The following is a 55,104-nucleotide window of genomic DNA, read 5'->3' as shown; positions in this document are numbered from 1 at the left end:
CGCGCTCGCACCCGACCGGGGGTGGCGGGTCACCGGTCTGGCCAGAGCGGCCGACGAACAGTTCGTGCGTGGACTCGGCGCCGACTTCGTCACCGCGGTCGAACCCGGGTGGGACGCGGTCGTCGACGCCACCCCGCAGCAGACGTGGAGCCTGAAACCGGTCCGCGACGGTGGAATATTCGTCGGTGTCCGGCCCAATATCGTGCCAGCGGTGGAACGGGGGATCACCGTGAACGTGCTGATGGTGCGATCGGACGGACCACGTTTGGGGCAGCTGCTCGCCCTCGCCGCGGCAGGTCGATTGCCGACGCGGGTGCACGAGGTTCTGCCGCTGGACCGGGCCGCCGACGCCCACCGGGCCATGGCCGAAGGTGGGGCGCGCGGTCGTTACGTGCTCGAACCCTGAACCCGGCCGGGCGCGGACAGGCCGAGGGTGGTTTCGAGATGGTGTGCCCACCACTGTGCGTGCGCGTCGAAGGTCGCGGCGGCGTCGGTGAGCCCGGCGCTGCGCCGGAACGCGTTGCCGTAGCGGACATCCATCGCCACGGCCTGATGCAGAGCCGCTACCGCGTGGCGGGTGTCGTCGAGGGAACTGCCCGGTGGGCGGGCGCGGTGCAGGGCCTCGACGACGGGGTCGAGCATGCCGCTGCCCCGGTCACGCCAACCCGCGGCGTGCAGGGCGACGGCCAGATCGGCGTAGCCGCTGCGGTAGAAGTCGTGGAGTGCGGTGATGAGTGCGGGCAGGTCGGCGTTGTCGTCCAGCCAGGTCGCGACGATGTTGGCGAGGCCCGCCCGGAGCCGGCGGCCGCCGTGCCGCAGGAGTTCGGTGAGCAGGGTCTGCCGGTTGCGGAAGTGGTGGGTGACGCCGGCGTCGGTCATGCCGACGCGGGCGGCGACCGCACGCACCTGCACGGCCGCGGGTCCGCCCTCGGCCAGGAGTGTCGCTGCGGCGTCGAGGATCGCCTGACGCGCCTCCTCAGGGCGCCTTCGCACTCTCGGCATGCTCACCTCGTCACACTACCTTGACCAGCCAAGGTGGCAAGGCATACCGTTACCTGGACACGTCAAGGTTTGGGGCCTGCGATGATCCACACCGATATCGTCCTCGGCGACGCCACACTGCGCGCCACGATCAGCGGCCACGGACCCACGGTCCTGCTGCTCCATGCCGGGGGAGAGCGTCGCGGCGTGTGGTCGCCGATCGCGGCCCGGCTCGGGGCACGTGGCTACCGCACCGTTGCGGTCGACCTGCGCGGCCACGGCGACAGTTCCGGGCAGGTCACCACGCTTCGGCCGCTCGCCGACGACGTGGCCGCGCTGATCGGCCGTGAGCCCGGACCCGTGGTGGTCGCCGGAGCCTCCCTCGGCGGCTTCGCAGCCATGGCGGCGCTGGCCGAACCTGCCGTCCGGTCCAAGGTCGCCGGACTGGTCCTCGTGGACGTCGTTCCCGATCCCGACCCGGAGCCGACACGAACCTGGTTGCGCGACCAGGGCTTCGGTGCAAGCCTCGAGGACCTCACCGACGATATCCTCGGATCCGGGCCCGCATTGCTCACCACCATCAGCACAGTTGACCTGCCGATCCTGCTCGTGCGCGGCGGCCGCTCCTTCCTCGCAGACGACGACGTGCACCGTCTGCGCCGGGCGAACCGGCGCGTCACCACCGCCGTGATCGCCGAAGCGGGCCACCTGATTGCCCGTGACACACCGGAAGAACTCGCGGATCTCATCGCGGTGCACGCCGATACCTGTCTGGACGAGGACTCCGTGCGCGAGGCATTCGAGTTCCAGCGAGCACTCGGCGCCGAACGCATCGAGCACCCGGGCGGGAACCTGCTCGATCATCTGCGGCGCGTGCATGCCATCACCGCCGAGTGGAACGCCCCACGACGCACCCGGCTCGCCGCGATCTGTCACGCCACCTACGGCACGGACGGGTTCGCCACCGCACTCTTGCCGACCACACAGCGACACCGATCGGCCGAGGTGATCGGTTGTCCTGCCGAGGAATTGGTCTACCTCTACAGCGCCTGCGCGCGCACGCCGACCTACCGTGAACTCGGGAAACCGTCACTGCGGGTCACCGACCGCTTCACCGGCGGATCGCTCACGATCACCGGCACCGACCTGCATGCCTTCGCCGTCCTCACCATCGCCAACGAGCTCGACGTGGCACGGCACGCCCGCCTCGCACCGGGCATGCGGCAAGGAATCCGCGATCTCGTCATCGCCCTCGCCCACCACGCACCGCGAGAGGCGGCGAAAGCGCTCGCAGACGAGGCGCTGGCCGTGGCTGTGCGAGACTCCTGAGGGCTATTTCCGGCTCGTCGCTACTCGGCGCTGGTGTAGAAGCCGGCCACGCGGTCGGTGACCGTGCGGGCAGTCGCCGGATCGGTCCCGGCAGTGGCGTGCGCGTCGCCCCAGGTGCTGGCGGCGCGCCGGATGTACTCGGCGCCTTCCGGTGTGGACAGCAGCTTTTCCAGCTCCGCCGGGGTTGCCCTGCCGTCGCCGGACAGGAACAAACCCACTGCCAGGAACGAGGTTTCCCAGCCGACGCCGGTAGCGCCGGGGCCGTAGGTGCGCCAGTGTTCGTTGTCCGGCACGGTGTGGGTGAGCTCGAGGGTCGCCCCACCCTCGGTGCCGGTGATCGTCACCTCGACCACGCTCGTGTCGTCGCCGTACTCCCAAGTGATGCGCAGCAGTGTCGGCGCGACGCACTCTTCGATGATGCCGGTCGTTCCGCTGCCGTCGAGCCGGTAGCGGCCACCCTCTCGCAGCTCACCACCGACCGGCTCGAACCACCGTGACAGCCGCTGCGGGTCGGTGCACGCGTTCCACAGGTCCTCGGTGGTCGTGTCGTAGGTTCGTGCGAGTCTCACCTGTTTCGACGGCCCGAGGTCTGTCATGGTGCGGTTGATCTGATCGATGATGTCGAGCATTGCCGTCTCCTTCAGTGGCGTCGCTCGCGTTTGCCGCGGGCGATCTCGGTGTCGAGGGCGTCGAGCCGGGTCTGCCACAGGTGGCGGAACCGGTCGAGCCATTCGTCGGCCTGACGCATACCGGCGCTGTCGACCGCGTAGAGGCGCCGCGTACCTTCCGCGCGGACTGTCGCGAACCCGTTCTCCCGCAGTACCCGCAGGTGATGTGACACGGCGGGGTGGGAGATCGGGTATTCCTGTCGCACAGCGTCACTGATCGCGCCCGCACCGCATTCACCGGCGGCGAGCAGTTCCAGAATCCGGCGGCGAACCGGATCCCCGAGGATGTCCAAAGCGTGCACCCTATTATTTAAACACGGATTTAATTAAGTCAGCATCTAAACATGGGGGTGATGTCTACGCGGGGCGCGTCGAGACGGCCAACAGTGGTAGGAAAGGGGCGTGGTGGCATCTGGCGAAAGTTCTGGAGTCGATCGACGGTCTCGCGCGGAAGACGAGGTGGTGGGGCTGGTCAGTACGCTGATCCGGTTCGACACCTCCAATACCGGTGAGCTCGCGACCACCAAGGGCGAACGAGAGTGTGCCGAGTGGGTCGCGGCGCAACTGCAGGAGGTGGGGTACGAGACCGAGTACGTCGAATCGGGAGCGCCGGGGCGCGGCAATGTGTTCGCCCGCCTGCGCGGGGCGGACTCGAGCCGGGGTGCGCTGATGATCCACGGGCACCTCGACGTGGTTCCCGCCGAAGCGGCCGACTGGAGTGTGCACCCGTTCTCGGGGGCCGTGCAGGACGGATACGTGTGGGGGCGCGGCGCGATCGACATGAAGGACATGGTCGGGATGACCCTGGCGCTGGCGCGTCAGTTCAAGGCCGAGGGCACCGTGCCGCCGCGAGACCTGGTGTTCGCGTTCCTCGCCGACGAGGAGAACGGCGGCAAATGGGGCTCGCAGTGGCTGGTCGACAACCGGCCCGACCTGTTCGAAGGCGTCACCGAAGCCGTGGGTGAGGTCGGCGGGTTCTCGCTGACCGTCCCGCGCCCGGACGGTACCGAACGCAGGCTGTACCTGGTTGAGACCGCCGAGAAGGGCCTGGGCTGGATGCGGTTGCGGGCCAAGGCCCGTGCCGGCCACGGGTCGTTCCTGCACGAGGACAACGCGGTCACCATCCTGGCCGACGCGGTGGCCCGGCTCGGGAAACACACCTTCCCCGTGGTGCTCTCGGACTCGGTGGCCGAATTCCTGGCCGCCGTCACCGAGGAAACCGGCCTGCAGTTCGACCCGAACAGTCCCGACATCGAAGGTCAACTCGCCAAGCTCGGCACCATCTCCCGCATCATCGGTGCCACGCTGCGCGACACCGCCAACCCGACCATGCTCTCGGCCGGCTACAAGGCCAACGTGATCCCGCAGACCGCCGAGGCCGTGGTCGACTGCCGGGTGGTGCCGGGACGTCAGGCCGCGTTCGAACGCGAGGTCGACGAACTGATCGGCCCCGACGTGGAACGCGAGTGGATCACCAAACTCGACTCCTACGAAACCACCTTCGACGGGCACCTCGTCGATGCCATGAACGACGCGGTCCTGGCCAACGACCCCAACGGGCGAACCGTGCCCTACATGCTCTCCGGCGGCACCGACGCGAAAGCATTCGCCCGCTTGGGAATTCGCTGCTTCGGTTTCGCACCGCTGCAGCTGCCGCCGGACCTCGACTTCACCGCCCTGTTCCACGGCGTCGACGAACGGGTGCCGGTGCAGTCCCTGGAATTCGGCACCCGGGTGCTGGAACACTTCCTGCTGAACAGCTGAACCCGCGGGCCCAGCCGCCAACAACACAGAGAGGCCGCTATGACTTACAACCCGTACGACGCGCTGCCGAAGGTGCCGTCGTTCACCCTCACCTCCACCGACATCACCGACGGACAGCCGCTGGCCAACGATCAGGTCTCCGGGGTGTTCGGCGCGGGCGGCAAGGACATCTCCCCGCAGCTGAGCTGGTCCGGATTCCCCGAGGACACCCAGAGTTTCGCGGTCACCGTCTACGACCCCGACGCCCCGACCGCGTCGGGATTCTGGCACTGGGCGGTCGCCAACATCCCCGCCTCGGTGACCTCGCTCGACACCGGCGCGGGCAGTGAAGGCGGCACCCTGCCCGCCGGTGCGGTGTCGTTGCGCAACGACGGCGGATTCCCCGGGTTCGTCGGCGCGGGCCCGCCGAAAGGCCATGGGCCGCACCGGTATTTCGTGGTCGTGCACGCGGTCGACGTGCCCGAACTCGAAGTCGGCCCCGACGCCACCCCGGCCTACCTCGGGTTCAACCTGTTCTTCCACACCCTGGGTCGTGCCACCCTCGTCGGCACCTACGAACAGCGCTGAAAACACCGGTGGCCCCGCACGGATGCGGGGCCACCGGTTCTTTCGGACCTACTTCACGTTCACGACGCCCGCGGGCGGTTCGGCCGCGTAGAGCTCGGCGATGCGGTCGGCGTATTTGTTCGCGATGGGGGTGCGCTTGAGCGACATCTTCGGGGTCAGCTCGTCGCCACCGGGCTCCCACAGCGTCTCCACGATGTGGAACCGCTTCACCTGCTCCACCCGCGACAGCTTGCGGTTGCCCGCGAGCACCGCCTCCTTGACCTCCTCGATGATCTCGGGGCGCCGTGACAGTTCGGCCAGAGTGGCGTCGGTGGCACCGAATTCCTTGGCGCGCAGGGCGGCGACGTCGGGATCGAGCATGACGAGGGCGGTGATGTAGGGGCGGGCGTCGCCGATCGCGACGGCCTGACCGATCATCGACGAGGCCGCCTTCATGGCGTTCTCGATATTGGAGGGGGCGATGTTCTTGCCCGCCTCGCTGATGATGAGTTCCTTCTTGCGGTCGACGATGCGCAGGTAGCCGTCGGCGTCGAGCGTGCCGACGTCACCGGTGTGCAGCCAGCCCGCGTCGTCGATGGCTTCGGCGGTCTTGTCGGGCATATTGCGGTAACCGCGGGTGATGATCGGACCGCGGATGAGGACCTCGCCGTCGGCGTCCAACCGCAACTCGACCCCGTCCATGACACGACCGACCGAACCGGGACGCGGCTTGTCGATCTCGGTGAACGTCCCGACACCCGAGGTCTCCGACATACCCCACACCTCGCTCACCGAGAAGCCGAGGCCGAGGAAGTACTCGAGAGTTTCCGGCGGCACCGGGGCGGCACCGGACGCGGCGACCTTGAGTTCGGCGAAACCGAGCGCGTCCCGCAACTTCGACAGCACCAGCGCGTCGGCGATCTTGTGCTGCACACCGAGCAGCAGGGACGAGCCCTCGCCCGCCAGCTTGGCGCGCGCGTCGGCGACGCCGACACCGATCGCCCAGTTGGCCAGCGCCTTCTTCACCGGGCTCGGTTCCACGGCGAGCTTGTTCTCGATACCGGTCTTGATCTTCTGCCACACCCGTGGCACACCGAAGAACACCGTCGGGCGGGCGTCGGGCAGGGCGGCGGCGATCTCGCGCGGATCCGGGACGGTGGTGATCTGCACACCGGTGAGCAGGCTGATCGCGTGCGCGGAAATACGGTCGGCGACATGAGCGGCGGGCAGGTACGACACCGCGCGGTCGTCGAAACCGACCGGCAGCGGGCCGGAGACCAGGCCGACGACCTGGGCGATCACATTGCTGTGGGTGAGCTCCACACCCTTGGACGGGCCGGTGGTGCCCGAGGTGTAGATGAGGGTGGCCAGATCGCCGGGCTCCACGGCCTGCCAGGCGGCGTCGAAATCGAAGTCCGGCAGTGGGTCCGACTCGAGCTGGGCCAGCGACACGGTGTTCTCGGCGGTGCCGTCGACGAGGACCGTGTGCGCGATCTCGGCACCGGATTCCCGGATCACATCGAGGAATGCCTGCTCGGTGATGACCACCTGGTTGCCCGCGTTGGCGAACACGTGCGCGATCTGCTCCGGCGAGCTGGTGTTGTACACCGAGAACGGGGTGGCGCCCAGGTGCAGGGCGGCGGTGTCGATCAGGTTGAACTCGGGTCGGTTGGTGAGCATGATCCCGACCGAATCACCGTGCCCGACACCGAGTTTCGCCAGACCGGCGGCCAGTGCGCGCACCCGGGTGGCGTATTCGGACCAGGTGATCTCCTGGGTGCCGCCGACGGTGCGCAGCGCGATCTGGCCGGGCCGCAAGGCGGCGGTCTGCTGGAAGGCGGCGGGTACGGTGTGCACCGTGACCCCGGAAGCGTGCGCGAAACCGATCTCTGTCATATCCCTGTTCCCATAGGCCGAGCTGAAGTGCCGAACCAATGAGACGACTTTCCTCACATCATCTCGAGGCGAAGACGTCAAATGTGGCACGGCTCACATATCTTAGCCGGATATCGGGAATCCCGGGGCGTTTACCTGCGGCGACCGGGCCACCACCACGTCCGGCGGCGGGTGCCGGGGACCTGGTCGTCGACGGGGATGGTGTGGTGGCGGTGCACGCGTTTGGCCTGCAGATACTGTCTGCCGCGGGTCGTGCCCAGGGTGATCGTCAGGGGCACCTGGTTCACGTCGATGCCCGCATCGCTCAGTGCCCGGCACTTGTCGGGGTTGTTGGTCAGTAGGCGTACCCGGCGCAAGCCCAGCTCGGAGAGTGCGTTCGCGGCGGGTGCGAAACGGCGGGTATCGGCGGGAAGGCCGAGGCGCTCATAAGCCTGAAACGTATCGGCGCCCGACAGTTCGCTCTCCCGGTACCCCCTGGCCTTCCAGATCAGGCCGGCGCCGCGGCCCTCCTGCTCCAGGTAGACCAGCACACCACAGCCCTCGGCTTGGATGCGGTCCATCGCGGTGCGCAGTTCGGCGCCGCAGTCGCAGTCGTCGGAGCCCAGGCTTTCGCCGTAGAGGCAGCGTGAATGCAGCCGTACCAGGCAACCGTCGCCGGGGTTACCGAAAACCAGCAGATGCCCGCCGTCGTCGGGGTCGGCGATCTCGATGACCCGAACCGGCAGCTGCCCGCCCGCACGGCCCAAACGGTGGGCGGTGTCGGACCCGGCACGGGTGCTCGCGGTACTGCCGAACGACAGTATGGTCAACGATCCTCCGAGGTGGGACGGGGTGCGGTGCGACGCCGCGACTTTACCCCCGGATCAGGCGCGCGGCGCGTACAGGCGCACGATGCGATCGATGTCGTCGACACCGGGCATGGTCACCGCGATCGCACCCAGCTTCTGGGTGGGAATCATCGCGGCGGTGGCCCACGCGAAATCGGCGGCGGTGAGCGCGGTTCGGCTGTTCACCAACCGATGCGCCAACGCCCCGGTGAACGCCGCGGCCGCACCGACGGAGGCCTTGAGCACCTGCGGGAAGTGGTCGACCACGGTGTTCACCGTGTCGGAGGCGACCACGCAGCGGAAGTTCTCCACCGTGCACACGGTGCCGACACCGAGCCCGCGCAGTAACCGGGCGATATCGTCGCCGGCCTCGGCGGGCACGTCGGGCAGCAGCGCCGCGAGTTCGGCGGCCGTGCCGACGAGGTAGTCGACGGCGCCGAAATGCTGATACAGCCCCTGGGGAACCTGCATCGACGGAGTGGGACACACGATCACGGGCGGTTTGGGTTGCAGCTGCGACACCGTGGCCAGTACCTGTTCGATCACCGCCGGTGGCTGCTCGAAACTCAGGATCACCACATCCGAGGACTCGAGCGCGGCACGCAGCTCGGGGCGGTGCAGGTCCTCGTCCTGCAACTGCACGCGGGTGTCGCGGCAGCCGATCATCCGCGATTCGCCGTTGGGAGCCAGCACGACGGCGGTCACCAGCGACGGCGCGAACAGGACAACCTTCACCAGATCCAGGTGCACGCGCTCGGTTTCGAGGAATTCGCGGATGCGGCGGCCGTACTCGTCGTCGCCGACCGCGCACACCAGGTGCACGTCGATGCCGAGCCGGGCCGCCGCCACTGCCCGGTTGAGGCCTTTGCCGCCGGGATGACCGGTGAAGCTGCCGCTGGCCGAGCTGGTGGCGGTGGGGAAGTCGTCGACCCGGTACAGGTGGTCGATCACCGCGTCACCGAATACCGTCACCACCCCGCGCTGGGCGGGCGGCGGCGCGGTCGGCGCGGGCGCGGCGGGCTGCGCCATCGGATAGCCCGAGTCGGCGGCGAGCAGCCCGGCCAGCGCGGTGAACGCGGCATGCTCGGCGACGGTGCGCAGGCGTTTGACGGTGGGGGCCTCGGGGATCGGGTCGACATCGAGCAGGGTGTGCAACGCGACCCACTGTTCGGTCAAGGCCTCTCGACGTTCACCGAGGTTGTCCGCATACAGGCGTTCGACATCGACACCGACGCCCGGCCGGTCCCGCCACAACCCCAGACACAGGGCGGCATCGACGATCAGCCGATCGGTAGGGGCGAGCCACTGGGCGACCTCACGCACCACCGGCAGGATCGCGGCTTCGACACTCTCTCCGGTGCGCCTGGCGTGCCTGCGCACCGACAGCAGCTCGAGCAGTGGCGCGGCGTCGATTTCGGTGTGGCGCAAGCGTTCCGCGCTCAGACCGGAGTACTTGCCGAGGCGCGTGAGGATGCTGCGGATCGCGGCGACACGGGCGTCCTGGGGAACCATCGACATGTCTGCCTCCCGTCACCTGACGACCCGCGACCGCGCGGTCGCTGGACTGCGATCGCCACAATGCCGGGTTTGCCACGCCCGGTTTGCGGCAATTACCTCTCTACAATGGCAATTGACCCGGACAAAAGGCAAATGCCACACTGGGTTACGGGGGAGCGCCCGCCCCACCGGACACCCGGACAGGTGAAGCGCCCGCCGGGGAAGGCAGGTCCGCGATGATTTTCCGCACCGACGACACCATGCGCAGCGACCGCACACCGGAATACGCCGAACGCGTCGGCCCCGATTCCTGGACCCTGAGCTGGTTGCCCGGCTATCTGCTCACCACGGAACAGGCTCGCGCGGGCATGGAATTGGACGAACTCGTCAGCGATCTCGGCATGGCCTACGACCGCATCGCCCACGCCGAGATCAGCGCCCGCGCCGACATCCTCGGCATGATGTGGCAGCAGGCGCTGATCAAACTGGCCAAACGGCTCGACGCCCGCGCCGGACGCGAACCCGCGGGCGAATCGTTCCACGATCCGCCCGCCCGCCGAGTCGGCTGGGGTCCGCCGAAGCTGCCGCACGGCGAGCGTGCGCGGGACGTGTACTACGGGTGAGGCTCAGGCCTTGGCGGTGCGGTGTTCGGCGCCGACGGCTTGGGTCAGGGAGGTGAAACCGCCCGCGCGCAGGTTGGCGGCGATGCCGCGATGGATGCGGGTGGTCCAGAAGGGACCGCCGTAGATGAAACCGGTGTAGCCCTGCAACAGGGTGGCGCCGGCGAGGATGCGCTCCCAGGCTTGTTCGGGGGTTTCGATACCGCCCACCGAGATCAGTACCAGCTTGTCGCCCACGCGGGCGTAGAGGCGGCGCAGAACCTGCAGGGAACGCTCGGCAACCGGGGCGCCCGACAGCCCGCCCGCACCCATCGCCTCGACCTCGGCGGCGGGAGTCTTCAGACCGTCGCGGCGGATGGTGGTGTTGGTGGCGACGATGCCGGCCAGACCGAGCTCGACGGCGAGGTCGGCGACCGCGTCGATGTCGTCGTCGGACAGGTCTGGGGCGATCTTCACCAGCACCGGCACCGACACCACGTCGAGCACGGCCGCCAGGATCGGACGCAACGATTCGACCGCCTGCAGATCGCGCAGGCCGGGGGTGTTGGGGGAGGACACGTTGACCACGACGAAGTCGGCCAGCGGACCGAGCAGGCGCGCACTGGTGGCGTAATCGGCCGCGGCCGCATCGGGTTCGACGACCTTGGTCTTTCCGATGTTCGCGCCGATCGGCACCGTGGGGTGCGCGCCGTGCAGGCGGGCGGCCGCGGCGGCCGCACCGTGATTGTTGAAACCCATGCGGTTGATGAGGCCGCGATCGGCCGACACCCGGAACAGGCGCGGCGCCGGATTACCGGGCTGGGCCTGGGCGGTGACCGTGCCGATCTCGGCGAACCCGAAACCGAGCGAGCCCCAGGTGTTCGCGCCGTCGGCGTTCTTGTCGAAACCGGCGGCCAGCCCGAGCGGCGCGGGGAAATCGACACCGAACGCGGTCGTCGCCAGGATCGGGTCCTCGACGACGGTGAGCTTGCGCGCCAGCCACCGCGTGGGCGGGAACCATGTCGCGAACCGCAGGGCCGCGAACACCAGGTGGTGCACCCGCTCCGGCGGGATCAGGAACATCAGACGTAATAGCAGGGCGTACATGGGTCGGCTCACAATCCGGGTTCGGGCACAGGGAGGACGGCGGTCTTGCGGCGGCGCAACAACACCCGGCGGCTGCCGTCGGTGTAGGCGCGCACCCGCGACAGTTCCCAGCCACCGAATTCGGCCTGAATGGCCAACCGCATGGAGGCGGAGACCCGGGTGACCTCCGGTGGCAGGCGAAGCGGCACGTATTCGTAATCGTCGTTGCTGGTCTCCCAGCTCGGCGGAGTCGCCATCACAGCCCTCTCTTCCGCTGTCCGGCCCCGATCCGCTGCAGGCCATCGCCCGCGGCCGAGGCGACGAACAGGTCGCCGGTGCGTTCGTCGACGGCGATCGCGTCGGGCTGACGCACGGTGGTCAAGCGGTCGACCTCGACACCGATGCCGGTCGACAGGTCGTACCCGACGACCTCGTTGCTCTGCGTGCACGACACCCAGACCGTGTCCGAGCGCGGATCGTAGGCCAGGGCGTAAGGCGCCGATGCTACCGGGAAACGCTGACGCAGCACGAGCGGACCGGCCGAGTAGACGAGCAGTTCGCCGCCGTCGGTGTCGGCGACGACGATGCGGCCGTGCGAGTCGGCCAGGGCGTTGGTCGCGCCGTCGCCCGCGCGCAGCATCAGGCCGAGCGCGTCGGTGCCGACACCGACGACGGCGGTCTGTTTGCGGTCCAGGACGGTGATGTCGTCGCCGGTGACCGCGAGTGCGTCGGCCGAGACGAGGCCGGTGACGGTGCGGGTGACCGCACCGGTGGGGTCGAGGACGCGGACGGTGCCGTCGGCGGTGCCCACGACCAGGCTCGCGTCGGGACGGATCTGCACACTGCGCACGTCACCCTCGACGGGCAGTTCGGTGATCGCGCCCGAATCGGCACGCACCCGCAGCACCCGGCCGTCGGCGGCGACGAGCACCTCACCTGCCGTCCCCTGCGCCAGGGCGGTGCCCGCGACGGGCAGGGCCACCCGCTGGGTGCCCGCCGAGTCGATCAGGGCGAGCGTCGTGCCCGCGGTGTCGAGCGCGGCGAGCCGACCGGTCGCCCGTTCGGCCAGTAGCGCTTTCGTTGCCGACAGCGGCGTGACACTCCCGGCCGGGACACCTGCCGCGGGGGGCGAGACCGCGGCGGTCGCCGGTTCCCGGGTCGGCACAGAGGGACCGCTGTCCTCACCCGCGCAACCGGTGGCCACCACAAGTGCCGCCAGCAACGTCGAGGCGACCGAGCCACGAAGGCGCATGCACCGAACTCCTTCAATTCCGCACGAGATGACCGCAGATCACCATCTGACCATGATGACTCACCAGTAGCTCCGACCGGGTGGCCCGCGCCGAGACGGCGGTGACGCGCGTTACTGTTGACGTGTCGACAACTGATCGCCCCGCACAGCGGCAGGAGAACACACGATGACCGAGCCCACCGCCTCGGGTTTCGGTATCGATGACCTGTCGCTCGGCCCGTTCGCCCACGGTTTCGGCACCACCGACGACGGGCGGCCCTTCGCCTTCCGCACCCGGCGCGCCACCCTGACCGTCCAGATATACCGCCCCGACCTGGGCGAAACCGTGCCCGGCTCCGCCGATGTGGTGGCCCAGGCCAGTGCGCAGGTCACCGATATCGACCTCGACGACGAGCGAAGCGTCGTCGCGTTCGTTCGCGACCTGATCGAGCACGCACAACCCGTGCAGCGGCCCGAAACCAGTGTTCGCGGCATCCTCGGCCGGATCGGTGCCGTCATTGATGGTATGTAGATGGTGATGTCTTCCACACTTTTCGCCAGGGCCGCTGCGGCCACCGCCTGCCTCACGGCCCTCGCCGTCCTCACCGCCTGCGGTGGGACCGACGAGGCCTCGGTCGACGCCGCACGGTCCTCGGCCAACGCCTCCCTGTCCTCCTCGGTCGCGATCTCGTCGAGCAAGGCCAACGTGCCGCTGCCGACCGCCGCCGAACTCGACGCGCAGATCAAACGCGCGCTCGACCCCAACCTGCCCGACGACGAACGCACCGCTCTCATCGAGGACGGCGCCGCGTTCAAGGACGCGATCCCCGACATGTACAAGGCGCTGCGCGACAACCCGCACGCCGTGTACGGGGTCGTGGACCCGGTGTTCGACAACCGCGACGGCACGCTCACCGCGACCATGCGCCTGGACAAGGACGGTTCGGGCACCAATGTCCGCACCACCATCGTGCATTTCGTGCTGATCGACGGGAAGTGGAAGATCTCGCGCACCGATCTGTGCGGCATCCTGCGCTCGGCCGACTACCGCACCGCCGCCTGCGGCTGAGATGCGGGAATCGCGGTCGATGCGGTGGGGGCGTTTCGTCCACCGGCATCGTTTTCTCGTGCTCGGGTTGTTCGTCCTCGCGGTGGCGATCTCCGGGTGGTACGGCCGTGACCTGGCCGGTCGCTACACCCAGGAGGGCTGGTTCGACGAGGACAGTCAATCGGTCGCCGCGTCGAAACTCGCCGACGACACCTTCGGGCGCGACACCGACGGCGATCTCATCGTCATCTACACCGCCCCGGCCGGCGCCACCGTCGACGATCCGGCGGTGCGCGGCCCGGTCCTGGCCGCCCTCGACGGTTTACGTGCCGAGCACGGCGAGCGCATCCACAAGATCGACAGCTACTGGGACAGCCCGTTCTCGGCGAACGCCTCCGACCCCACCAAACAGCACGCCTTCGCCAGCATCGGGCTGGCCGGTGGCGGCGGCACGGCCACGGTCAACAACTACCTGGCACTCAAACCACACCTGAACGCCGGTGTGCCCGGCGGCGGACCCGGCGGGACGACGGTGCAACTGGCCGGGTTGCAGCCGGTGGTCGAGGGCATCAACATCGGGATGCAGCACGACATCCGGCGCGCGGAGATCATCGCGTTGCCGATCGTGGCGATCCTGCTGTACTTCGTGTTCGGCGGAGTGATCGGTGCGTTGCTTCCGGTGCTCATCGGTGGGCTCACCATCCTCGGCACCTCGGGGATCCTGCGGGTGCTCACCGACCACATCGAGGTCAACGTGTTCGCCAGCGCCGTGATGACGCTGGTCAGCCTCGGTCTGGCGATCGACTACGGGCTGTTCACGGTGACCAGGTTCCGCGAGGAGCTCGCCGCCGGGCGCAGCGTGGAAGAAGCGACCGCGCGCACCGTGGCGACCGCCGGGCGCACGGTGCAGTTCTCGGCGGGCATCATCGCGCTCAGCCTCGGCGCCCTGTTCATTTTCCCGAACGGGGTGCTGCGTTCGGTGCCCTACGGTGGCATCTCGGCGGTGATGCTGGCGGCGGTGCTGTCGGTGACCGCACTGCCCGCCGCCTTGAGTATCGCGGGGCGGCGCATCGACTGGCTCGGGTGGAAACGGTTCTCCCGCACCAAGACCGAGGCCCAGATCGATGCCGGGTTCTTCTCCCGGCTGGCGACCTGGGCGATGCGCAGGCCGTGGGCGGTGGTGATCCCCATCGTGCTCGGACTGCTGGCGCTGAGTATTCCGTTGCGCCACATCGAGTTCGGTGGGATCAGCGAGAAGTATCTGGCCGCCGACAATCCGGCGCGAGTGGCGCAGGAGGATTTCGACCGGCTGTTCCCCGGTTTCCGCACCGAACCGTTGAAGCTCGTCGTGGTCGGTGCCTCACCGCAGCAGCTCGGTGACATCCGGTTCGAGGCCAATCAGATTCCCGGATTGACCGGTCGGTTCGAACCGGCCGCGCCGACGAAGAACGACGTGAACGTGCTCTCGGCCGGGCTCGGTGACAAACGCGACGCCGACCGGGTGATCGACTCCTTGCGCGCCCTGCCCGCACCACCCGGTGTCGAGATCATGGTCGCGGGCATTCCGGCGCTGGAACGCGACAGCATCAACGGGTTGATCGACGGGCTGCCCCTGCTGTTGGCGATCCTCGTCGCCGCCGCCCTGGCCTTGATGATCGTGGCGTTCCGGTCGGTGATCCTCGCGGTGAAGGCCGTGGCGATGAGCGCGCTCAGCCTGGTGTCCACATTGGGTGTGCTGACCTGGATCTTCGTGGAAGGGCACGGGGCGGGGGTCTTCCAGTTCACGCCGGGACCGTTGATGTTCGCGGTGGTCGCGTTGATCGTGACGGTCATCTTCGGGTTGTCCACCGACTACGAGGTGTTCCTGCTGTCGCGCATCGCGGAGAAGCGTGCCTCCGGTGCCGACGCCACCGAGTCGATCCGCTACGGCGTCGCCCACACCGGTGGGGTCATCACCTCCGCCGCCGCCATCCTCATCGTCGTGACCGGCGCTTTCGGCTTCTCCGATCTGGTGCTGATGAAGTACATCGCCTACGGCATGATCGTGGCGCTGATCATCGACGCCACGATCATCCGCATGGTGCTCACCCCCGCGCTGCTCAAGATCATCTGGCGGTGAGGCGGCCGGGGTTCAGGCCGTTTTGACGACGCCGCCGTCGATCACGATCTCACCGCCCACGATGTTGGCGGCCTTGGCCGAGGCGAGAAAGGCGATCAGGGCGGCGACCTCCTGCGGTTCGGTGATCCGGCCGGTGGTGATGCCGAACCGGCCGGGCAACGACGCCAGCAGATCGGCATGCGAAACGCCCTGGGCCGCGGCGATCGTCGCGGCGAAGTGGTCGTCGGCGAGCCATACCCGGGTGCCGACCGGGCCCGGGGACACCGTGTTGACGCGTACGCCGCGGGGACCGAATTCTTCGCTGAGCCGCTTGCCGAACGAGGTGAGGGCGGCCTTGGACTCACCGTAGCCGGCGGGTCCGCTCGCGGGCAGGCGCGCGCTGATCGAGGAGACATTCACGATCGCCCCGCGCCGCTCGAGGAGGCTGGGCAGGGCCGCACGGGTAGCCCGGACCGCGCTGAACAGGTTGAGGTCGAGGTAGCGCTGCCAGTGCTCGTCGGTGCTGTCGAGGAACCCGCCGAGCGCGAGCCTGTCGACGTCGCTGCCACCCACATTGTTGACCAGGATGTCGATGCCGCCGAGATGGTCGAGCGCGGCATCGACGACCGTGCGCACACCTTCGCTGGTGCTCAGGTCGGCGGAAACCGTTGCGGCGGCGACTTTCTCGAGTTCGGGAGTGATGGTGCGGGCGGCGCCGACGACGCGGACGCCCTCGGCGGCGAGCAGTTCGGCGACAGCCAGGCCGATGCCGCGCGAGGCACCAGTGACAACGGCGGTTTTGCCGGTGAGGTCGAGGTCCATGGGTAAGGCCTTTCTTGAACTACAGGTCAAAAATTAGGGCATGCGAAAAGAGGTGGAGAGGGAACGGGTAGATCAGAGGATGGTCAGGGCTGCGTCGATGACGCGATAGAGTGCGGCCGCGTCGTTGGTCTTGGACATGATGCGTAGGCCGGTGTTGGTGGTGAACAGCAGGGCCGCAACGGTTTTCGCATCGACGGACGGATCGACATCACCGTCGCGGCGACCCTGTTCGATGCGGGCGGCCAGGACGGCGACGATGCGCTCCTCGACGGCGCGCAGAGCCGTGGTGACCGCGGTGTCGCGGTCACCGAATTCGGCGGCGCTGTTCACCGCGAGACAACCGCGCCGGGTCGGTGTCGAGAAATCCAGGTCGACCCCCGCGCGCAGGTACTCGCGCAGGCAGTCGCGCGTACTGCCCGGCCCGGCCATACACTCCTCGGCCAGGGCCACGCCGAGCCGTCCGTACCGTTCGAGGGCCTGATCGAACAGGGCGCGTTTACTGCCGAAAGCGTTGTACAGGCTGCCTTTACCGATGCCGGTGGCGTCGGCGAGCTGGGCAGGGGAGGTGTTGAGGTAGCCGTAGGTCCAGAACTGGTCGAGCGCGCGGTCCACGACCGTCTCGGTGTCGAAGTTGCGGGGCCTGGCCACGATTCGACAATAAGCGTTCTGTACTTACAGGTCAATAATCTGACAGCGGTGGCCTGCCCGTGAAAGAGCCTGTGGTGCACGCTGTTCCCTGTCACACTGAGGTATGGGCCGCGCGGTACACGTGAGCACACTCGGGGAAATGATCCACGCCCGGCGTGACGACGTCCTCGGCAGCAGGATCAGGGCAAACGCTCAACTGCAGTGCGTGGCCGAGCCCGATTTCGGATTTCGACCGCCCCTCCTCGCGAAGGCCACCGACAGCGATCACCACCGTTGGCTTTCGGCGACCGAGGAACTGGTGGCCACGATCCAGGCACTGCAGGGCAGGGCCGAGCAGATCAGCGCGCACCTGCGCCCGCCGCTGCGTCGCTCCGCGTTGTCGCGACAGTGGTGGCACATCCGATACGCGCGGCGAAACCGCACGCTGCGGGACAACTACGAAGCGGAGGCCGACGAACTGTGCGCGCAGTTCGATCGCGCACTGGCGGTGTACAAGGAAAGAGCAGGCGACCTGCCGGGGTTCCTGGTCGAGTACAACACCCAGCAAAGGCAACGCGCGGAGCAGGAGTGGAAACGACAGAAGGAGGAGGCTGATCGCGAGGAAGCGCGAGCCCGTACGCGGCGCGCCACGGCATTGGAAGCCGCCGCCGGACCGCAATGGGCCTATTACCTCAACGACTACCGAGGCTCGCGCAGTTTCTGGATCTACCTGTCCAGCTTGGACGATCCCCGAGGGGACAACAGTGGGCTGACGGTGACCGAGGTCCATGCGGCGCTGGTCGCCGAGCGAGCGCAACACCCGCACACCTGGGTGATGTGGGGCACCGAGACCAAGCGGGCACTGGAGGAGAAGTATCAAAGCGAGAGCGCCGGCTGGGAGGCGTTGACCGGGGAGTCGATCGACCCGCATCCGGTCGATCCGAACGGGCGTGGTCGGTCGTCGGGATACCGCGGTCCCTCCACCACCTACGGCGGTGAGACGGGCGGCGGTTACTCCGGTGACACGGGCGGCAGTTACTCCGGTTGTGGCGGCGGGTTTCGCTGAATCCCGCCCCTTAGGGCGTGCGGCTGCCCAGTAAGGTGGTCCGTCGACCGGGGGGGTTCGAGCAGGCCCCATCTCATGAGGCGACTAGCGGGACCGGCGTCGACGTGGCGGGTCAGGGATTCCGGTGGTGGGTGCGGTCTGGTAGGACCAGTTGCAGGCCGGTGGCGGGGTGGTCGAAGACGTCGACCGGGTGTCGGTAGATCTTGGTCAGCAGGTCCCGGGTGAGGACTTCGCGGGGTGGGCCGTCGGCGGCGACCCGACCCTCGTCGAGAACGGTGATGCGGTCGGCGTAGGCCGCGGCCACCCCTAGATCGTGCACGACCACGACCACCGCCGCACCCTCGGCGGCACGGTCGGCGGCGAGCCGCAGGACGGCTTCCTGGTGGCCGATGTCGAGGGCGGCGGTGGGTTCGTCCAGGAGCAGGGTCGCGGTGTCCTGGGCGAGGACCCGGGCCAGGGCGACGCGGGCGCGTTCACCGCCGGACAGGGCGGGGAAGGTGCGGGCGGCGAGGTGGGTGACGTCGGTGGCGGCCAGGGCGGCGGCGATCAGTTCCTCGTCGCGGTCGGCGGCGGGGGTGTGCAGCCACGGTGCGCGCCCCATGGCGACCACCTCACGGGCCGTGAACGGGAAGCCGACGGTGTGTGATTGAGGCAGGACCGCGCGGCGGCGGGCCATGTCGGCGTGGGTCCAGTGCGACAGGGCGTGGCCTTCGAGTTTCACTGTGCCCGAGGTGGGTTCCAGCTCACCGGCCAGGGCGGCGAGCAGGCTCGACTTGCCCGCGCCGTTCGGTCCGACCAGCGCGACGATCTCACCGGCGGCCACCCGGAAGTCGACGTCCTCCAAGACCGTGCGCTCACCACGGCGCACGGTGAGACCCGTCGCCCGCAGCGTGACGGTGCCCGGTTCCGGGCGCGCGGGGACATCGGGAGTACGGGCGAACAGCGACCGCCACGACGTCGTCTTCCGCCGCTGAACCGTGCTGCTCGCGGCCGTTCGGTCGAGTACCGGCCGCGAAGCGGATCCGCCCGGTGTGCTCATCCCCAACCTCCAGCCTTGGCCCTGGTGCGGCGCAGCAGCCAGAAGAAGAACGGGCCGCCGATCAGTGAGGTCAGCATGCCGAGGGGCAGGTCGGCATTGCGGACCAGGGTGCGCGCGGCGACGTCGGCACCCAGCAACACCACCGCCCCGACGACGGCGCTGAGGGGCACGAGCACCCGATGCCCCGGACCGACGAGCATCCGCACCACATGCGGCACGATCAAGCCGACGAACAGGATGATGCCGCTGAACGCCACACCCGCGGCGGTGAGCACGGCGACCACCACGATCACCTGCCTGCGCAACCGCTCCACGTCGACACCGAGGTGACGGGCCGCGGAATCCCCCAGCGCCAGCAGATCCAGGCGCGGCGCGATGAGCACGGCTGCCAGGATTCCGCTCGCGGCGAGGGTGGCGACGACGGCGACCGACGGCCAGGTGGCGCCGTTGAGACTGCCCAGCTGCCAGAACACGATCTGATCCCGGGCGGCGGGAGTGGCGACGAACAGCAGCAGCGCGATGAGACCACCGGCGAACGCGTTGATCGCGACACCGGTGAGGATCAACGTCACCACCTCGGTGCGCCCACCCGAGCGCGACAGCACATAGACCAGCGCCGTCGTGACGAGTCCGGCGACGAACGCGGCCGCCGCGATCGACCAGGCGGCGACGAACGCGCCGCCGATCACGATCACCGTGCCCGCACCGACAGCCGCACCGGCCGAAACCCCGATCACGCCCGGTTCTGCGAGGGGGTTGGCGAACACGCCCTGCAACAATGCACCCGCTGTCGCGAGGACCGCCCCGACCATTACGGCCAGCACCACGCGGGGGAACCGCACCTCCCACAGCGTCACCTCGCCGGCCGGGTGCGCGGGCATCGGCCCGAGATCGAGTCCGATCCGGTGCGCGACGCTGCCCACCACCTCCGCGGCAGTCGTGGGAACCTGACCGAGCACTGCCGACACGACGGCCAGAACCACCAGCGCGGCCAGTGCGACCGCGAATACCACCGTCACCCGGGCAGTTCGGTGTCGCGGATGCGGCAGCGGGTCAGGCGTCGCATCGGTGATCCGCGCCGGATCGGCGGACTTGATCAGCTCCGGGGCGTCACTCATGCGACGTCTCGGTGCTCGTCGCGGGAAGGCTCAGTCGTCATCGGGCGACGACGCCGACCTGGCTGTTGAGTGCGAGAGCTATCGCCACCGCCCGGCGCTTCGCGGGTAACCGGCGCCAGACGTTCGAACTCCGGGCATCGCCGGCTGCGCCGAACGACCGGGTCAACCGGCTGGAGGACACGCGCCCGGCGGGTCACTCCTGCTGCTCGCGGGGTCATGACGTCTTCCCGTAGATGGCATCGGACAGCGCCGAGATCACCCGGCCGGTGTTGGGGCCGAAGCTCAGCACCACCGCATCGGACATGTCGACCACACGCCGGTCACGCCCGGCAGGCGTCTGGGCGATGCCGGGCACCTTCACCAAACCGTCGACCCCACCCACCGATTTCAGGCCGTCCGTCATCACCAGCAGCACATCGGGCGACGCGGCGATCATCGCCTCACTGGTGATCGCGGTGAACGGTTCGCTCAGCCCGGCCGAGGTCCCCGCATCGACTCCCCCGACCGCGGTGATCAGCGAATCGGCACCGGATCCCGGGCCGGCCATCATGGTGATCGCGGCGCTGCGCAGGTACAGGAACGCGATCTTGGGTTTCGGGTCGGCGGCGGGCACGCGGGCGGTGGCGGCGGCGATCTCGTCGCGGGTGCGCTGTCCCAGCGCGCGGCCCGCGTCGGGAACCCCGAGGGCGGTCGCGACGGCCTCGATCTGCGGAACGACGCCGTCCATGCTGCGGTCGGGGTCGAAGTACACGACCTTCACACCGGCGGCGCGCAGCTGGTCGCGCACGGCGGGCGCGGCGCTGGTGGTGTCGGTGAGGAACACCGACGGACGAAGGGCGAGCACCGCTTCGACACTGAGGCTGCCGTTGCCCCCCGCCACGTTCGGCACGTCGGCGACGGCGGGGAACGAGGCGGAGGTGCTTCGCCCGACGAGGTTGTCGCCGAGACCGAGCGCCCAGACGGTCTGGGCGAGCGTGCCGTACCGGTCGACGGCGATGATGCGTGAGGCGTCGGTGACCGTCACCTCGGTGCCGTCGAAGGAGCGTGCGGTCGCGGGCATCTTCGGCGTGGGTGCGGGCCCGATCGGGACGGGGTCGAGGTCCGCGAATTCGGCGGTCACCGGCCCACCGGATCGTGCAGTCGATGCAGGATTGCTTCCGGTGCAGGCGACGGCGCCGGTGAGGACCGTCGCCGCCAACATCGCCGTCAGCACACCACGCAGTTTCATGCAGGTAAGGCTAGCCATCATTCCGAACGGGCGCTCACATCGTCGAGGGCGGCCGCGATCGCCCGCGGCAATTCCAGGGTTTCGGCGGCCAGCACGCCCGTGAGCTGACCGATATCGCGCGCACCGACGATCATGCTCGCGATACCCGGCCGGTCCCGGATCCAGGCCAGCGCCACCGCCAGCGGCGAAGTACCGAGCCCGTCGGCGGCGGTGACCAGCGCGTCGACCACCCGGGTCGCGCGGTCGTCGTCGAGGCGACGGCGGATCTCGGCGGCCGTCGACTCGTCGGCACCGCGCGAATCGGCGGGCACACCGTCGCTGTATTTGCCGGTGAGGATGCCACCGGCCAGCGGCGCCGAAGCGATCATCCCCACCCCGTGATGGCGTGCGGCCGGAATCACATCGTTCTCGGGGCCGCGCGCCAGCAGCGAATACGGTGTCTGCGCGGCCGTGACCGGGCCGATCGCGGCGAGGCTCGCCAGCTGCCAGGCGCTGAGGCCACGCACGCCCGCGTACCTGGCCCGTCCGGTGGCGATCACCGTTTCGAGGGTGGCCGCGACCTCCTCGAGAGGGGTGTAGGGGTCCCAGGCAGCGATGCTGAAGATGTCGAGATGGTCGGTACCCAGGTCGGTGAGGGTGCGATCGAGCTGGCGCAGCAAGGTTCGCCGGGACGCGTCGACGACGGGACCCACCGCGGCCGGTGCGGGCACCGTGTCACCCACCCCGGCACCCGGCTTGTGGGTCACCACCCCCGCACACCCGCTGAGCACCACGTCCTCGCGCGAGACCACCTCACCGAGCAACCCGGCCAGGATCTGATGCGCGGCGCCGTCGCCGTAGACGGGGGAGAGGTCGATCAGTGTTCCCCCGGCATCGGCGAAGGCCGCCAGCTGCACCGAGGCCTCCTCGGCGTCGGTATGGGTGCCCCAGGTGTGGGTCGCCAACCCGATCCGCGACACCCGCAGTCCGCTTCGTCCCACCGTTCGCTGTTCCATCACCGCGCCCGTGCTTTCGTCACGGCGCCCAGCCTAATGCGCGGCGTGGCCGTCACCGCCGCGCCGACCCGGTGCGAGTCGGGTTCACCGGTGGGCCGAAGACACTGATCCGGCCCGACGGGTAGGGTCGCTGCGGGATCGCGGGCCCACACGGCCGGGCGAGCAAGCAAAAGCCCAGGAGGACGCGATCTTTCGGGCGCGAGAAGTGGTAGGAGGATGTGGTGGGCGAGTCGATGACCTGGTTCCAGGCATTGGTACTCGGACTGGTGCAGGGGCTCACGGAGTTCCTGCCGATCTCCTCCTCCGGACACTTGCGCATCGTCTCGGGTGTGTTCTTCGGTGACGACGCGGGTGCGTCGTTCACCGCCGTCACCCAGCTCGGCACCGAGGCCGCGGTCCTGGTGTATTTCGCCAAGGACATCTGGCGCATCCTCATCGCCTGGTTCACCACCCTCGGCATGCGATGGCGCGAACGCTCCCAGCGTGCGGTGGCCGTCGGTGACCGGGTGACGACGAAGCTGCCGGTGATGGACCGCAGTGCCCGCGAAGCCCACGAACGCGACACCCAGCGTGAGCTGGACTACCGCGTCGGCTGGTACGTCATCATCGCGACCATCCCGATCGGTGTGCTCGGGTTCCTGTTCAAGGACGAGATCCGCACCGGGGCCCGCAACCTGTGGCTGGTGTCGTTCATGCTGGTGGCGTTCGCGCTGGTGATCGCCGCCGGTGAGTACTACGGCAAGAAGGCCCGTCCGATCGAACAGCTCACCACCCGCGACGGCATCATCATGGGCCTGGCCCAGTGCCTTGCCCTGATCCCGGGGGTGTCGCGTTCCGGCGCCACCTCGACCGCGGGCCTGTTCCTGGGCCTGAAACGGGAAGCGGCGGTGCGGTTCTCTTTCCTGCTCGCCATTCCCGCCGTCACCGCGTCGGGACTGTTCAGCCTGCCCGACGCCTTCGAACCGGCCGGTGAGGGCCTCAACGCGAGCGGCCCGCAACTGCTTGTCGCGACCGTCCTCGCCTTCGTCGTCGGCTATGCCTCGGTGGCGTGGCTGCTCAAGTTCGTCGGCAAGCATTCCTTCTACTGGTTCGTCGGCTACCGGATCATCCTCGGCCTGACGGTGATGGGCCTGCTCGCCGCGGGTGTCGTCTCCGCCACCTGAGCGCGCGGCCCGCTGATGGTTAGGCTGGTCCCATGACGGTGATCCTGCTCCGGCACGGAGTGTCCACCTCCAACACCGCGCGCACCCTTGCCGGGCGCGCACCCGGTGTGGAGCTCACCGAGCGTGGCACCGAACAGGCCGCCGCGGTCGCCGACCGGCTCGCCACCCTGCCGATCGAACACATCGCCAGCTCACCGCTGCTGCGCTGTCAGCGCACCGTCGCCCCGCTGGCCGACAAACTCGGTCTCGAACCCGAACACGACGAACGGCTCATCGAGGTCGACTACGGCGAATGGACCGGGCGCCCGATCGCCGAACTGCTCACCGAACCGCTGTGGAAAGTGGTGCAGGGGCACGCTTCCGGTGCTGTGTTCCCCGGTGGCGAAGGTCTGGCCCAGGTGCAGCAGCGGGCGGTGGCCGCGATCCGCGACACCGAACGCCGGCTCGCCGACAAGGCCGGTCGCGATGTGCTGTGGGTGGCGTGCGCGCACGGCGATGTCATCAAGTCGATCCTGGCCGACGCGCTCGGCCTGCACCTGGACAGTTTTCAGCGGATCGCGGTGGAACCGGCCTCGATCAGTGTGGTCCGGTACAGCCCGCACGGGCCGTCGGTGTGGAAGTTCAACGACACCGGCGCCGACCTGTCGGCCCTGTCCGCGGGTACACCACCGCCACCGCTGCCCGGCGGGGAAGTACCCGGGACAGCGAGTGCGGATAATGGGAATGTGAGACACCGCGATTCTCCTTGAACCAGGAGGTTGTTCGTGAGTGTCGTTGAGGGTCACGTATCAGGAGGTGCATGTGTCACGCGCAATCCATGTATTCCGCACCCCCGATCGTTTCGTCGCCGGGACCGTGGGCGAGCCGGGCGATCGTTCGTTCTACCTGCAGGCCGTGCAGGAACCGCGCGTGGTCAGCGTGCTGCTGGAAAAGCAGCAGGTGAAGGTGCTCGCCGACCGGATGGGGTTGCTGCTCGACGAGGTGGCGCGCCGTTTCGGGGCCGAAGTACCGCCCGAAGGTGAGGACGTCACCGATGTGGCGCCGCTGACGACTCCCATCGACACCGAATTCCGGGTCGGCACCATGGGTCTGGGCTGGGACGCCGACGCGAACGCCGTGGTGGTCGAACTGCTGGCGATCACCGAGACCGAGGTCGACGAATCGGTGGTGCTCGACGACACCGACGAGGGCCCCGACGCGGTGCGCGTGTTCCTCACCCCGATGCAGGCGCGCGAGTTCGCGTTGCGCTCCACCCGGGTGATCGCGGCCGGACGCCCACCGTGCCCGCTGTGCGGGGAACCGCTGTCGGCGCGCGGGCATATGTGTGTGCGCACCAACGGCTACAAGCGCGGCGAGATCTTCGGTGCGGCCGAACTCGACGAGGAGTGAGACGTGTCCGGCATCACCGACGGTGAGCTCGAGATCATCGGACGGGTCGGCGTCGCCAGCAACCTGACGCTGGTGTGCGAGATCGCCGCACCCGAACCCGATGGTGCGCCGCTGCGGGTGGTGTACAAGCCGGTGCGCGGCGAACGACCGCTGTGGGACTTCCCCGACGGCACCCTCGCCGGGCGCGAGGTGGCCTCGTACCTGATCTCCGAACAGCTGGGATGGGGTGTCATCCCGGAAACGGCGTTGCGCGACGGTCCGTTCGGGCCGGGCATGGTGCAGCGGTGGGTGACCTCGGTCGACAACCGCACCGACGCACGCCAGCGCCTGGACCTGGTCGATCTGTGTTCGCCGGGCACGGTGCCCGAGGGGTTCTGCGAGGTGCTGCGCGCCCTGGACGACACCGGCAACGAGATCTCGCTCGTGCACGCCGACGATCCACGCCTGCAACGCATGGCGGTGCTCGACCTGCTGCTCAACAACGCCGACCGCAAAGGTGGGCACGCGCTGGAAGGTGTCGACGGTCAGGTCTACGGCGTCGATCACGGCATCTGCCTGCACAGCGAACCGAAACTGCGCACGGTGCTGTGGGGGTGGGCCGGTCAGCCCATCGACGAGGCATTGATCGCCGATGTCACCGCGTTCGCCACGAATCTGACCGGCCCGATAGCGGATTCGCTCGCCGAGCACATCACCGACGCCGAGATCACCGCACTGACCGAACGCACGAAAGCCCTGCTGGAACGCCCGGTCATGCCCCTACCGAATTCGGCCCGCCCGATCCCCTGGCCCGCGTTCTGAGGGTGCGAACCCGGCCGCGACCATGACGAGCAGCCCGCAGCACCCGACCAGAACCCAACCGGGCCGCGCGTGCTGAGCCAGTTCCGTCTGCGCGGCGCCGCCGATGAACCCACCTGCCACGGCGACACCGAGAGCGGCACCGAATTGACGTGCGGTGGAGGTGATTCCGCCTGCGACACCGGCGCGGTCGGCGGGCAACCCGCTCACGGCGGTGGTGGTGATGGGCGGGTTGGCGAAGCCGAATCCGATTCCGACCAGCAGCAATGCGGTGAGCAACAGGGGGATCGGGCGGTGTTCGCCGACCGCGACGAACAGCAGCACACCACCGAGCGCGGTGAATCCGCCCGCGAGCTGTAGCGGCAACCGCGCACCGTGGCGGCTCACGAGCACACCCGAGAGTGGGGCGAACACGATCGCGGGTACCGCCAGTGGCAGCATCACCGCACCGGCCGCCGCCGGTGACATCCCGCGCGCGTCCTGCAGATACAGCGCCACCACCAGCAAGGTGGCGCCGAGGGCGACGAACACCGCGACCGCGCTGAATACAGCGGCGGTGAACGGTGCCCGCCGGAACAAACCCGGATCGATCAACGGTTCGGACCGGCGACCTTCGAGCCGGACGAACGCGACCATCGCCGCGCACACCACCGCCGATGCGACCACCGTCGCGGGCGAAGCCCAGCCGAGCCGCGGACCCTCGAGAAGCACACCGACAGACCCGCCGACCACGATCACCAGCAGCGCCTGTCCGCGACCGTCGAGCCGCCGCACCCGCGCGGCTTTCGACTCCGGAACCACCAGCGCCGTCAGCACGAGCACCACCGCGATCACCGGCAGGTTCACCCAGAACACCCCACGCCATCCGAGGCTCTGTACCAGCGCACCGCCGACGACCGGCCCCGCCGCCATCGCCACTCCGAAGACCGCCGCCCACACGCCGATCGCGCGAGCCCGCTGCGCCGGGTCGGTGAACACCCCGACGACGATCGCCAACGCCACCGGGCTCAACATCGCCGCACCCGCACCTTGCGCGATCCGCGCGGCGAGCAGCACGTCGAGCGTCGGGGCCGCCGCGCACAGCATCGACGACGTGCCGAACAGCACCAGCCCCGCCCGGAACACCCGTCGCCGTCCGACCCGGTCGGCGACGGCGCCCGCAGAGATCAGCAGGCTCGCCATCACCAAGGTGTAGGCGTCGACGATCCAGGCGATGCCGCGGACTCCGGTGCGCAGGTCGCGGCCGATGGACGGCAGGGCGGCGTTGACGATGGTGGTGTCCAGCCCCACCAGGAACAGGCCTGTGCTGCACACGGCCAGCACCGCCCATCGTCGTCTTGCGCCGAGGGCGTGGTCTTTCGCTGTGTCGATCATGGCGAGAATCGTCGAGGCGAGGCCGAGCGAACCGGTACAGATTTTGCGAAGACCGCAAAATGGTGCGGTGGACGACGCCCAGATCATCGACGAGATCGGACCGCGCCTGCTGGCATTGCGCCGCGGCCGCGGTCTGACCCTGCACGAGTTGTCGGCCGAGACGGGGATCTCGGTGAGCGCCCTGTCGCGGCTGGAAACCGGCAAGCGACGCCCTACCCTGGATCTGCTGCTGCCGTTGGCGCGGGCGCATCGAGTCTCGCTCGACCAGTTGATCGCCGCACCCGCCACCGGCGACCCGCGCGTGCATCTCACGCCGCGACGCAGCCGCAACGGCAGTGTGGTCGTGCCGCTGACCGAGTACCCGGGACGCATGCAGGTCTTCAAACAGATTCTCGGCCCGAACAAGCCGCGCCTGGTCACCCACGCCGGGTACGAATGGCTGTATGTGCTGGCCGGTGACCTGAGGTTGATTCTCGGCGAGGAAGAACTCGTGCTTCGTGCGGGCGAGGTCGCCGAGTTCGACACCGACCGACCGCACTGGTTCGGGCCCGCCGACGATCGAACCGTCGAGATCCTGCACATGTTCGGTCCGCAGGGCGGGAAAGCGCGGGTGCGCACGCCATCCTGACCGGCACGGATTTTCCTGGGTGGACGACAGTGCCGGTGCTAGTGTGCTCCAAGCACTTTCGCTGTCCCCGCATCATCAGAGGAACACCATGTCGACTCGTTCGATCGTTACCGGATCCGCCGCCGCGCTGCTGCTCGGCGCCGTCGTCGCCGCGCCCGCCCAGGCCTTCCCCGCCGGCTGGTGGGAGAACAAGACCTTCGTGTGCACCGCAACCGACCGCGCGGGCGCCCCGCTGCCCGATGTCACCGTGCAGGCCCCCGACCAGGTCGGTGCCTCGTTCTACGCGCTGCCGCAGTTCGGTGAGAACGTCGACAACCTGAACGTGCAGTGCTACGAGCAGTGAGCTGAACCCCGGACCGCCGCACGTCGGGGAGCGGCGGTCACCGGGAGCGCAGGAACCGGCTGATCCGTTCCGCCTGGCCGAGTACCGCGTGTCCTACACCGGGCAGCACCAGCACCTCGCCCTTGGCGAGCAACCGGGCACGACGTGCGGTGCCCGCCGAATCGAACAGGGCGTCACGCTCGCCGACGATCACCAGCACCGGGATGTCCACCGCCCGCAGCCGCGCCTCGGAGAACCTCGGTAAGTTGCCCGAGCGGGCCGAGAAATGGGTGAAGACCAGTTCCACGTCGTCGAGGATCGGCTCCGCCGCCGGACCGGTGAGGCCAAGACCGGTTCGCGCCATGTCGCGCACACTGTGGCGACCGAGCAACCGTAGACCCACGGCTTTCACCAGCCACCCGTAGCGATGCCTGCCCAGACCGCCGGGGCACAGCAGCGCCAGCGCCTCGACCCGGCCCGGTCTGCGGGTCACGTAGTCCAGTGCGGTCCAGCCACCCAGAGACATCCCGGTCATCGACACCGTGTCCAGCCCCAGCCCGTCGAGGACCTCGTCGAGCCAGTTCGCGCAGGCGTCGGTGTCCAGCGCCAGCCTGGTGGGCGCGCTGAAACCGGGCTCGCCGGGCAGGTCGACCGCGTACACCCGGAAGTGGGCCGCCCACTCGCTGACATCGCCGCGCCAGGCGCTCGTATTGGATCCGGAACCGTGCAGCAGTACCAGCGGTGGCGCGTCGGCCGGTCCGCAGACCAGCACGAACGTCTCACCCGCGGCGGTCGGGACGAGCCGCTGCTCCCACGGCACCGGCCAGGTCGCCAGATGTTCGCGGTAGCGCTGCGCGATGCGTTCGCGGCCGTGCTCGGAGGTGTAGATGGTGCTCATGGGGCGAGGACTCCGTCCAGGTAGTCGAGCAGGCGTGCGGTGTCGGCGAGTCCGCCGAGCAGGATCACTTTGAGGCGTCCGCGTGCGGGGTCGTAGCTGGTTTCGACTCGCAGGGCCCGTCCGCCGGGACCCCGTGTCGCGGCGGTGGCGGTGAGCAGGGTTGCGACACGGTCGACGGTGGCGCGGTCGATGTCGTCGATCTCGACGATGCAGGAGGCCTCCGCGTGCCCGGCGGTTGCTGGTTTCGGTGCGCTGATCGGGAGGCCGGTGAAGGTCTCGAGGTCGTCGTGGGTGATGCGGTACTGCTTGCCGATACGGGCGGCGGGCAGTTTGCCGTCGCGCACATATCCGCGCACGGTGCGCACATGCAGTCCGAGCAATTCCGCGACCTGTTCCACCGAATAGAAACCTTCTGGCATGAAACAACCGTATAGGAACGTTCGGATAGGTGCAATTAGGTAATGATAGGGAGTAGGGCTGAAGCGCGTCGATGACGGCAGCTACCGTTCGCGGGCTCGGCGCTCGAGACTGCGGCACAACCGCCCACCGCACAGGCGAACCCCCTGCGGCCTGGGAATCCTCGTGAGCACAACCCTTGACAGTGCCGGTCGAACACGTTTGTGTGCAGGTTGCGGGCCGCGCCGAATCCGGCCGGGCAACCGGGTCGACCGGGCCGCGAGGCGAGCACTCCGGCCGGGGCTCTACCCTCGAATCATGCAGTCCTGGTCCGATAACGCCCTTCCGACCGTCCCCGGAGCAGGGCCGCCGTTGCGGTTGTACGACACCGCCGACCGCCAGGTCCGCCCGGTCACCCCCGGCGCGACCGCGAAGATGTACGTCTGCGGGATCACCCCCTACGACGCCACCCACCTCGGCCACGCCGCGACCTATTTGACCTTCGACCTGGTCAACCGGTTGTGGCGCGACGCCGGACACGACGTGCACTACGTGCAGAACGTCACCGACGTCGACGACCCGCTGTTCGAACGCGCCGCACGCGACGGCGTCGACTGGCGCGACCTCGGCAGCTCCGAGATCGACCTGTTCCGTGAGGACATGTCCGCCCTCCGGGTGGTGCCGCCGCGTCAGTACATCGGCGCCATCGAATCGGTCGAAGAGGTCGTCGAGGTGGTGCAGAAGTTGCTGGCCTCCGGCGCCGCCTACATCGTCGACGATGCCGAACATCCCGACATCTACTTCCGCGCCGACGCCACCGAACAGTTCGGCTACGAATCGGGCTACGACCGCGCCACCATGGAGAAGTTCTTCGCCGAACGCGGCGGCGACCCCGACCGGCCCGGCAAGCGCGACACCATCGACGCCCTGCTGTGGCGGGCCGAACGCCCCGGCGAACCGTCGTGGCAGGCACCGTTCGGCGCCGGGCGCCCCGGCTGGCACATCGAGTGTGCGGCGATCGCGCTCAACCGCATCGGCACCGAATTCGACGTCCAGGGCGGCGGCTCGGACCTGATCTACCCCCATCACGAGTACTCCGCCGCGCACGCCGAAGCGATCACCGGCACCCGCCGTTTCGCCCGCCACTACGTGCACGCCGGGCTGATCGGGCTCGACGGCGAGAAGATGTCGAAGTCCAAGGGCAACCTGGTGCTCGTCTCGAAACTGCGCCGCTCCGGAGTCGACCCCGCCGCGATCCGCCTCGGCCTGTTCGCCGGGCACTACCGGCAGGACCGCATGTGGACCGACGCGGTCCTCGGCCAGGCCCAGGCGCGCCTCGCCCGCTGGCGTGAAGCCGTGTCGCTCGGCTCGGGACCGTCGGCGACCGACACCGTCGCCCGCCTGCGTCAGCACCTGGCCGACGACCTCGACACCCCCAAAGCCCTTGTCGCGGTGGACAACTGGGCCGAGCAGGCGATCGCCTACGGTGGCACCGACACCGACGCCCCGGCCCTGGTGCGCAACGCCGTCGACGGGCTCCTCGGTATCGCCCTCTGACCCGGCGCAGGCATTTGCGGCAGGATTGCCGGAGCGTGCGGTGTTTATACTGTGGCGAACCGCCGTCGTCGGATCGGAGAGGGTCCCATGGACCGCTACCAGCGCATCGTGGTGGGAACCGACGGGTCGGAGGCCGCGCAACTGGCGGTCACCGTCGCCGGTGAGGTCGCGCTTCGGCTCGGGGTCCCGATCACCGCGCTGACCGTCTGGAAGGAAAAGGCGCGCAAGTCCGCCCTCGATCCCGAATCGGCCGTACGGATCAGCGCCGCCGCCGTCGCCGCGCTCGTCGAGGCGGGCCTGTCCGAGGTGACGGCCCTGGATATGCCGGGGACACCGAGCGCGGCCCTGCTCGAGGTCGGTGCGCAGGATCCGGGCACGCTACTGGTGATCGGGGCGCGTGGTCTCGGCCGCTCCAAGGACCGGCTCACCAGTTCCACCGCCAACCACGTCTCCCACCACAGCCCCACCGACGTCCTGTTCACCCACAAGGTGCCCAAGCGCTGGACCACCGTCGGCCTGGCCACCGACGGCTCACCCAGTTCGATGCTCGCCGTGCGCCGCGGCTACGACCTGGCCCTGGAACTCGGTGCGCGCCCGTTCCTGGTGACTGCCACGAAAACCGACGCCGACGGCGCGGAAACCCTGGCCCAGGTCCACGCGGCCCTGAGCCTCGACGATCCCGAACTGCTCGGCCACGACGTGCTCACCGGCGTGCCGCCCGCCGAAGCGCTGTGCAACGCCGCCTGGAAATACGACCTCGTGGTCATCGGCAACCGGGGGATGAGCGGGCCCGCGCGGCTGCTCGGATCGGTCGCCAACAAGGTCACCCACGACATCGACACCAACCTGCTGCTGGTCGCCACCACCCATGGGTCCGACGATCCCGACCCGGAGCCGGACCCGCCGCGTTAGCCTGGAATACGTACCTGCGCGAGGTCGAATGCACGCCGGGCCCGGACATGATCGCAGGTTTGCTCCGATATTGCGGGTAAGTGCCGAACTTGCCCGGAACCTCCCGATCTGTCCCCTAAGATGACCGAAACGCGCGATGTTCGGAACACGACGGAGTGGACGCCGGATGAATGCTGAGATCGAGGCGGCGGGCTTCTTCGGCCTGCTGAACTGGGAAGAGATGACCGGACTCAGCAAGTTCTGGGTCGACATGATCAGCATTCCGATCTTCAGCGCCATCGCGGGTCTGATCACCAACTGGACCGGCGTCATCATGCTGTTCGCGCCGGTGCGATTCACCGGTTTCTATGTGCCGGGCCTCAAAACGCTGTTCCCGTTGTTGCCGCGCAAGGTTCAGATCCTGCCGACGTTCGCGCCGGGTGGCATTCTCGGCTTCCAGGGGTTCATCCCGGCGCGCGCGGAGAAGATGGCCAGCCTGATGGTCGACAACGCCGTCGCCAAGATCGGCACGGCCAAGGACTTCTTCGACCAGATGGACCCGCGCAAGATCTCCGCCCAGGTCGCACACGTGGCGTTACCGAATGTGCGCTCGATGGTCGATTCGATCATGACCACCGAACACCCGCAGCTGTGGGCGGATATGCCGCCGCGCGCGCGTGAGGCGATCTACGCGCGGGTCGAAGCCGAACTGCCCGCGATCACCGACCGCGCCTTCGACTTCATCGGCGCCAATATCGACCAGCTGCTCGATGTGAAGCTGATGGTCGTCGGGTATCTGCGGCGCCGCCCGGAACTGCTCAAGGACGTGATCTACGGGCTCGGTGCTCCCGAACTGCGGTTCATGACGCGCAGTGGGGTGCTGGGTTTCCCGTTCGGTGTGGTCGTAGCACTGTGGTTGTCGTTGCTGCACTACAGCTCCCCGCACGGTGACACGCCCGCGATGATCGAACTGCCCGGCTGGTTGCACACCCTGGTGCATCTGTTTCCTGCATGGCTGGTCGTGGTGCTCGGCGGCGCCGTGGTGGGTGTGCTGGTCAACATCATCGCCATCAAGGTCGTGTTCGAACCGGCGAACCCGCAGCCGAGATACAAATACCCGTGGGGTGTCGCGAAATTCGCCAAACGCCAGTATCAGGCGGCGGCCGACCTCGGGCACGCGATCGGGTACCAGATCGTCACCCTCGACGTGGTCACCGAACAACTGCTCGACGGGCCGAGCGGTGACAAGACCCGCGCGGTGATCGCCCACTTCCTGCAGCTCGAGATCGACCGCATCCTCGGCCCGCTGCGCTCGGTGACCCGATTGGCCGTCGGCCCACGCCATTTCGACGCCATCCAGGCCACCGCGGGCGCGAGCCTGGCCACCGAGATGAAGCCCTGGCTGGTCGAGGACGTGGAGTTCTCCCAGTCGACAGCGGCCAGCGTCGACGAGCTCGCCACCGAGAAGCTGCGCGAACTACCGCCCGAGGAATTCGTCGAAATGCTGTACACCGCCATCGAACAGGACGCCTGGCTGCTGTATCTGCACGGCGGCATCCTGGGCGCCCTCGTCGGTGGCGTGCACCTACTGGTCTTCGGAGCGTGAACATGGACGACGACCGCGATTCCGGTATCCCCACCGATCTGGCGGGTCTGGCCCGCATCGCCGGGCTCTCGATGCGGCAATTCGTCGGTGCCGTCACCAAGGGCGCTGTGCACACGGCCACCGAACTGGTCGACGACATCCGGGCGGGCGAACCGATGTCACGCATCATCGACGAACGGGTCGATGTGCTGCGCCGGGCGGCGCTGAGCGCGCTCGGCTTGGCGCCCACCGCATCCGGTGCCCTGCGCGCCATCGACTCCGACGTCGACGCCGAAGACCTCAAGACCATCGGCGACGCCATGATCAACGAGGGCTGGGACTCGGCGCAGCAACCCCGCGACGTGCACCCCTCGTTCGTGCCGATCCTGCACGACCTGACTCCCGACGAGGCCAGGATTCTGCGTTTCCTCGCCGTCGCCGGACCACAGCCTGCCATCGACATCCGCACCAAGACGCCCTTCGGGATCGGGTCCCAACGCCTCGCCGACGGGATCAACATGATCGCCTATATGGCCGGGTGCGCTATGCCCGAACGCGACCAACACTATCTGGGCAACCTCAACCGGCTCGGGCTGGTCCGGTTCTCGAGCGAACCGGTCGCCGACTTCCGCCGCTACGCCTTCCTCGAGGCCCAGCCCGCGGCCCAGGCCGCGTACAAGTCGGTGAAGATGCGGGCGATCAGTCAATACCGCAGCATCTACCTATCGGTGTTCGGGAAACAGTTCTGCGGCGCCTGTTTCGTACTCGACGGGTATACCGGCGGCGGCTGGGCCACCGACGACCGCGGCGATGTGTACCTGGGCAAGGGCCCGCGGCTGCCGTGATCAGTTCTTGCCACGCAAGGCGGTGAGCACACCCTCGAACATCACCGACTTGATCGCAGTCATCGTCGGCTGATCCTTGCCGCCCAGTGGGGCGACCGAGGCCAGAGCCGCGTCGAGGACCTCGGCGGCGGTGGCGTCGACCAGGTCGAAGGCCGCGGCCTCGGTGCCGTCGAAGCGGCGTGCGGTGGTCATGGCCGCGATCGCCGTCTTCGGGGGTACTTTCGCCTGGATCAGGGCAGCCATGCCGTTGGTGAACGGGATCCGCAGCTCGGCCTCGGGGAAACAGAAGAACCCGCGATCGGCGCGCATCACGCGGTAGTCGTGGGCCAGCGCCAGCATCGCGCCCGCCCCGAACGCGTCTCCGTCGATCGCGGCGGCGGTGGGCATCGGCAGGGTGAGCACCCGGGCGAGCAGGGTGTGCACGGCGGCCACGTAGCCGGCGGCCTGATCGCCGTTGGCGGCCAACCACTCCAAGTCGAGACCGTGGGAGTAGACGGGGCCGGTCGCAGTCGTCACCAGGGCCTGCGCACCGGTGGTGACGACCGTGTCGAGGTGGGTGTTCATCTCGGTGAGGAACTCGGGGGAGAAGCGGTTCTCGCCGTGGCCGAGGTCGAGGACGGCGACGGTGCCGTGATGGCGCAGGGTGGGCATACGGTTCCTTTCGGTGCGTAACCAGATGTGCGCCAGCACTTCCCGGCGTTCGCCGAGGCGGTGCCTACCACTCGACCGCGGACGACGGTTCCTCGAAGGTGGCGGGACCCGTTCGGGCAACGGGGGTTTCGGTGGCGTCGAGCACGGTCTGCGGGGCCATGAAACAGGGGTCCCTACTGAACAATACTTTACAGAGCTATTGCTCCGTTATTCCATCCGGGACCTCCTCTCACCACATCGAGCACCGATTATGTTCCAGCCCTTGGCATTTCGGGAGGCGCGGCGGCGTTCGGGCCACAGAATAGATTTCGTTACGGTGCTCTGGGCCCTCGATACGATGGGGTACTGTTCGCATTCTTCGGCCCTGCCCGCACGAACAGAACGGCATCGCGATGTCCCGAGTGGTTACCAAGGAGCAGTACTTCGACACCGCTGTGGCGGTGCTCGCCGAGTTCGGCTTCAAAGGTCTCAACATCGGCGTGCTGTGCCGTCGTCTCGGGGTCACCAGCGGCTCGTTCTACCACCACTTCGGCTCCTGGCAGGGCTTCGTCGACGCGTTGCTCGAGCACTGGGAGAACCGGCAGATGGTCGAGCTACGTGCCCTCGACGTCGGCCACGGCGACCCCGACGCCGACGTACGCGCCATGTCCGAACTCACCGGCGGCCTCGAACACGGCGCCGAAGCGGCCCTGCGCGCCTGGGCGGCCAACGACGAATCCGTTCACGTCACCGTCAAACGGATCGACGAATCACGCAGGCGCACCGTGCACCGGGTGATCGACAGCGTCATCGGCGACGACGACACCGCGGCCGTGGTCACCGAGGTCGGCATGGCCATGCTCATCGGCTACCAGCAGCTCGCCGCCACCGGCGAACCGACCGAACTCGACCGCCTCCTGTCGCAGTACGCGCGCCTGATCTACTCGCACCGCCGCTAACCGAGCAGTTCGTCGAGATAGCACCAGCGCCACCGCTCGCCCGGTTCGACGCTGCGCATCACCGGGTGCGCGGTGTCATGGAAGTGTTCGGTCGCGTGGTTGCCCACCGAGGACTCGCAGCAGCCGATGTGCCCGCACTCCAGGCACATCCGCAGATGCACCCACCGCATCCCGGCCTCTCGGCACGCACGGCACACCGGTTCGCCCACCGGGGGCGCGGTATCGGGTGCCTGTTCCAGATGCGCGCAGCCGGCGGTGGCGTTGCCGAGGGGCTCGGTGGACGTGTCGTCGTCGTCCTCGTCGAAGCGGTCGATCATCGACTCCTCGAGATCGAGGCGGGCCAGCACATGCTGGAGCACTTCGTAATCCACCGCACCCACGTCACGCACGGCGAGCACGGCGTCGCGTTCGGCGGCCAGCATCGCCAACCGTAGCCGCCGGTACTCCGCGGTCGGTGTCACCCATTCGGCCTCCGGACGACCCAGCCGCTCCCACGCGGCATTGCTGCGCCAGGTGAGGCGCTGGCGCAACGATTCGATCACCGGTTCCGGCGTGTGCGGGCCGATACGGCGGTCCAGCTCGGCGAGCCCGGCCACCGAAGCCTGGTGCAGCAGATCGGCTTTGGTGAGCGCGTCCTCGGCGCGGCTGGGGCCACGCAACCGCAGCAGCCGCACCAGCCACGGCAACGAGGTGCCCTGCACCAGCAGCGTGCCACCCACCACCACCAGCGCCAGCAATTCGAGCACCGGCAGTTGCGGTGTCGAATCCGGCAGCAACAGCACCGCGGCCAACGTCACCACACCGCGCATCCCCGCCCATGACACCACCGCCGCATGACTCAACGGTTCGGTTTCGCGCCCGAACAGCCGGGCAACCAGCACCGGGGTGAATACCCACACCGGACGCGCAAGCATCACCGCCGCCAGCACCGCCACCGCCGCGACGATCAACGTGGTGTGGTCGAGACCGGAATGCCAGGCGCCCTCCACGATCCAGCGCACCTGCAACCCGATGACGAGGAACACCGCGCTCTCCAGAATGAACTGCACAGTGCGCCAATTGGTTGTCTCGGCGACCCGCGAGGCCGCACCCTGCCAGCGGTGCGCGCCGTGGCCGAGGATCATCCCGCACGTCACCACCGCGATCACCCCGGAGGCGTGTACGTGCTCGGCGGGCAGGTAGGCCACGAACGGGGCGAGCAGCGACACCGTCGTGTCGAGCACCGGGTCCTGAATCCGCCTGCGCAACACCACCAGCACCGAGGCGACCAGCGCACCGATCACCGCGCCACCGACCGAGGCGAGCAGGAAGTCGCCACCGATCTGCCACACCGTCACCGCACCGGCCATCGCCGCGATCGCCCCACGCAACGACACCAGTGCCGTCGCGTCGTTGAACAGCGACTCGTCCTCGAGCACCGTCACGATGCTGCGCGGCATCCCGGTACGGCGCGCGATCGCGGTGGCCGCCACGGCATCCGGGGGCGCCACCACCGCACCGAGCGCGACCGCCGCCGCGAACGGCACCGGCAGCAACCACCACACCACCAGCGCGACAGCGAACGTGGAGAACAACACCAACCCCACCGACAGCGACGCGATGGTGCGCAGATTCTTCCGGAAATCGACCAGCGAGGTCTTCAACGCCGCCGTGTACAGCAGTGGCGGCAGCAGACCGAGCAACACCATTTCCGGTTCCAGATGCACCTGCGGAACCATCGGGACATAGGAGGCGAGCACACCCGCCACCGTCAGCACGAGCGGTTCGGACACCCCGAAACGACGCGCGGTCGCGGCAAGAGCCGCCGCGGCCCCGATGAGCACCACCAAACCGATCGCGATATCCACCCCGGCATTGTTCCACCCCCGCTACCGCGTGGTGACCGCCCGACCACGCCGCGCCACCACCGCCCACAGGTACACCCCGAGGCTGGCCCCGACCCCCAACGCCACACACACCGCCCCCGCCTGCACGAAATACTGCACCCCCGACACCTGATACACCGACAGCATCAACCCCTGGCACACGATCAGGCCCGGCAGCAACGCACCGGTGATACCGACCAGGGCCAGCGCCGACATCGGTAACCGCAACCGGTCCGCACACGCCGCCGCGAGGAACCCGAGCACCACCGCGGCGATCGGTCCCGCCCACGCCGAGGGCATGTTCCCCAGATGGATCAGCGTCTGGTTCACCGACGCGGTCACCAGACCCGCCACCGCGGCGGGCAGCAGCAGATCCTTGCCACCGGCATTGAACAGCGCGTTGCCGATCGCGCCGAGGACCGCGAACACCACACCCAGCCACACCGGAAGCACCGGCAGGTCCGCGCTCACGGGAACGCCGAGATCGAATCGCCACGACAACGACAGCACGAGCAGCCCACCCAGGACGATCCCACCGATGATCAATCCCGCACCGAGCGCACGCACCAGCGCCGACATGCTGTCTCCGCTCACCATGTCGATGGCGGTCGAAATCAGTTGAGGCAGTGGGGCGATCAACACCCAGGTGGTGGCGACCACCGTCGCCGCCTGCGCCACCGTCAACCAGTCGGCCAGATGACACAACCCGCCCAGGCTGCCCGCCAGCGCCGCTTGGACCGCGACACCGAACAGTTTCGGCACCCCCCACGCGCCGAATCCCCGACCGGTCACGTTCACCGCCAACTGGATGACTGCCGCCGCCGACGCCGCGAGCATCCCGCCACCGATCTGCACACAGATGCAGAACGCCAGCAACATCCCACCCGCCTGCACCCACCACCACGGAAATACCGGCGGACCGGAATCGGCGTCGGTCAACCGGCGGCATGCGGTTTCCGGGTCGAGCCGTTCGGTCACGGTCGCTCGCGCCACTGCTTTGACGCGGCGCATCCGGTCGCAGTCGAAGCTGTCCAGGCCGGCGGACTCACCCATTCGCGAGACCAGATGCCCCTGCCCGTCCTCGCACTGCACGATGAGCACCCGGCCCATCCCCGTCACCGTCAGCCGCGACAAGCCCCACGCCGCAGCGCACGCCCGCACCATGTCCTCGGCGGCGGCCGTGGCGTAGCCGCACTCGAGCGCGTCGGTTCCCAGCCGGGTCAGGAACTCGAGGGCCGCATCGAGGTGGGCAGTGCCGGTGCGGCCGGTGTCCTGGTTCGGCATAGAGCCAATCTAGGGGCGGCGGAACCGGCTCCCACGCCGACACGCAGGGCACTCAGCCGTCCCGCTCACCCACGGTCAGGTGGTCGTCGGAACCCCACACCCGCAACGCCAACCGGTCGCCCTCGCGCCGCCACTGCGACACCGAGGCGTTGGGTACCGGTTCCAGCGAATCCGGAACGGGCGCACCGAGGCCGTCGAGGATGTAGCGCAACGACACGACCACCGCGTCGTGGGTGACCAGCAGGACCTGCTCCCCGGCGGCGACGGCGTCGAGTTCGTCGAGGAAACCGCGCACCCGCACCGCCACGTCGGCCAGCGATTCGCCGCCGGGTGGGCGGTACACCCAGTTGCCGACCTGCTCGCGGCGCGACGCCTCCTCGGGGGCGCGTCGCCGGATCGCCCGGTAGGGGTGCAGTTCGAACACGCCCATCTCCCGGTCGCGCAGCCGTTCGTCGACAAGGGTGCGGATCGGGGGGAAGCGGCGTTCGCGTACCGCCGCGTCGGCCATCAACGCCCACGTCAGCCGCGTGCGCAGGTAGGGGGAACACACCACCAGGCCGGGGCGCTGCGAGCTCGACAACCCGGCCAGCCACCCACCCAGCCGCTGACACTGGGTGCGGCCGTATTCGCTGAGGTCCATCCCGGCGTCGGTGCCGCGCATCGGCCGGGTCTGCGTCGCGGGATCGGCGTACCAGACATTGGCTTCGCTCTGGGCGTGGCGGATGGCCCACAGTCCGCCGAGTGCCCGTGGCCGTGGCAGACCGTCGGGCACCTGCACCCACCCCCTGTCGCCGCGCTCGGCTGCCATCATGTTCCTCCCCGTTGCACCGGAATAGCGGCAGTGTCGCTCGCGTTGCATCGAACGAACTTGTACGCCTGTCCAGAATGTTCCGCCGGGCCGGCGCACCCATCCACGATGTGGCGCAGGAGGCCCGCTTGACCACAAGAGTAGAGATCTGGACCGACATCAACTGCCCGTTCTGCTACCTGGGCAAAGCCCGCTTCGAGCAGGCCCTGCACAGCTTCGAGCACCGTGACGACGTCGAAGTCGTGCACCGTTCCTACGAACTCGACCCCACCCTGCCCGCCGACGAGAGCGGTCCGGTGATCCCGCGCATCGCGGCCAAGTACGGCATCACCGTCGACCAGGCCGCCGCCAACGAACGCGCCATCGCCGCCCAGGCCGCCGAACTCGGCCTGCCCTACCAGAGCAGCGGCCGCGACTACGGCAGCAGCTTCGACATGCACCGGCTCCTGCACTTCGCTCTCGAACAGGGCCGCCAGGAGGCACTGCTCGACGCCCTCTACGCGGGCAACTTCGCCGAAGCCGAACCGGTCTTCGCCGACACCGAACGCCTCGTCGACCTCGCCGTACGCGCCGGTCTCGACGAAACCGCGGTCCGTGCCGTCCTCGCCGACCCCACCGCCTACGCCGACGCCGTCCGCCAGGACGAACGCACCGCCGCCCAGCTCGGCGTCACCGGCGTGCCGTTCTTCGTGTTCGACAACAAGTACGCCGTGTCGGGCGCCCAGCCCACCGAAGTGTTCGCCCAGGCGCTCACCACCGCCTACAACGACCGCCCGGCCCCGCTGGTCACCGTTGCCGAGGGCGAGTCCTGCGGGCCGGACGGCTGCGCGGTCTAACTCGCGCCGAGGTCGATGACGACCTTGATATCGGAGTGATCGCCCGGATCGAACGCCTCCAGGGCCCGCTCCAACGGCAACCGCCGGGTGATCAACCGGCCCAGCCACGCCGGGTCCGCCTTGGCCAGCGCCTGGGCCGCCAGCTCGTAGTGGTGCCGGTTGGCGTTGACCGACCCGAACACCACCGCGTTGTCGAGCACCATATTGCGGTTGACCGCGCCGACGTCGACCTCTGTGTCCTTGCCGGGGGAGGAGACACCGGTCAAGCAGATGATCACGCCCGGATTGTTCAGCTGGAGCAACTGCTGGGCGATCGCGGTGGCCGCCGTCGCCTCGATCACGATGTCGGCGTTGATCTTCTCACCGACATCGAGCGCCGAACCGGTGTGGAACGTGGCGCCGAGGTCTTCGACCAACTTCGGTTTGGGGCCCTCGGTGGAACGGTCGAGCACATGCACGTCCAAGCCGCGCTGCACACCGAGCAGCGCGGCGAGCAGACCGATCGGGCCCGCACCGGTGACCAGCACCGACTTCGGTTCGAACCAGGCCCTGGTGTTGATCTTCTCGATCTGGTCCCACGCCTTGGCCAGCACCGTCGTCGGTTCCATCAGCACACCCACCTCGGTGAGCGCCGGGTCCAGCTTGACCGTGTAGTCGGCGTCCACCACCCACGACGTCGACCCGTACCCGTCGATCTGCTTGATCCCGCGCTCGACGTACTCACCGTTGCGGCACATGTCGAACTCACCGTGCGCACACGCCCCGCACGGCACCGGATCGGGCCTGCGCACGATTCCGACGACGAGGTCACCGGGGGCGAAACCGCTGCCGTCGGGCGCGGTGCGTACTCGGCCCAGCGATTCGTGCCCGAGGACGAGGTGTTCGCGTCCCGGCGGCGCCCACCCGTAGATGCCCGAGGCGATCTCGCGGTCGGTGCCGCAGATGCCGAGCGAAATCCCGTCCACGAGAAGCTCGTTGGGGCCGGGCACCGGATCCGGGACATCGTCTATCCGCAACGATCCGGGTCGGTTCGGCACTACGGTCAAAGCGCGCATGTCGTTTCCCTTCCGACGAACTGCCCTGGCTATCCATTCGCGAACCTTGGTGAAACACGCACTACCTGGGATAACGGTACGGGACACGTGCGCTGAGGCGAAGAACTGTTCAGGTCGCGAATTGTTTGCAATCCGGGTCGTCGCCCCCGTCGGTTACCGTGGGAACCGCTCACCTCGACCGACCATGCCCACCGGAGGCGTCTTGCGCACCATTGTCCAGGTTCTGTGCCTGCTCGTCGCGCTCGTCTGCCTCGCCCCACCGGCCCAGGCCACACCGCCGGTCGTTCTCGACGACGCCACCGCCCGCAAGGTCGACGAACTGCTCGACGCCCGCACCCGCGCGGGCACCACCGACCGGGCCGTGCAAATCGAACGGATCTCCGCACGCCTGCTCGGCACCCCCTACGGGGCGAACATGCTGATCGGGTCGGCGAACACACCCGAGCAACTCGTCGTCGACCTGCGACGCGTCGACTGCTTCACCTTCCTCGACTACGTCGACGCCGCATCACGCTCGAGCACCGCCGAGCAGTTCTTCGACAACCTGATCGCCGCCCGCTACGTCGACAGCCGGGTCGAATTCACCCAGCGCAAACACTTCTTCACCGACTGGGCCAGCACACCGCGGATCTCGGCCACCGATATCACCGCCGACCTGAGCCCAGCCGCGATCACCACCACCAAGCACCTGAACGCCAAAGCCGACGGCACCACCTTCCTGCCCGGCGTCCCCGTCGTCGACCGGGCCGTCACCCACATCCCGTCCGGCGCCGTCGACGGGGGAGTGGTCGCCGGACTGCGCACCGGTGACTTCATCGGCGCCTACACCCCGGCCGCGGGCCTGGACGTCACCCACGTCGGCATCCTCGTCCACACCACCGACGGCCCGGTGTTCCGCAACGCCTCCTCCCTCGCCGAGCACAACCAGGTCGTCGACACCCCGCTGCTCGAGTACGTGCGCACCGTCCCTGGAATCCTGGTCCTGCGCCCCCGCTAGCCACCCTTGACTTCAGGTCGACCTGAACACCGACAGTGGTGCCATGACCACCTTCGGACACCGCCAGAGCCTGGGCTACGACCGCCGCGCCACCCGCCTGCTCACCGCGCTCTACCGCCGCATCAGCACCGACATCGACACCCTGGCCGCCCCCGGCGCCACCGTCCTCGATCTCGGCACCGGCCCCGGAAAACTCCTGGCGCACATCGCTACCCGGCGCCCCGACCTCACGCTGCACGGCCTCGACCTGTCCCCGCACATGATCGACATCGCCCGCCGCAACCTCGCCGGTCACCGGGCAGATCTCACCGTCGGCGACGTCACCGACCTGCCCTACCCCGACGCGAGCGTCGACCTGATCGTCTCCAGCCTCAGCATGCACGAATGGCCCGACCTGCCCGCCGCATTCCGCGAGATCCGTCGCGTCCTGCGCCCCGGCGCAACCGCCGCCCTCTACGACTTCCGCTTCGCCCGTACCCGCGAGATCCGCCGCACGGCAGGCGACATCGAACGTGAGAACATCCGCCTGCCATGGCATCCCGTCGCACTCGTCACCCGATACCGCCTGCACGCCGCCTAGAGTGCGACCATGGCGACCATCGGTGAGGTCGCGACCCGCTTCGGACTCGCGACCCACGTACTGCGGCACTGGGAAGACCAAGGCCTGCTCACCCCCGAACGCGACTCGGCAGGCAGGCGGGTATACCGCGACACCGACATCGACACGGTCGCCATGGTCGTCCTCGGCAAGAAGGCCGGGCTGACCCTCGAGGACCTGGCCACTCTGTTCACCCACGACCCCGACCGCGACACCCGCCGCCGCGTGTTGGAAACACAACGCGCGCGGCTCACCGAACAACTCGCCCGCACCCGCAGCGCCCTCGACGCGGTCACCCACGTCCTCGACTGCGACGCCGAGGACTTCCGCACCTGCCCGCACTTCCGCGCACACCTGGCAACCGTGCTGGACAAGCCATAGCCCGCACGTGCGACGATCGCTTCATGACCGGTGCACGCCCCCAGCAACTGAGCGACCTCGCCCGGCTGCGCCGCGTGCGCGACCGCATCGACCGCGAATACGCCCAACCCCTCGACGTGGAAGCACTGGCCCGAGGCGTGCACATGTCCGCCGGGCACCTGAGCCGCCAATTCCGTCTCGCCTACGGCGAATCGCCCTATTCGTACCTGATGACCCGGCGCATCGAACGTGCCATGGCGTTGCTGAGACTGGGCCGGATGAGCGTCACCGAGGTGTGCTTCGCCGTCGGCTCCTCCTCACTCGGCACGTTCAGTACACGATTCACCGAACTCGTCGGCGTCCCACCGAGCGTGTACCGCCAGCAGTACGCACCGACCGAGGGCATCCCGTCGTGCGTGGCCAAAGCGGTGACCAGACCGATCAGGAATCGAGAAGCAACCGGTTCCGGCGACCGTTAGCGTCGATCCCATGAACATCACCATTCACCAGAGTTACCTGCCCCAGGACGACCCCGACGCCGCGCTGGCCTTCTACCGCGACGCCCTCGGTTTCGAGATCCGCAACGACGTCGGCTACAACGGCATGCGCTGGATCACCGTCGGACCGAAGGGCCAGCCCGACACCTCGATCGTGCTGCACCCACCGGCCGCCGACCCCGGCATCACCGACGAGGAGAAGCGCGTCATCACCGAAATGATGGCCAAGGGCACCTACGCGGCCGTCAATCTCGCCACCGACGACCTCGACGCCCTGTTCGAGAAACTGCAGGCAGACGACGTGGAAGTGGTGCAGGAACCCACCGACCACCCCTACGGCATCCGTGACTGCGCCTTCCGCGACCCGGCGGGCAACATGATTCGCATCCAGCAGACGAAATAGTCGGACCCGACCGCTAGATTCGGTGGACGCCGAACGACCGAGGAGACCCATGAGCAAGACCGCAGCGCCTGCGCCGGCCGACAGCCACGATCTGATCCGGGTCACCGGCGCGCGGGTGAACAACCTGCGCGATGTCAGCGTCGAGATCCCCAAGCGCCGACTCACCGTGTTCACCGGCGTCTCCGGCTCCGGGAAGAGCTCTTTGGTCTTCGGCACCATCGCCGCCGAATCCCAGCGTCTCATCAACGAGACCTACAGCGCGTTCGTCCAGGGCTTCATGCCCACCCAGGCCCGCCCCGACGTCGACGTCCTCGACGGGCTCACCACCGCCATCCTCGTCGACCAGTCGCGTCTGGGTGCCGACCCGCGCTCCACGGTCGGCACCGTCACCGACGCCAACGCCATGCTGCGCATCCTGTTCAGCCGCCTCGGTGACCCGCACATCGGTTCCTCGCAGGCGTTCTCGTTCAACGTGGCCTCGATCAGCGGTTCCGGCGCGGTCGCGGTGGAGAAGAACGGGGTCACCGTCAAGGAGCGCCGCAGCTTCAACATCACCGGCGGCATGTGCCCCACCTGCGAGGGCAAGGGCAAGGTCAACGACATCGACCTCACCCAGCTCTACGACGAGAACAAATCCCTCGACGAAGGCCCGTTCACCATCCCCGGCTACAGCATGGACGGCTGGATGGGCCGCATCTACAAGGGCAGCGGCTTCTTCGACCCCGCCAAGCCGATCAAGAAGTACACCAAGAAACAGCTCGCCGACCTGCTGTACAAGGAACCGACCAAGATCAAGGTCGACGGCATCAACCTCACCTACGAGGGTCTGATCCCCAAGATCCGCAAGTCGATGCTGTCCAAGGACGTCGAATCACTGCAGCCGCACGTCCGCGCGTTCGTCGAGCGCGCCGTCACCTTCGGCACCTGTCCCGACTGCGAGGGCACCCGCCTCTCGGCCGAAGCCCGCTCGTCGAAGATCGAGGGCAAGAGCATCGCCGACGCCTGCGCCATGCAGATCACCGACCTCGCCGAATGGGTCAAGACCATCGACGACCCCTCGGTGGCGCCGCTGCTGGAATCACTGCGCGGCACCCTCGACTCGTTCGTCGAGATCGGCCTCGGCTACCTGTCGCTGTCGCGCCCGTCGGGCACCCTGTCCGGTGGTGAAGCGCAGCGCGTCAAGATGATCCGCCACCTCGGGTCCTCGCTCACCGACGTCACCTACGTCTTCGACGAACCGACCGCCGGCCTGCACCCACACGACATCCAGCGCATGAACGACCTGCTGCTTCGCCTGCGCGACAAGGGCAACACGGTGCTCGTCGTCGAACACAAGCCCGAAACCATCGTCATCGCCGACCACATCGTCGACCTCGGTCCCGCCGCCGGATCCAAGGGCGGAACGATCTGCTTCGAAGGCACCGTCGACGGATTGCGCACCAGCGACACCGTCACCGGCCGCCACTTCGACGACCGCGCCAAGGTCAAGGACTCGGTGCGAAAGTCGAACGGCGCCTTGCAGATCCGCGGCGCCACCGCCAACAACCTGCGCAAGGTCGACGTCGACATCCCGCTCGGTGTGCTCGTCGCCGTCACCGGGGTGGCCGGCTCCGGTAAGAGCTCGCTCGTGCACGGCTCCATCCCGGTCGACGAAGGTGTCATCTCCATCGACCAGGCCCCCATCAAGGGTTCGCGCCGCAGCAATCCCGCCACCTACACCGGCCTGCTCGACCACATCCGCAAGGCCTTCGCCAAAGCCACCGGCGCCAAACCCGCCCTGTTCAGCGCCAATTCCGAAGGGGCGTGCCCGAACTGCAACGGCGCGGGCGTCGTCTACACCGACCTGGCCATGATGGCCGGCGTGTCGACGATCTGCGAGGTGTGTGAGGGCAAGCGGTTCATGGCCGAAGTCCTCGAATACACCTTCGCGGGCAAGAACATCAGCGAGGTGCTGTCGATGCCCGTCGACGAGGCACGCGAGTTCTTCGGTGAGGGGCAGGCACGCACCCCGGCCGCGCACAAGATCCTCACCCACCTCACCGAGGTCGGCCTCGGCTACCTCACCATCGGTCAGCCGCTGACCACCCTGTCCGGCGGTGAACGCCAGCGCCTCAAGCTGGCCACCCACATGTCCGACAAGGGCGGGGTCTACATCCTCGACGAACCGACGACCGGTCTGCATCTGGCCGACGTCGAACAGCTACTCGGACTGCTCGATCGCCTCGTCGACTCCGGCAAGTCCGTCATCGTCGTCGAACACCACCAGGCCGTGATGGCCCACGCCGACTGGATCATCGACCTCGGCCCCGGCGCGGGCCACGACGGCGGCCAGATCGTGTTCGAGGGAACCCCCGCCGACCTCGTCGCCGCCCGCTCCACCCTCACCGGTGAGCACCTCGCCGAATACGTCGGAGCATGAAAAAGGCCCTCCCCCTGGAATCGGCCAGGGGGAGGGCCTTCGAAGTCGGACGACTAGTCGCGGTCGGGCGCAGCGACCTTGTTCAGTTCGAGTTGGTAGTACAAGAGGCCCAGCCCGAGGACAAGATTCAGCAGGAACCCGATCGCCGGGCTGCACGACGGCTCCAGCCCGGCGCTCTCCTGGGTGGCCCTGATCCGATTGCCCGTCCGCCAGTAGCTGACGATGAAACCGATCCCGGTCCACGACAGAAACAGCATCACCAGCAGGGGACCGGTGACCGGAGCCTCGGGATCACGCCGCTGCTCGGCCATCTCCTTGTGGATCTTGTAGTACCAGACGAAGAAGTAGATCCCGAACGTGATGAGCGGGAAGACCAGCCACACCAATACCGGGTTGCGACGCTGCACCGGTGATGGGGCGAGGGCTGTAGTCATGTCGGTGACACCTATCTGAATGCGAATGGAATGTCACAGCAGGGCTTTTCGGCGCCACCGCAACCTCGCAACGTACTGCACATCACCTACTCGCGCCACCCGAGGAAGACCGGCGGGGGAGTAGACCGAGGGTGAGGTGGTCGACCAGGTCGTCGAGGAGTTGCTCGGCGTCGTAGTCGGCGGTGTAGCCCGAACCGACGAACGTCGCCAGCCCCTGTAGCGCCGCGAGGGCGGTGACCCCGATGCGTTTCGGATCGCCGGGGATGATCTCGCCCGCGGCCTGCCCCTCGGCGATCAGCGCGATGGGTACGGCGAAGGCCCGCTCGGCGGCGTCGTGGATCTCGGTCTCGGTGGAGCTGTGCCTGCGCGCGAACATCAGCGGCAACAGCTCCGGGTTGTCGACGGCGAAGCGCAGATAGGTGTGGGCCAGGGTCCGCAGACGCGTCGTGATCGGGCCGTCGGTCGCGGCCTCTTCGAAGCAGGCGCCGAGTCGTCGCAGGCCGGTGACGGCCAGTGCGTCGAGCAAAGCCTGCTTGTCACGGAAATGCCTGCTGGGCGCCGCGTGACTGACGCCGGTGTCGCGGGCGAGCTGGCGCAACGACAGCCCGTCGGCGCCGACCGTACGCAGCGCCGCCTCGGCGTGCTGCAGCAGTGCGGCGCGGAGATCGCCGTGGTGATAGCGCGAATGCAGGGACATGGTGTTAGCAGGATATCCGACACACCCCTGAATGTTTGCATTGACTACTTTGTAGTCGGTGACTACATTTGCGCATGCCATGACTGACAACACCGCGCCGACGCGCCGACCGCGCAGCATGCCGATCCGTGACTGGCTAGCGCCGATCACGCTGGTCACCGTGCTGGCCGCGCTCCTGGGAACCATGTACCTCGGCTACACCGCCGACCCCGAGAAACACCTGCACGACTTCCCGATCGCCCTCGTCAACCAGGACGTCGGCGACACACTCGCGGGCAAACCCGCCAACCTCGGCGCGCAGATCACCACCGCGCTGGGGGAGCAGATCCCCGCCGAGAAGATCGACCTGCGCACCGTCGGCATCAACGAGGCACACCGGCAACTACGCAACGGTGAGGTGTACGGCGCCATCATCATTCCCGGCGACTTCACCAAACGCGTCGCCATCCTCGGCGCCGCCTCCGTCGTCACCGGCGACGTCGAACAGCCGATGATCTCCGTACTCACCAACCCCCGCGCGGGCACCCTCGCCGCCCAGATCATGCACACCATCGCCGACAAGGCGATGACCGAGGTCAACACCACCGTCGGCACCCAGCTCGCCGACCAGGTCCGCGTCGCGATCGGCAGCACACCGCTCAGCGGCGCCGCCCAGCTGCAACTCGCCAAACCCATCGACGTCGTCGTCAGCGCCTACCACCCACTGCCCGAAGGCACCGGCCAGGGCCTCGCCGCCTTCTTCTACACCCTGGTCCTGCTGATCGTCGGATTCAGCGGTGCCATGATGATCAACTCCCTCGTCGACGGATCCCTCGGCTTCATCCCCGCCGAATACGGGCCGTGGCACAAGCCGACCACCCCCGCACGGATCAGCCGCTGGCGCACCCTGCTCATCAAATGGGCCATCGCCGTCATCAGCGCCCCACTGGCCTCGGCCGCATTCCTCGCCGTCGGCGCCCTGCTCGACATGAGCATCGAACGCCCGCTCATGCTGTTCCTCTACGGCACCCTGGCCGTCATCGCCATCGCGGTCACCGGTCTGTCGGTGATGGCCGCCTTCGGCACCGCGGGCCTGATGATCAACCTCATCGTCTTCGTCGTCCTCGGCATCCCGTCGTCCTCGGGCACCATCCCGCTCGAAGCGACACCGCGCTGGATCGCCGACATGGCCTCGTTCGAACCGATGCACCAGATCTACCTCGCCGTGCGCGCCATCATGTTCTTCGACGGAAACCTCGAGGCAGGCTTGAGCCGTGGCCTCTGGATGACCATCGCCGGCCTGGCTATCGGGTTGGTCCTCGGTTTCGTGGCCACCCACGCCTATGATCTGCGTGGCCTGCATCGCCTCGGCCTCGATCACCGCCAGGAACCGGCAACCGTGGAAGGGCACTGATGCGAGAGTTCGAAACCCCGGCGTCGTACGTGATTCCGGACAACGCCAACAACTCCGACAGCGTGTTCCGGTACGGCCGAGAATCGCCCGACACGGTGCTGTTCAGTGTCGCGGGCGCCGACATCACCGCCGCCCAGTTCGCGAAAACCGTGACCGCCGTGGCGAAAGGCCTCATCGCCACCGGAATCGAACCCGGTGACCGGGTCGCCATCATGGCACCCACCCGCTACGAATGGGTCGTGCTCGACCACGCCATCTGGGCGGTAGGCGGCTGCACCGTAGCCATCTACGACAGTTCCGCCGCCGAACAGGCCAAATGGATCCTGCAGGACTCCGGCACCGGGTTGCTGATCGTCGACAGCGACAAGCACCGCCGCATCATCGGCGAGATCGCCGCCGACGCACTGCCTGACCTGCGTGAGATCCTGCAAATCGACAAGGGCGTCGTCGCCGAACTAACCGCACGTGGCGCTCACCTCGACGACGAGGCCGTCCACACCCGGCGCGCCGGTGTCGGCGCGGAATCGCCCGCGACCCTGATCTACACCTCCGGCACCACCGGCCGCCCCAAAGGTGTGCTGCTCACCCACGCCAACCTCTACGCCGAATCCAAATCCGACCGGCTCGCGCTGGGGGAGTTCGTCACCGAGGGCAACCGCACACTGATGTTCCTGCCGTTGGCACACGTCTTCGCCCGGGCGGTCACGCTCGCCGCGCTCGACGCGAAGGTGATCGTCGCCTTCAGCTCCGATTGGGCGACCCTCGTCGACCAATTCGCCGAGTTCCGGCCCGATTTCATCCTCGCCGTGCCGCGCGTGTTCGAGAAGGTGTTCAACGCCGCGAAACAGAAGGCACACGTCGGCGGCAAGGGCCGCGTCTTCGACCGAGCCACCGAGACCGCCATCGTGTGGAGCGAGACACTCGACACCGGTGGGCCGGGTCTGCTGCGCAAGCTGGAGCACGCCCTGTTCGACAAGCTCGTGTACGCGCAGTTGCGTCGCGCGCTCGGCGGTCGATGCGGTGCGGCGGTCTCCGGCGGCGGCCCACTCGGCGCACGGCTCGGGCATTTCTTCCGTGGCGCGGGCCTCCCGGTGTACGAAGGCTACGGCCTCACCGAGACCACCGCTGCCGTCACCGTGAACACCCCGCGCAACACCCGCGTCGGCACCGTCGGCCGACCCATCGAGGGCCACGGCATCAAGATCGCCGACGACGGTGAACTACTGCTGCGCGGACCTGTCGTCTTCGGCGAATACTGGGGCAACCCCGACGCCACCGCGGACGCCTTCGTCGACGGCTGGTTCCGCACCGGCGACCTGGGCGCCATCGACGCCGACGGCTACCTCACGATCACCGGCCGCAAGAAGGAAATCCTGGTCACCGCGGGTGGCAAGAACGTCTCACCAGGCCTCATGGAAGACGCCCTGCGCGCGCATCCAGTGGTCGGTCAGGCGATGGTCGTCGGTGACGGTCGCCCCTTCGTCGGTGCCCTCGTCACTCTCGACCCCGAAGCCCTTCCCGCTTGGAAACAGCGCAACAACATCCCTGCCGATACCCCTGTCGAAGACCTCGTCGACAATCCCACCCTCCGCGCGGACATCGACCAAGCTGTCGCCGACACCAACAAATTGGTCTCCAAGGCCGAGGGCATCAAGAAGGTCCGCATCCTGCCCGCCGACTGGACCGAAGCCACCGGCGAACTGACCCCGAAAATGTCCCTGCGCCGAGCCGAGGTCATGAAGAAGTACGCGTCCGAAGTAGAAGCGCTGTACAGCTGAGTCCTTCCCCAACCCCCTTATTTCGTCACAGTGACGAAATAAGGGGGTTGGGGGATGGAGGGGGAGCGCACGCGAGCCACCTCCCAGTCGGCCTTCTTCGTACCACCCGCAGATCAAGCCCCAGGCGGCGGCATTCATCCCGAATAGTCATGAATGGCCGGAGGCTCGAAATCGGCCGAAACGACTCGGCGCGAGCAAACCGTCTGGGTGGATGATTTTCTGGTGACAGGCTGATCCGAGCGAAGCGGGCCGGCTGTCGAACGGGGTCATGGGCACGCGGTGCGAAGTTGCATACGCTGCCACAAATGTTCTCGAAACCCCTACCAACCGACCCGGTTAAAACGCCGATAATGCACATTATGTCAGGTAGGCCGTTTCTGGGCAGCTCCAGACCACTGGGGATTTCCTCGTTTCAGCGCGGCGTCAACGTGATGGAGCCGATCTCCACCCCACCCAGGTACGCCGGGCCGGAGTATCCGCCACGTCCGTCGCTGATCAGGACGACGCGATGGCCGGGAAACAGATCGACGTAACCACCGTCGGGCGTGGGGTGAATCGGGTACCGCCCGATCAGGACCAGCTCCCCGCCCTCGACGCGCGCGTCGCGTTGCAGGAGCACGATGCCGGCCGACAACGTCGTGGACGTGTAGGTGCCGGGCTCGACATCGGCGGATGCTTGACCGACCGCGCCGAAGATCGTGGCCGCACCCACTGCCACACCGATCGCGGAAGTTCGGATCAACACTGGTCGGGACATCGTCGACTCCTGTGGGCTCGGGCCGTCAACTCTACGCCGCCTATCCCCTCTTCTCCGGTGCGAGAATCTCTGCCACCCATCGATTCAGCACATCGACAACAACGTCGGGCTGCTTCAGCCACCCCACGTGTCCCGACGGTTCGCCGAAATGGGCGCGGGTCGTTGTGGCGCAGGGGAAGAAACGCACCAGGGCATCCACGGCAGACGTGGGTGCGAGCTGGTCGCTTCCGAACGAGATCGCCAGGAGCGGAATACTCCTATCCGGAAGCGCGACCGGCTTCTCGGACCACGAACCGGTACGGGCCATGCGTGCCCAGTCCTCGATGAGCTGTGCCGACTGTCTGCCGAAGCCGAATCTGCGGCCCTCGAACACGCCTTGCGCGTGGGCTATTCCGGCGAAGACCGTGGGCAACACCAGAGGCACGAGGCGTGCGCGCCCGGTGAAGGCCCGCCAGTGTGGTGTGCCTGCGGCGACGAGCGCGAGCCCGTCGAACTCCCCCGGCGACATCGACTCGAGGGCGGCGGCCAGCTGTCCACCGAGGCTGTGCCCTATCAAGACCAGCGGTCCGGTCCCCTGCCCACGCGCCCAGGTGATGGCCTCGGTCAGGTCGCCCGCAACCAAGTCGGCGTAGCCGAACCGCGTGCCTCGGGAAATGACCAGGTCGCTGGCTCCCTGCCCCCGGTAGTCGAGTGTCAGCACGTGAAATCCCTGCGCTTGTGCCGCTTCGGAGAAGCGCTGATAGTGGCGTGCAACGACCCCGAGGGCAGGCAGGACCAGCAACGTCGGCGTGCCGGGTCGACCCGGAAACCAGTGCGCGACAGCGCCGCTGGACATTGCGGTCGCGCTCATCGACCGGTACCCCGGATCTTGCGGCGTAGCCGAGCAGGTGCCCGCCGGGCGATCTCGGCGACGCCGGTGGTGCGTCGGGGTCGCCGCACCAACTCCCCCGCACAATTCGGGCACACTCCGTGATCCGCCGTGCACGCCGGACAGTAGGTGCATTCGTAACTGCAGATGAACGCTTCGGCGTCGTCGCGCAACGGCGCGGCACAGGTTTCGCAGGTGGACTTCATCTTCAGCATCACGGCCACTCCCTCAATCTCACATACAAATTGTATGTCACCTACAATGTGTACGTCACTGGCGGAGGGAAGGCAAGATGGCATCGGTTCGCGAAGAGAACGCCGCACGTACACGGGCGAGGTTGATCTCGGTCGGCATCGCGTTGTTCGCCGAGCACGGTTTCGCCGAGGTGACGACCGCACAGGTCTGCGAGGCCGCCGGTGTCACCCGGGGCGCGCTGTACCACCACTTCGGCAGCATGGTCGGGCTGATGGAGGCCTGTTTCGCCGAGGTCGATCACGGGGTGGTCGACACCTTGTCGAAGCATGCGCTGACAGGCCGACCGAACGAACGCGTGCATGCGGTCACCCACGCATTCGTCGACCAGCTGGCCGACAAGACTGTCCGCCAGATCCTGTTCGTAGAAGCCCCCGCCGCTCTCGGCTGGACCCGCTGGCGCGAAATCGACGGCGGCCGCTCCCTCGCCCTCGTCAAAGACCTCCTAGTAGCCGCCCACGATCAGGGCGATCTACTCCCCCGCCACAATCCGAAAGTGCTGGCACACCTGCTGTTGGGCGGCCTCAACGAACTCGCGATGTTCGTAGCCACCTCCCGCTCCCGCGAAAACGCACTGACCGCCGCCCACACCGAACTCGACGCGGTACTCGACGGCATGTTCGCGTCCGCCCACGACGAATCGCTGCGCGGTTAGTTCGCAGGATTTCGCCGATGCGGTGGAATGAGGGCGTGCCAAGGTCATCGCGCTACGGCGAGCACCGCCGCAAGCCCCTGGCGAAGGTCGTCGACGAAGTACTCCGGAACCTCGAGTGACGGGAAATGGCCGCCGGTCGGAGGTTCCGTCCACCGGACGATTCTCCGATAGCGTTGCTGCGCCCACGGTCGCGGGCATTTCTCGATGTCGGCCGGGTACATCGTGATCGCCGACGGGACGTCCACGCGAAGGTCGGGGTCGAGGGAGGCGTGGCTTTCGTAGTAGATGCGGGCTGCCGAGGCGCCGGTGCGGGTCAGCCAGTAGAGGGTGACGTCGTCGAGGATGCGGTCCATGGGGATCGTTTCGAACGGGGTGTCGTCGGTGTCGGACCACTCGGCGAACTTGTCGAGGATCCAGGCCAGGAGTCCGACCGGTGAGTCGACGAGGGAGTAGCCGATGGTCTGCGGTCGGGTCGCCTGCTGCTTGGCATAGGCGGCGCGGTATTGCCAGAAGTCGCGGGTTTCCTCGGTCCACCGGCGTTCGATCGGCGTCAGTCCGTCTGTTGTGAGCCCGGGCGGTGCTTCGGCGAACAGCGTGTGGATGCCGAGAACACGGTCCGGGAACCTGCCGGCGAGCACGGTGGTGATGTTGCCGCCCCAGTCGCCGCCGTGTGCCAGGAACTGCCGGTAGCCGAGCCTGTCCATCAGTTCCACCCATGCGGCGGCGATCTTTTCGGTGCCCCACCCTGTGGTGGTCGGTTTGTCGCTGTAGCCGAAGCCCGGTAGCGAGGGGACGACGACGTGGAATGCCGGTGCGGCGGCATCTTTCGGGTCGGCCAGTTCGTCGACGATGTCGGTGAATTCGGCGACGCTGCCAGGCCAGCCGTGCGTCATGATCAGTGGTGTGGCGTCGGTGCGTGGGGACCGGCGGTGCAGGAAGTGGATGCCGAGACCGTCGATGGTCGTGCGGAACTGCCCGATCTGGTGGAGGCGCTCTTCGAACGAGCGCCAGTCGTATCCGCTGCGCCAGTAACGCACCACCTCGACGAGGTCGGCGCGCGGAACGCCCTGATCCCATCGGCGCGGGTCGGGTCCCGGTCGGTAGACCGTCTCCGCTTCCGGCAACCGCGCCGCGGCCAATCGTGCACGCAGGTCGTCGAGTTCGGCGTCTGTCGCGCGGGCTTCGAATGCTTGTACGTCCATGCGTACCGGGTTACCCGAATTCCGCTCAGCCGCTCTGCCCGGCGAC

Annotated in this window: 60 protein-coding genes (2 of these 60 only partly in view); 30 read left to right on the top strand and 30 right to left on the bottom strand. The window is 68.1% G+C overall.

Annotated features, from left to right (window positions below; translation table 11 throughout):
* Positions 1-406, top strand: partial view of a zinc-binding dehydrogenase gene (locus LDL21_RS11315; protein ID WP_225279951.1) — the 3' end only. 515 nt of this gene lie to the left of the window's left edge; 406 of the gene's 921 nt are visible here — the last part of the coding sequence; the start codon falls outside the window, past its left edge; it ends in the stop codon at positions 404-406.
* On the opposite strand, the gene LDL21_RS11310 is transcribed toward LDL21_RS11315, so the two are convergent.
* Positions 388-993, bottom strand: coding sequence for a TetR/AcrR family transcriptional regulator (locus LDL21_RS11310; RefSeq protein ID WP_225279950.1), 606 nt, complete (start codon positions 991-993; stop codon positions 388-390). The genes LDL21_RS11315 and LDL21_RS11310 overlap by 19 nt on opposite strands.
* A gap of 90 nt (positions 994-1,083) precedes the next feature.
* Here LDL21_RS11310 and LDL21_RS11305 point away from each other — a divergent pair, with 90 nt between their 5' ends.
* On the top strand, positions 1,084-2,310 hold the full coding sequence (locus LDL21_RS11305; RefSeq protein ID WP_225279949.1) for an alpha/beta fold hydrolase: 1,227 nt from the start codon (positions 1,084-1,086) through the stop codon (positions 2,308-2,310).
* A gap of 20 nt (positions 2,311-2,330) precedes the next feature.
* On the opposite strand, the gene LDL21_RS11300 is transcribed toward LDL21_RS11305, so the two are convergent.
* Positions 2,331-2,939, bottom strand: a complete 609-nt coding sequence (locus LDL21_RS11300) for an SRPBCC family protein (protein WP_225279948.1) — start codon at positions 2,937-2,939, stop codon at positions 2,331-2,333.
* An 11-nt stretch (positions 2,940-2,950) separates the two neighbouring features.
* Positions 2,951-3,280: an ArsR/SmtB family transcription factor gene (locus LDL21_RS11295; protein WP_225279947.1), complete on the bottom strand. Its 330-nt coding sequence runs from the start codon at positions 3,278-3,280 to the stop codon at positions 2,951-2,953.
* A 100-nt stretch (positions 3,281-3,380) separates the two neighbouring features.
* Between LDL21_RS11295 and LDL21_RS11290 the strand changes: the two genes are divergently transcribed.
* Positions 3,381-4,742 carry a M20/M25/M40 family metallo-hydrolase gene (locus LDL21_RS11290; RefSeq protein WP_225279946.1) on the top strand — a complete coding sequence of 454 codons (1,362 nt, stop codon included), beginning with the start codon at positions 3,381-3,383 and terminating at the stop codon, positions 4,740-4,742.
* A 39-nt stretch (positions 4,743-4,781) separates the two neighbouring features.
* Positions 4,782-5,309, top strand: a complete 528-nt coding sequence (locus tag LDL21_RS11285) for a YbhB/YbcL family Raf kinase inhibitor-like protein (RefSeq protein ID WP_225279945.1) — start codon at positions 4,782-4,784, stop codon at positions 5,307-5,309.
* 48 nt (positions 5,310-5,357) lie between these two features.
* Here LDL21_RS11285 and LDL21_RS11280 read toward each other — a convergent pair whose 3' ends face one another.
* From LDL21_RS11280 to LDL21_RS11270, 3 genes are all read right to left on the bottom strand, one after another.
* A complete protein-coding gene (locus LDL21_RS11280) occupies positions 5,358-7,184 on the bottom strand; it encodes an AMP-dependent synthetase/ligase (RefSeq protein ID WP_225279944.1) in 1,827 nt (608 codons plus the stop codon).
* Positions 7,185-7,315: 131 nt separating this feature from the next.
* Positions 7,316-7,993 carry a GTP cyclohydrolase II gene (locus LDL21_RS11275; protein ID WP_225279943.1) on the bottom strand — a complete coding sequence of 226 codons (678 nt, stop codon included), beginning with the start codon at positions 7,991-7,993 and terminating at the stop codon, positions 7,316-7,318.
* A 54-nt stretch (positions 7,994-8,047) separates the two neighbouring features.
* Complete coding sequence (locus LDL21_RS11270) at positions 8,048-9,529, bottom strand: PfkB family carbohydrate kinase (RefSeq protein ID WP_225279942.1); 1,482 nt, start codon at positions 9,527-9,529, stop codon at positions 8,048-8,050.
* A 215-nt stretch (positions 9,530-9,744) separates the two neighbouring features.
* Here LDL21_RS11270 and LDL21_RS11265 point away from each other — a divergent pair, with 215 nt between their 5' ends.
* Positions 9,745-10,131: a hypothetical protein gene (locus LDL21_RS11265; protein WP_181695980.1), complete on the top strand. Its 387-nt coding sequence runs from the start codon at positions 9,745-9,747 to the stop codon at positions 10,129-10,131.
* 3 nt (positions 10,132-10,134) lie between these two features.
* On the opposite strand, the gene LDL21_RS11260 is transcribed toward LDL21_RS11265, so the two are convergent.
* The 3 genes from LDL21_RS11260 to LDL21_RS11250 are packed head-to-tail and all read right to left on the bottom strand — an operon-like array spanning position 10,135 to position 12,445.
* On the bottom strand, positions 10,135-11,214 hold the full coding sequence (locus tag LDL21_RS11260) for a quinone-dependent dihydroorotate dehydrogenase (protein ID WP_225279941.1): 1,080 nt from the start codon (positions 11,212-11,214) through the stop codon (positions 10,135-10,137).
* An 8-nt stretch (positions 11,215-11,222) separates the two neighbouring features.
* Entirely contained in the window at positions 11,223-11,450 is a 228-nt protein-coding gene (locus LDL21_RS11255) for a DUF5703 family protein (RefSeq protein ID WP_067638350.1), read from the bottom strand.
* Positions 11,450-12,445: a YncE family protein gene (locus tag LDL21_RS11250; RefSeq protein ID WP_225279940.1), complete on the bottom strand. Its 996-nt coding sequence runs from the start codon at positions 12,443-12,445 to the stop codon at positions 11,450-11,452. Before LDL21_RS11250 ends, LDL21_RS11255 begins: the two co-directional genes overlap by 1 nt.
* Before the next feature lie 166 nt (positions 12,446-12,611).
* Here LDL21_RS11250 and LDL21_RS11245 point away from each other — a divergent pair, with 166 nt between their 5' ends.
* From LDL21_RS11245 to LDL21_RS11235, 3 genes are read left to right on the top strand one after another with little or no spacing between them, the layout of a single operon-like run.
* Complete coding sequence (locus LDL21_RS11245; protein WP_181695978.1) at positions 12,612-12,956, top strand: hypothetical protein; 345 nt, start codon at positions 12,612-12,614, stop codon at positions 12,954-12,956.
* A 6-nt stretch (positions 12,957-12,962) separates the two neighbouring features.
* On the top strand, positions 12,963-13,493 hold the full coding sequence (locus LDL21_RS11240) for a WKL family lipoprotein (protein WP_225279939.1): 531 nt from the start codon (positions 12,963-12,965) through the stop codon (positions 13,491-13,493).
* A gap of 58 nt (positions 13,494-13,551) precedes the next feature.
* Positions 13,552-15,591 carry an MMPL family transporter gene (locus tag LDL21_RS11235; protein WP_225279938.1) on the top strand — a complete coding sequence of 680 codons (2,040 nt, stop codon included), beginning with the start codon at positions 13,552-13,554 and terminating at the stop codon, positions 15,589-15,591.
* A gap of 12 nt (positions 15,592-15,603) precedes the next feature.
* Here the strand turns inward: LDL21_RS11235 and LDL21_RS11230 are convergent, their stop codons facing one another.
* Both LDL21_RS11230 and LDL21_RS11225 read right to left on the bottom strand, forming a co-directional pair.
* On the bottom strand, positions 15,604-16,392 hold the full coding sequence (locus LDL21_RS11230) for an oxidoreductase (RefSeq protein WP_225279937.1): 789 nt from the start codon (positions 16,390-16,392) through the stop codon (positions 15,604-15,606).
* A gap of 72 nt (positions 16,393-16,464) precedes the next feature.
* Positions 16,465-17,040, bottom strand: a complete 576-nt coding sequence (locus LDL21_RS11225) for a TetR/AcrR family transcriptional regulator (protein WP_225279936.1) — start codon at positions 17,038-17,040, stop codon at positions 16,465-16,467.
* Between the two features lie 139 nt (positions 17,041-17,179).
* Between LDL21_RS11225 and LDL21_RS11220 the strand changes: the two genes are divergently transcribed.
* Positions 17,180-18,085 (top strand): hypothetical protein, encoded by a 906-nt coding sequence (locus LDL21_RS11220; protein ID WP_225279935.1) that lies wholly within the window; start codon positions 17,180-17,182, stop codon positions 18,083-18,085.
* A 112-nt stretch (positions 18,086-18,197) separates the two neighbouring features.
* On the opposite strand, the gene LDL21_RS11215 is transcribed toward LDL21_RS11220, so the two are convergent.
* The 4 genes from LDL21_RS11215 to LDL21_RS11200 form a co-directional block, all read right to left on the bottom strand.
* Complete coding sequence (locus tag LDL21_RS11215; protein ID WP_225279934.1) at positions 18,198-19,124, bottom strand: heme ABC transporter ATP-binding protein; 927 nt, start codon at positions 19,122-19,124, stop codon at positions 18,198-18,200.
* On the bottom strand, positions 19,121-20,242 hold the full coding sequence (locus LDL21_RS11210; protein WP_225279933.1) for a FecCD family ABC transporter permease: 1,122 nt from the start codon (positions 20,240-20,242) through the stop codon (positions 19,121-19,123). Before LDL21_RS11210 ends, LDL21_RS11215 begins: the two co-directional genes overlap by 4 nt.
* 214 nt (positions 20,243-20,456) lie before the next feature.
* Positions 20,457-21,470: a heme/hemin ABC transporter substrate-binding protein gene (locus LDL21_RS11205; RefSeq protein ID WP_225279932.1), complete on the bottom strand. Its 1,014-nt coding sequence runs from the start codon at positions 21,468-21,470 to the stop codon at positions 20,457-20,459.
* Positions 21,471-21,487: 17 nt separating this feature from the next.
* The gene (locus LDL21_RS11200) at positions 21,488-22,465 is read right to left on the bottom strand and encodes an aldo/keto reductase (protein ID WP_225279931.1); all 978 of its coding nucleotides are present in this window, start codon (positions 22,463-22,465) and stop codon (positions 21,488-21,490) included.
* 233 nt (positions 22,466-22,698) lie between these two features.
* Between LDL21_RS11200 and LDL21_RS11195 the strand changes: the two genes are divergently transcribed.
* Genes LDL21_RS11195 through LDL21_RS11180 form a run of 4 tightly spaced genes read left to right on the top strand, consistent with a single transcriptional unit; the run spans position 22,699 to position 25,818 of the window.
* Entirely contained in the window at positions 22,699-23,628 is a 930-nt protein-coding gene (locus LDL21_RS11195; protein WP_255674912.1) for an undecaprenyl-diphosphate phosphatase, read from the top strand.
* 32 nt (positions 23,629-23,660) lie between these two features.
* The gene (locus tag LDL21_RS11190) at positions 23,661-24,377 is read left to right on the top strand and encodes a histidine phosphatase family protein (protein ID WP_067490061.1); all 717 of its coding nucleotides are present in this window, start codon (positions 23,661-23,663) and stop codon (positions 24,375-24,377) included.
* A 52-nt stretch (positions 24,378-24,429) separates the two neighbouring features.
* The gene (locus tag LDL21_RS11185) at positions 24,430-25,017 is read left to right on the top strand and encodes a DUF3090 domain-containing protein (RefSeq protein ID WP_181695970.1); all 588 of its coding nucleotides are present in this window, start codon (positions 24,430-24,432) and stop codon (positions 25,015-25,017) included.
* 3 nt (positions 25,018-25,020) lie between these two features.
* On the top strand, positions 25,021-25,818 hold the full coding sequence (locus LDL21_RS11180) for an SCO1664 family protein (protein WP_225279929.1): 798 nt from the start codon (positions 25,021-25,023) through the stop codon (positions 25,816-25,818).
* On the opposite strand, the gene LDL21_RS11175 is transcribed toward LDL21_RS11180, so the two are convergent.
* The gene (locus LDL21_RS11175) at positions 25,777-27,189 is read right to left on the bottom strand and encodes an MFS transporter (RefSeq protein ID WP_225279928.1); all 1,413 of its coding nucleotides are present in this window, start codon (positions 27,187-27,189) and stop codon (positions 25,777-25,779) included. The genes LDL21_RS11180 and LDL21_RS11175 overlap by 42 nt on opposite strands.
* Positions 27,190-27,256: 67 nt before the next feature.
* Between LDL21_RS11175 and LDL21_RS11170 the strand changes: the two genes are divergently transcribed.
* The gene (locus LDL21_RS11170; protein ID WP_225279927.1) at positions 27,257-27,817 is read left to right on the top strand and encodes a helix-turn-helix domain-containing protein; all 561 of its coding nucleotides are present in this window, start codon (positions 27,257-27,259) and stop codon (positions 27,815-27,817) included.
* 88 nt (positions 27,818-27,905) lie between these two features.
* Positions 27,906-28,160 (top strand): hypothetical protein, encoded by a 255-nt coding sequence (locus LDL21_RS11165; RefSeq protein ID WP_181695967.1) that lies wholly within the window; start codon positions 27,906-27,908, stop codon positions 28,158-28,160.
* 37 nt (positions 28,161-28,197) lie between these two features.
* Here LDL21_RS11165 and LDL21_RS11160 read toward each other — a convergent pair whose 3' ends face one another.
* Both LDL21_RS11160 and LDL21_RS11155 read right to left on the bottom strand, forming a co-directional pair.
* Positions 28,198-29,037 carry an alpha/beta fold hydrolase gene (locus LDL21_RS11160; RefSeq protein WP_225279926.1) on the bottom strand — a complete coding sequence of 280 codons (840 nt, stop codon included), beginning with the start codon at positions 29,035-29,037 and terminating at the stop codon, positions 28,198-28,200.
* The gene (locus LDL21_RS11155; RefSeq protein WP_067490050.1) at positions 29,034-29,456 is read right to left on the bottom strand and encodes a helix-turn-helix domain-containing protein; all 423 of its coding nucleotides are present in this window, start codon (positions 29,454-29,456) and stop codon (positions 29,034-29,036) included. Before LDL21_RS11155 ends, LDL21_RS11160 begins: the two co-directional genes overlap by 4 nt.
* Positions 29,457-29,751: 295 nt before the next feature.
* Between LDL21_RS11155 and mshC the strand changes: the two genes are divergently transcribed.
* From mshC to LDL21_RS11135, 4 genes are all read left to right on the top strand, one after another.
* On the top strand, positions 29,752-30,990 hold the full coding sequence (gene mshC, locus LDL21_RS11150) for a cysteine--1-D-myo-inosityl 2-amino-2-deoxy-alpha-D-glucopyranoside ligase (RefSeq protein ID WP_225279925.1): 1,239 nt from the start codon (positions 29,752-29,754) through the stop codon (positions 30,988-30,990).
* A gap of 87 nt (positions 30,991-31,077) precedes the next feature.
* Positions 31,078-31,902: a universal stress protein gene (locus tag LDL21_RS11145; RefSeq protein ID WP_181695964.1), complete on the top strand. Its 825-nt coding sequence runs from the start codon at positions 31,078-31,080 to the stop codon at positions 31,900-31,902.
* Positions 31,903-32,068: 166 nt separating this feature from the next.
* Complete coding sequence (locus tag LDL21_RS11140) at positions 32,069-33,487, top strand: DUF445 domain-containing protein (RefSeq protein ID WP_181695963.1); 1,419 nt, start codon at positions 32,069-32,071, stop codon at positions 33,485-33,487.
* Positions 33,488-33,489: 2 nt separating this feature from the next.
* Positions 33,490-34,311 (top strand): Abi-alpha family protein, encoded by an 822-nt coding sequence (locus LDL21_RS11135; protein WP_225279924.1) that lies wholly within the window; start codon positions 33,490-33,492, stop codon positions 34,309-34,311.
* Here LDL21_RS11135 and LDL21_RS11130 read toward each other — a convergent pair whose 3' ends face one another.
* A complete protein-coding gene (locus tag LDL21_RS11130; RefSeq protein WP_225279923.1) occupies positions 34,312-34,962 on the bottom strand; it encodes an enoyl-CoA hydratase/isomerase family protein in 651 nt (216 codons plus the stop codon).
* Positions 34,963-35,354: 392 nt separating this feature from the next.
* Here LDL21_RS11130 and LDL21_RS11125 point away from each other — a divergent pair, with 392 nt between their 5' ends.
* On the top strand, positions 35,355-35,900 hold the full coding sequence (locus LDL21_RS11125) for a TetR/AcrR family transcriptional regulator (RefSeq protein WP_067490032.1): 546 nt from the start codon (positions 35,355-35,357) through the stop codon (positions 35,898-35,900).
* Here the strand turns inward: LDL21_RS11125 and LDL21_RS11120 are convergent.
* From LDL21_RS11120 to LDL21_RS11110, 3 genes are read right to left on the bottom strand one after another with little or no spacing between them, the layout of a single operon-like run.
* Positions 35,897-37,747: a Na+/H+ antiporter gene (locus LDL21_RS11120; protein WP_225279922.1), complete on the bottom strand. Its 1,851-nt coding sequence runs from the start codon at positions 37,745-37,747 to the stop codon at positions 35,897-35,899. The genes LDL21_RS11125 and LDL21_RS11120 overlap by 4 nt on opposite strands.
* A 21-nt stretch (positions 37,748-37,768) precedes the next feature.
* Complete coding sequence (locus tag LDL21_RS11115) at positions 37,769-39,049, bottom strand: threonine/serine exporter family protein (RefSeq protein ID WP_225279921.1); 1,281 nt, start codon at positions 39,047-39,049, stop codon at positions 37,769-37,771.
* Positions 39,050-39,101: 52 nt separating this feature from the next.
* On the bottom strand, positions 39,102-39,857 hold the full coding sequence (locus LDL21_RS11110) for a histidine phosphatase family protein (RefSeq protein WP_225279920.1): 756 nt from the start codon (positions 39,855-39,857) through the stop codon (positions 39,102-39,104).
* Positions 39,858-39,985: 128 nt separating this feature from the next.
* Here LDL21_RS11110 and LDL21_RS11105 point away from each other — a divergent pair, with 128 nt between their 5' ends.
* Positions 39,986-40,693, top strand: a complete 708-nt coding sequence (locus tag LDL21_RS11105; RefSeq protein WP_225279919.1) for a DsbA family oxidoreductase — start codon at positions 39,986-39,988, stop codon at positions 40,691-40,693.
* On the opposite strand, the gene LDL21_RS11100 is transcribed toward LDL21_RS11105, so the two are convergent.
* On the bottom strand, positions 40,690-41,748 hold the full coding sequence (locus LDL21_RS11100; RefSeq protein ID WP_225279918.1) for a glucose 1-dehydrogenase: 1,059 nt from the start codon (positions 41,746-41,748) through the stop codon (positions 40,690-40,692). The two genes, LDL21_RS11105 and LDL21_RS11100, sit on opposite strands and share 4 nt — an antisense overlap.
* Positions 41,749-41,932: 184 nt before the next feature.
* On the opposite strand from LDL21_RS11100, the gene LDL21_RS11095 reads away from it, so the two are divergent.
* Genes LDL21_RS11095 through LDL21_RS11070 form a run of 6 tightly spaced genes read left to right on the top strand, consistent with a single transcriptional unit; the run spans position 41,933 to position 47,022 of the window.
* Entirely contained in the window at positions 41,933-42,745 is an 813-nt protein-coding gene (locus LDL21_RS11095; RefSeq protein ID WP_443678041.1) for an N-acetylmuramoyl-L-alanine amidase-like domain-containing protein, read from the top strand.
* Positions 42,746-42,788: 43 nt separating this feature from the next.
* Complete coding sequence (locus LDL21_RS11090; protein WP_225279916.1) at positions 42,789-43,325, top strand: class I SAM-dependent methyltransferase; 537 nt, start codon at positions 42,789-42,791, stop codon at positions 43,323-43,325.
* Between the two features lie 9 nt (positions 43,326-43,334).
* Positions 43,335-43,724, top strand: coding sequence for a MerR family transcriptional regulator (locus LDL21_RS11085; RefSeq protein WP_225279915.1), 390 nt, complete (start codon positions 43,335-43,337; stop codon positions 43,722-43,724).
* A gap of 23 nt (positions 43,725-43,747) precedes the next feature.
* Positions 43,748-44,182: a helix-turn-helix transcriptional regulator gene (locus tag LDL21_RS11080; protein WP_181695953.1), complete on the top strand. Its 435-nt coding sequence runs from the start codon at positions 43,748-43,750 to the stop codon at positions 44,180-44,182.
* A 10-nt stretch (positions 44,183-44,192) separates the two neighbouring features.
* Positions 44,193-44,603: a VOC family protein gene (locus tag LDL21_RS11075; RefSeq protein WP_181695952.1), complete on the top strand. Its 411-nt coding sequence runs from the start codon at positions 44,193-44,195 to the stop codon at positions 44,601-44,603.
* 49 nt (positions 44,604-44,652) lie between these two features.
* Positions 44,653-47,022: an ATP-binding cassette domain-containing protein gene (locus LDL21_RS11070; protein ID WP_225279914.1), complete on the top strand. Its 2,370-nt coding sequence runs from the start codon at positions 44,653-44,655 to the stop codon at positions 47,020-47,022.
* A 53-nt stretch (positions 47,023-47,075) separates the two neighbouring features.
* Here the strand turns inward: LDL21_RS11070 and LDL21_RS11065 are convergent, their stop codons facing one another.
* Positions 47,076-47,456 (bottom strand): DUF4234 domain-containing protein, encoded by a 381-nt coding sequence (locus LDL21_RS11065; RefSeq protein ID WP_181695950.1) that lies wholly within the window; start codon positions 47,454-47,456, stop codon positions 47,076-47,078.
* 82 nt (positions 47,457-47,538) lie between these two features.
* Complete coding sequence (locus LDL21_RS11060) at positions 47,539-48,153, bottom strand: TetR/AcrR family transcriptional regulator (protein WP_225279913.1); 615 nt, start codon at positions 48,151-48,153, stop codon at positions 47,539-47,541.
* A 79-nt stretch (positions 48,154-48,232) separates the two neighbouring features.
* On the opposite strand from LDL21_RS11060, the gene LDL21_RS11055 reads away from it, so the two are divergent.
* Complete coding sequence (locus tag LDL21_RS11055; RefSeq protein WP_225279912.1) at positions 48,233-49,546, top strand: YhgE/Pip domain-containing protein; 1,314 nt, start codon at positions 48,233-48,235, stop codon at positions 49,544-49,546.
* Entirely contained in the window at positions 49,546-51,324 is a 1,779-nt protein-coding gene (locus LDL21_RS11050) for an AMP-dependent synthetase/ligase (RefSeq protein ID WP_225279911.1), read from the top strand. Before LDL21_RS11055 ends, LDL21_RS11050 begins: the two co-directional genes overlap by 1 nt.
* 412 nt (positions 51,325-51,736) lie before the next feature.
* On the opposite strand, the gene LDL21_RS11045 is transcribed toward LDL21_RS11050, so the two are convergent.
* The 3 genes from LDL21_RS11045 to LDL21_RS11035 are packed head-to-tail and all read right to left on the bottom strand — an operon-like array spanning position 51,737 to position 53,164.
* Positions 51,737-52,081 carry a hypothetical protein gene (locus LDL21_RS11045; protein WP_225279910.1) on the bottom strand — a complete coding sequence of 115 codons (345 nt, stop codon included), beginning with the start codon at positions 52,079-52,081 and terminating at the stop codon, positions 51,737-51,739.
* A 40-nt stretch (positions 52,082-52,121) separates the two neighbouring features.
* Complete coding sequence (locus tag LDL21_RS11040) at positions 52,122-52,931, bottom strand: alpha/beta hydrolase family protein (RefSeq protein WP_225279909.1); 810 nt, start codon at positions 52,929-52,931, stop codon at positions 52,122-52,124.
* Positions 52,928-53,164 carry a DUF1272 domain-containing protein gene (locus LDL21_RS11035; protein WP_225279908.1) on the bottom strand — a complete coding sequence of 79 codons (237 nt, stop codon included), beginning with the start codon at positions 53,162-53,164 and terminating at the stop codon, positions 52,928-52,930. Before LDL21_RS11035 ends, LDL21_RS11040 begins: the two co-directional genes overlap by 4 nt.
* 77 nt (positions 53,165-53,241) lie before the next feature.
* On the opposite strand from LDL21_RS11035, the gene LDL21_RS11030 reads away from it, so the two are divergent.
* The gene (locus LDL21_RS11030; protein WP_225279907.1) at positions 53,242-53,856 is read left to right on the top strand and encodes a TetR/AcrR family transcriptional regulator; all 615 of its coding nucleotides are present in this window, start codon (positions 53,242-53,244) and stop codon (positions 53,854-53,856) included.
* Between the two features lie 44 nt (positions 53,857-53,900).
* On the opposite strand, the gene LDL21_RS11025 is transcribed toward LDL21_RS11030, so the two are convergent.
* A complete protein-coding gene (locus LDL21_RS11025) occupies positions 53,901-55,058 on the bottom strand; it encodes an epoxide hydrolase family protein (protein WP_225279906.1) in 1,158 nt (385 codons plus the stop codon).
* 25 nt (positions 55,059-55,083) lie between these two features.
* Positions 55,084-55,104, bottom strand: the 3' end of a protein-coding gene (locus LDL21_RS11020) for a non-ribosomal peptide synthetase (protein ID WP_225279905.1). It continues 18,033 nt past the right edge of the window; the window shows 21 of its 18,054 coding nt (coding positions 18,034-18,054); its start codon lies off the right edge, out of view — the gene reads right to left on this strand; the stop codon is at positions 55,084-55,086.

The sequence above is a fragment of the Nocardia rosealba genome (assembly GCF_020216065.1).
In the GTDB taxonomy this organism is placed as follows: Bacteria; Actinomycetota; Actinomycetes; order Mycobacteriales; family Mycobacteriaceae; genus Nocardia; species Nocardia rosealba.
The sequence above is the reverse complement of the archived record's forward strand: the minus strand, read 5'-3'. Positions and strand labels throughout refer to the sequence as shown.

Excerpts from the sequence above, each read along its gene's own strand:
- LDL21_RS11305 (WP_225279949.1), top strand. The coding sequence starts at position 1,084 with ATGATCCACACCGATATCGTCCTCGGCGACGCCACACTGCGCGCCACG.
- LDL21_RS11300 (WP_225279948.1), bottom strand. The coding sequence starts at position 2,939 with ATGCTCGACATCATCGATCAGATCAACCGCACCATGACAGACCTCGGG.
- LDL21_RS11285 (WP_225279945.1), top strand. The coding sequence starts at position 4,782 with ATGACTTACAACCCGTACGACGCGCTGCCGAAGGTGCCGTCGTTCACC.
- LDL21_RS11280 (WP_225279944.1), bottom strand. The coding sequence starts at position 7,184 with ATGACAGAGATCGGTTTCGCGCACGCTTCCGGGGTCACGGTGCACACC.
- LDL21_RS11270 (WP_225279942.1), bottom strand. The coding sequence starts at position 9,529 with ATGTCGATGGTTCCCCAGGACGCCCGTGTCGCCGCGATCCGCAGCATC.
- LDL21_RS11265 (WP_181695980.1), top strand. The coding sequence starts at position 9,745 with ATGATTTTCCGCACCGACGACACCATGCGCAGCGACCGCACACCGGAA.
- LDL21_RS11260 (WP_225279941.1), bottom strand. The coding sequence starts at position 11,214 with ATGTACGCCCTGCTATTACGTCTGATGTTCCTGATCCCGCCGGAGCGG.
- LDL21_RS11255 (WP_067638350.1), bottom strand. The coding sequence starts at position 11,450 with ATGGCGACTCCGCCGAGCTGGGAGACCAGCAACGACGATTACGAATAC.
- LDL21_RS11250 (WP_225279940.1), bottom strand. The coding sequence starts at position 12,445 with ATGCGCCTTCGTGGCTCGGTCGCCTCGACGTTGCTGGCGGCACTTGTG.
- LDL21_RS11245 (WP_181695978.1), top strand. The coding sequence starts at position 12,612 with ATGACCGAGCCCACCGCCTCGGGTTTCGGTATCGATGACCTGTCGCTC.
- LDL21_RS11240 (WP_225279939.1), top strand. The coding sequence starts at position 12,963 with ATGTCTTCCACACTTTTCGCCAGGGCCGCTGCGGCCACCGCCTGCCTC.
- LDL21_RS11230 (WP_225279937.1), bottom strand. The coding sequence starts at position 16,392 with ATGGACCTCGACCTCACCGGCAAAACCGCCGTTGTCACTGGTGCCTCG.
- LDL21_RS11220 (WP_225279935.1), top strand. The coding sequence starts at position 17,180 with ATGATCCACGCCCGGCGTGACGACGTCCTCGGCAGCAGGATCAGGGCA.
- LDL21_RS11215 (WP_225279934.1), bottom strand. The coding sequence starts at position 19,124 with ATGAGCACACCGGGCGGATCCGCTTCGCGGCCGGTACTCGACCGAACG.
- LDL21_RS11210 (WP_225279933.1), bottom strand. The coding sequence starts at position 20,242 with ATGAGTGACGCCCCGGAGCTGATCAAGTCCGCCGATCCGGCGCGGATC.
- LDL21_RS11205 (WP_225279932.1), bottom strand. The coding sequence starts at position 21,470 with ATGAAACTGCGTGGTGTGCTGACGGCGATGTTGGCGGCGACGGTCCTC.
- LDL21_RS11200 (WP_225279931.1), bottom strand. The coding sequence starts at position 22,465 with ATGGAACAGCGAACGGTGGGACGAAGCGGACTGCGGGTGTCGCGGATC.
- LDL21_RS11195 (WP_255674912.1), top strand. The coding sequence starts at position 22,699 with ATGACCTGGTTCCAGGCATTGGTACTCGGACTGGTGCAGGGGCTCACG.
- LDL21_RS11190 (WP_067490061.1), top strand. The coding sequence starts at position 23,661 with ATGACGGTGATCCTGCTCCGGCACGGAGTGTCCACCTCCAACACCGCG.
- LDL21_RS11175 (WP_225279928.1), bottom strand. The coding sequence starts at position 27,189 with ATGATCGACACAGCGAAAGACCACGCCCTCGGCGCAAGACGACGATGG.
- LDL21_RS11165 (WP_181695967.1), top strand. The coding sequence starts at position 27,906 with ATGTCGACTCGTTCGATCGTTACCGGATCCGCCGCCGCGCTGCTGCTC.
- LDL21_RS11160 (WP_225279926.1), bottom strand. The coding sequence starts at position 29,037 with ATGAGCACCATCTACACCTCCGAGCACGGCCGCGAACGCATCGCGCAG.
- LDL21_RS11155 (WP_067490050.1), bottom strand. The coding sequence starts at position 29,456 with ATGCCAGAAGGTTTCTATTCGGTGGAACAGGTCGCGGAATTGCTCGGA.
- mshC (WP_225279925.1), top strand. The coding sequence starts at position 29,752 with ATGCAGTCCTGGTCCGATAACGCCCTTCCGACCGTCCCCGGAGCAGGG.
- LDL21_RS11145 (WP_181695964.1), top strand. The coding sequence starts at position 31,078 with ATGGACCGCTACCAGCGCATCGTGGTGGGAACCGACGGGTCGGAGGCC.
- LDL21_RS11140 (WP_181695963.1), top strand. The coding sequence starts at position 32,069 with ATGAATGCTGAGATCGAGGCGGCGGGCTTCTTCGGCCTGCTGAACTGG.
- LDL21_RS11135 (WP_225279924.1), top strand. The coding sequence starts at position 33,490 with ATGGACGACGACCGCGATTCCGGTATCCCCACCGATCTGGCGGGTCTG.
- LDL21_RS11130 (WP_225279923.1), bottom strand. The coding sequence starts at position 34,962 with ATGCCCACCCTGCGCCATCACGGCACCGTCGCCGTCCTCGACCTCGGC.
- LDL21_RS11125 (WP_067490032.1), top strand. The coding sequence starts at position 35,355 with ATGTCCCGAGTGGTTACCAAGGAGCAGTACTTCGACACCGCTGTGGCG.
- LDL21_RS11115 (WP_225279921.1), bottom strand. The coding sequence starts at position 39,049 with ATGCCGAACCAGGACACCGGCCGCACCGGCACTGCCCACCTCGATGCG.
- LDL21_RS11110 (WP_225279920.1), bottom strand. The coding sequence starts at position 39,857 with ATGGCAGCCGAGCGCGGCGACAGGGGGTGGGTGCAGGTGCCCGACGGT.
- LDL21_RS11100 (WP_225279918.1), bottom strand. The coding sequence starts at position 41,748 with ATGCGCGCTTTGACCGTAGTGCCGAACCGACCCGGATCGTTGCGGATA.
- LDL21_RS11095 (WP_443678041.1), top strand. The coding sequence starts at position 41,933 with ATGCCCACCGGAGGCGTCTTGCGCACCATTGTCCAGGTTCTGTGCCTG.
- LDL21_RS11090 (WP_225279916.1), top strand. The coding sequence starts at position 42,789 with ATGACCACCTTCGGACACCGCCAGAGCCTGGGCTACGACCGCCGCGCC.
- LDL21_RS11085 (WP_225279915.1), top strand. The coding sequence starts at position 43,335 with ATGGCGACCATCGGTGAGGTCGCGACCCGCTTCGGACTCGCGACCCAC.
- LDL21_RS11080 (WP_181695953.1), top strand. The coding sequence starts at position 43,748 with ATGACCGGTGCACGCCCCCAGCAACTGAGCGACCTCGCCCGGCTGCGC.
- LDL21_RS11075 (WP_181695952.1), top strand. The coding sequence starts at position 44,193 with ATGAACATCACCATTCACCAGAGTTACCTGCCCCAGGACGACCCCGAC.
- LDL21_RS11070 (WP_225279914.1), top strand. The coding sequence starts at position 44,653 with ATGAGCAAGACCGCAGCGCCTGCGCCGGCCGACAGCCACGATCTGATC.
- LDL21_RS11065 (WP_181695950.1), bottom strand. The coding sequence starts at position 47,456 with ATGACTACAGCCCTCGCCCCATCACCGGTGCAGCGTCGCAACCCGGTA.
- LDL21_RS11060 (WP_225279913.1), bottom strand. The coding sequence starts at position 48,153 with ATGTCCCTGCATTCGCGCTATCACCACGGCGATCTCCGCGCCGCACTG.
- LDL21_RS11055 (WP_225279912.1), top strand. The coding sequence starts at position 48,233 with ATGACTGACAACACCGCGCCGACGCGCCGACCGCGCAGCATGCCGATC.
- LDL21_RS11050 (WP_225279911.1), top strand. The coding sequence starts at position 49,546 with ATGCGAGAGTTCGAAACCCCGGCGTCGTACGTGATTCCGGACAACGCC.
- LDL21_RS11045 (WP_225279910.1), bottom strand. The coding sequence starts at position 52,081 with ATGTCCCGACCAGTGTTGATCCGAACTTCCGCGATCGGTGTGGCAGTG.
- LDL21_RS11040 (WP_225279909.1), bottom strand. The coding sequence starts at position 52,931 with ATGAGCGCGACCGCAATGTCCAGCGGCGCTGTCGCGCACTGGTTTCCG.
- LDL21_RS11035 (WP_225279908.1), bottom strand. The coding sequence starts at position 53,164 with ATGCTGAAGATGAAGTCCACCTGCGAAACCTGTGCCGCGCCGTTGCGC.
- LDL21_RS11030 (WP_225279907.1), top strand. The coding sequence starts at position 53,242 with ATGGCATCGGTTCGCGAAGAGAACGCCGCACGTACACGGGCGAGGTTG.
- LDL21_RS11025 (WP_225279906.1), bottom strand. The coding sequence starts at position 55,058 with ATGGACGTACAAGCATTCGAAGCCCGCGCGACAGACGCCGAACTCGAC.